This is a genomic window from Salmonella sp. SJTUF15591, from assembly GCF_043356435.1.
GTDB classification, from domain to species: Bacteria; Pseudomonadota; Gammaproteobacteria; order Enterobacterales; family Enterobacteriaceae; genus Salmonella; species Salmonella enterica.
Genome location: NZ_JBEUJO010000007.1, coordinates 230686 through 283205, shown reverse-complemented (window position 1 = coordinate 283205; position 52520 = coordinate 230686). Strand labels below are relative to the sequence as shown.

Genomic DNA, 52520 nt, shown 5'->3' with positions numbered 1-52520 from the left:
AACCCCGCCTGACGATAGCGGCGATGACGATGTAACCCCGCCCGACGATAGCGGCGATGACGATGTGACCCCGCCTGACGATAGCGGCGATGACGATGTAACCCCGCCTGACGATAGCGGCGATGACGATGTAACCCCGCCCGACGATAGCGGCGATGACGATGTAACTCCGCCTGACGATAGCGGCGATGACGATGTAACCCCGCCCGACGATAGCGGCGATGACGATGTGACCCCGCCCGATGATAGCGGCGATGACGATGTAACCCCGCCCGATGATAGCGGCGATGACGACGACACGCCCCCAGACGACTCTGTTATTACCTTCAGCAACGGCGTCACCATCGATAAAGGCAAAGACACCCTGACCTTCGATAACTTCAAACTGGATAACGGCAGCGTTCTCGAGGGTGCCGTGTGGAATTATTCAGAACAGGACAACCAGTGGCAGCTCACCACCGCGGACGGCAAAACGCTGAACGTCACTGGCTGGGACGTGACCGACGCTAATGCCGCCGTGATTGAAGGCACCCAGGAAAACGGTCTCTACTGGAAGTACGACAGCCGTGGCTATCTGATTATTGCCGACGATAAAACCACCGTTATCAGCGGCGATGACCAGGCGCATAACTCCGATCGCGGCATGGATATCAGCGGCCAGGATCGCACCGGCGTGATTATTTCCGGCGATAGAACCGTCAACACGCTCACCGGGGACTCCAGTGTGACCGACGGCGCCACCGGCATGGTTATCTCCGGCGACGGCACCACCAACACTATTTCTGGCCGCTCAACGGTGGACAACGCTACCGGCGCGCTGATTTCCGGCAACGGCACCACCACCAATTTCGCCGGTGACATTGCCGTGAGCGGCGGCGGCACCGCCATCATCATCGACGGCGACAACGCCACGATTAAGAATACCGGTACCTCTAACATCAGCGGCGCAGGCTCCACCGGCACCGTCATTGACGGCAATAACGCCCGCGTCAACAACGACGGTGATATGACCATCACCGACGGCGGCACCGGCGCCCACATTACCGGCGACGACGTGGTTATCGATAACGCCGGGAGCACCACCGTCAGCGGCGCAGACACCACGGCGCTGTATATCGATGGCGACAACGCGCTCGTTATCAACGAAGGTAATCAAACTATCTCTGGCGGCGCCGTCGGTACGCGTATTGACGGCGACGACGCCCATATCACCAATACCGGCGATATCACGGTGGATGGCGCGGACTCTGCCGCCGTAGTTATCAATGGCGACAACGGCAACCTGACCCAGGCGGGTGATCTGCTGGTCACCGACGGCGCGATGGGCATCATCACCTACGGCACCGGAAATGAAGCAAAAAATACCGGCAACGCCACCGTGCGTGATGCGGACTCGGTGGGTTTTGTGGTCGCAGGCGAAAAAAATACCTTCAAAAACAAAGGGGATCTCGACGTCAGCCTTAACGGCACCGGTACACAGGTGAGCGGAGATATGTCACAGGTTACGCTGGATGGCGATATCAATGTAACCGCCGTCAAAGACAGCGATAGCGTCTATCGTGGCGCTACGGGTATCGACATTACGGGGGATAACAACACGCTGGATATTGTCGGTAACGTCACAGTCAACGGCGATTATGACAACGACAGCGTGATGGCTGGCAGCACTGATACCCTGCAGGGGATGTCCGTCAGCGGCGACAATAATCAGGTGGATCTCACCGGCACGCTCAACATTAACGTCAGCGATATGAGTAATGTAGACGGGCAATATCTGAATGCCGTTGGCCTTAGTGTAACGGGTGATGGTAATTCCGTGGACTTAACTGGCGGTATTAATATCAACTACACCCAGGATGCTGATGGCATCGAATCGCCCGTTGTCGGCATAAATATCAACGGCGACAGTAGCGTAACGCTAAGCGGTCAGTCCACGCTCGATATTACCAGCGTCACCGGCGGCGCGGTGACGCTGGCCTATGTGCAAAACGGCGGCAACTTAACGTTAGACCAAAGCTCAACGATTAATGTCAACAGCACACTTCTGCCTGCTGGTTATTACATGGAAAATGCGCCCTTAACCGCCACGGGTCAGGGCTCCACGATCAATAATCAGGGAACGATCGTGGATAATGGCGCGGTCTCTTTGTTGCTGGCGAACAGCGGCGCACAGGGAGGAAACAGCGGCGATATTACCGCCTATGCCACAACCGGTGAGGATAACCGTAATGCAATCACCGCCGCCAATGGCCAGGGCTCCACGTTCAACAATGAAACGGGAGGAACCATCACGGTAGTGTCGTCATTAACTCCGGTTGTGGATGGTGGCGCATTCGGATTCCCGCTTGCGTGGCGCAACAACACGCTTTACGCCATGCTGGCGGAGGGTTACGGCGAGGTGAGTAACGATGCCGGCGCCCACATATATTTGCAGGGCGCAGGAGTATATGGCGTATCCGCCAGTAAAGGCACGGCGTCCAATGCCGGGGATATTTACCTGGACGGTTTAGTCCCGACGCTGGATGATGAAAACCATATCACCGACAAAACTTACTGGGCGCCGCCGCAACTTTATGTCACCAGTTCCGCAATGGTAGCGGGCTCCACCGATGGCGGTTATGGCGACGCCACCGCTATCAACACCGGCACCATTACCGTTAACAACGCCGGGTTCGGCATGATGGCGCTCAACGGCGGTACCGCCATTAACCAGGGCGTAATCACCCTGACCGCCGATGACGGCGTTACCGGCCAGGCAAACGAGTTGGTCGGGATGGCGGCGCTCAGCGGCGGCACCGTCATCAATGACACCAGCGGCATCATCAATATTGATGCCGATTACGGCCAGCCCTTCCTGACCGACGGCAGTGGCCTGATTATTAACTATGGCCAGGTCTGCTTTGGCGACGATTGCCAAAACAGTGAAGAGTACAATCCAACAAACGGTGACGTTTCAATCCCTTACATGGATGGCGCAACTATTGCCGATGCCGGAACAAGCACCACGCTTGAAAATAACGCCGTGGTGACAGGGAACGTCAATAATGCCGGAGAGGTCAGCGGCAAGCCAATCACAGTCCTGGATAGCGGCACGCTGACCAACAACGACAGCGGTGTTATCAATAGCGATACCAAGGTATCCGGTAACCTTGTCAATGATGGCACCATAAGCGGTAAACTGACGCAAAATGGCGGCGATATCGTTAATAATGGCACCATTGACAGCCGTAGCCTGACGACCGGCGGCGTATTAACTAACGGCACGGATGGCACCATGACCTCCGGCGCCAAAGTCACCGGTGCGAATAGCGCCATCATCAACGATGGTACCTTCCAGCTTGGCTCCGCAACAGACGCGACCAACGCCTCAATGCTGGAAATTAACGATTACGCACAATTCTTTAATACCGGCACGCTGATCCTTGATAACAACAAAAACGCCATTCACCTGAATCCGAATAACGGAACGCTGTATAACACAGGGACGATGGATCTTACGGCAACCTCCAATAAGGGGGCGATTAACTATTGGGGCGCAGGCGCTACATTCATCAATGACGGTACGGTCAATGCCACCACGGCGACACTGGCTTATGCGGCCGGTGGCGCAAGCAGCGCGCCGGATCAACACGCGTTCTTCTGGAATCAGTCAAACGGCGTTATCAACTACGATGCGGATAATGGCCGCGCGGTAGATTTTTCTGCCAACAGCAATTACGTGGCGGTCAACGACGGCACCATGAATATCAGCGGTAATAACGCTTACGGTATGTATGGCGGCAAAAATGCGCAACTGGTCAACAACGGCACCATTGAACTGGGTACAGAAGGCACCACCGACACGGGTATGGTGGCGATGGCGCTGGATAAAAATGCCACCGCCGACGCGGTTATTGAGAACAACGGCACGATTAATATTCACGCCAATAACTCTTACGCGTTCAGCGTGGCGGGCGCAGGTCATGTGGTCAATAACGGTACGGTCGTCATTGACGATAACGTGACGGGTTCCGGCCTCATTAAACAGGGTGACAGCGTTAACGTCGAAGGGACAAACGGTAATAACGGCAACAGCGACGAGGCGCATTATGCCGACTATACGTTGCCGGGAACGCCGGTTGAACCTGACGGTAACATGACTTCCGGCTCCACCACCGATGGCACGTCCAACAACCTGAACGGTTATGTGGTTGGCACTAACGCCGACGGCAGCGCCGGTAAGCTTAAGGTCAGCAATGCCAGCATGAACGGTGTGGAAATTAACACCGGGTTCACCGCAGGCACCGCCGACACCACCGTCAGCTTTGACAACGTGGTTGAGGGCAGCAACCTGTCCGATGCAGGCGCGATTCAGTCCACTTCCGTAGTCTGGAACGCCCAGGGTAGTCAGGATGCCGACGGCAACGTTGACGTCACCATGACCAAAAACGCCTATGCCGATGTGGCGACCGACAGCTCGGTAAGCGACGTGGCGCAGGCGCTGGACGCCGGTTACACCAACAACGAGCTGTACACCAGCCTTAACGTGGGTACTACCGCCGAGCTGAACAGCGCACTCAAGCAGGTGAGCGGTGCTCAAGCCACCACGGTATTCCGTGAAGCGCGTGTACTCAGCAACCGCTTTACCATGCTGGCCGACGCCGCGCCGCAGATCAAAGATGGCCTGGCGTTCAACGTCGTAGCGAAAGGCGACCCACGTGCGGAGCTGGGCAACGACACCCAGTACGACATGCTGGCATTACGCCAGACGTTGGATCTCACCGCCAGCCAGAATCTGACGCTGGAGTACGGTATTGCGCGTCTGGATGGCGACGGTTCGAAAACCGCAGGCGATAACGGCCTGACCGGCGGCTACAGCCAGTTCTTTGGCCTGAAGCACAGCATGGCGTTTGATGAAGGTCTGGCGTGGAACAACAGCCTGCGCTATGACGTGCATAACCTCGACAGTAGCCGTTCTGTCGCCTATGGCGATGTCAACAAAATTGCCGATTCCGACATGCGTCAGCAGTACCTTGAGTTTCGCAGTGAAGGGGCGAAAACTTTCACCATGATGAGTGATACGCTGAAAGTCACGCCGTATGCCGGAGTGAAATTCCGTCACACCATGGAAGATGGCTACAAAGAGCGCAGCGCCGGAGATTTTAACCTGTCCATGAACTCTGGCAACGAAACGGCGGTAGACTCTATTGTCGGCCTGAAGCTGGATTACGCCGGGAAAGACGGCTGGAGCGCCACCGCTACCCTGGAAGGCGGCCCGAACCTGAGCTACAGCAAGAGCCAGCGTACAGCGTCATTACAGGGTGCGGCGGGTCAATCGTTCGGCGTGGATGACGGTCAAAAAGGCGGCGGCGTTAATGGTCTGGCAACCATCGGCGTGAAATATAGCAGCAATGATACCGCGCTACATCTGGATGCCTACCAGTGGAAGGAAGACGGTATTAGCGATAAAGGCTTTATGCTTAACGTTAAGAAAACATTTCGTTAAATAAACGACATTATATAACACTAATAAAGGCCGCTTATTATTAAGCGGCCTTTTTAAATCATATCCCCTGGTAAAGATAAAGTCCTTATTTGGACTACCTGGATGATTCATTAATTGCTATCGTACTATACGCTAAATAGATCTTATATTTATTCCATCAGTAGTGCTCGTTTTATCAACAAGGATTTTGAAATGTTTAAATTTGTAAAAATTGCCGTTGTGGCAGGGGTTCTGGCGACGCTCACTGCTTGTACTGGTCATATCGAAAACAAAAAAAATAACTGCAGCTACGATTATTTGCTGCACCCTGCAATTTCTATTTCTAAAATTATTGGCGGTTGCGGCCCGGCTGCCGATCAATAATAGAAACGACTGCGCAGATACAAAAAAACCGGGATTTTCCCGGTTTTTTTACAGGTCTGATAAACGGTACGGCGCAGATGCCTTGTCCAACTTACGCGCGTTTGTAGGCCCGATAAGCTCGCGCCATCGGGCACGCAATACCCCTTACGGTTTCGCCACAAAGCCAATGGCTTCGTAAACGGCTTTCAGCGTTTCGGCCGCACGTGCGCTGGCTTTTTCCGCCCCGTCTTTCATCACCTTCTGCAAGAACGCTTCGTCGTTGCGGAAACGGTGATAGCGCTCCTGCAACTCAGACAACATTCCGGAAACCGCCTCCGCCACTTCGCCTTTCAAATGGCCATACATTTTACCTTCAAACTGTTTTTCCAGTTCAGGAATGCTCTGACCGGTCACGGCGGAAAGAATATCCAGCAGGTTAGAGACACCCGCTTTCTCTTTCACATCATAACGCACTACCGGCGGCTCGTCGGAGTCAGTGACCGCACGTTTGATTTTCTTCACTACCGATTTCGGATCTTCCAGCAGGCCGATCACGTTATTACGGTTATCGTCCGATTTGGACATTTTCTTCGTCGGCTCCAGCAGCGACATCACACGCGCGCCGGATTTTGGAATAAACGGTTCCGGTACTTTGAAAATATCGCCATACAGCCCGTTAAAACGCTGGGCGATATCGCGGCTCAGTTCCAGATGCTGCTTCTGATCTTCGCCTACCGGCACCAGATTGGTTTGGTACAACAGGATGTCTGCCGCCATCAGCACCGGGTAATCAAACAGGCCGGCGTTAATGTTTTCCGCATAGCGCGCAGATTTATCTTTAAACTGCGTCATACGGCTCAGCTCGCCGAAATAGGTATAGCAGTTCAGCGCCCAGCCAAGCTGCGCATGTTCCGGCACATGGGACTGAACGAAAATAGTGCTCTTTTCAGGATCAATACCACATGCCAGGTACAGCGCCAGCGTATCCAGCGTCGCTTTACGTAGCTGCTGCGCGTCCTGACGCACGGTAATAGCATGTTGGTCTACGATGCAGTAGATGCAATGATAGTCATCCTGCATGTTTACCCACTGACGCAATGCCCCCATATAGTTGCCAATGGTCAATTCACCTGAGGGCTGTGCGCCACTAAAAACGATGGGCTTAGTCATTTTTTATTTCCTGGTTATCGCTATGCGGAAGCCCAAGTGCGGGCAAAAGATCGTTAAAACTGTCATAAATGACGTCCGGCTCGCTAAGGGCGATCGCTTCGCCATAATTGTAGCCGTATGTCAGGCCAACCGAAGGGCAGCCCGCCGCTTTTGCAGCCTGAATATCATTACGCGAATCGCCGACAAAAAGCATCTGCTCCGGCATCATGCCCAGCCGGCTTGCCACCAGCAACAGCGGCTCCGGATGCGGCTTCTTATTTTGCACATCATCGCCGCCGATAACCACACTAAAGTATTTGGCGATATCAAGCGATTCCAGCAACGGCGCGACGAACGGCGTCGGCTTATTCGTCACCAGACCTAATGACAATCCGCTGGCGTGCAGCGCGCCCAGCGTGTCGGCGACATGCGGAAATAAAAAGGTGCCTTCTTCCGCCACTTCGCCATAATACCTGTCGAACAGTTTACGCAGAATGCGTACCTGTTCCTCGGCAGGAATATCTTCATCAACGGGCGGTTTCCCCATCGTCTTACGCAGCGTGGCGCGCTCCTCGCGAGCCCAGGTCAGCGCGCGTTCCATCAATACGTCTGCGCCGTTACCAATCCAGGTAATCACGCGCTCCTCGCCCGCAACCGGCAGTTCCAGCGCATACAGCGCCATATCTACCGCCGCGGCAAGACCCGGCGCGCTATCCACCAGCGTACCGTCAAGATCAAAGGCGACGCCCCGAATATTCTGCAACTTATCCATGACTTACCTTTGCCAGCTCACTGCGCATTTCATCAATCACTTTTTTGTAGTCGGGTTTATCGAAAATTGCCGACCCCGCAACAAACATGTCCGCGCCTGCTGCGGCGATCTCGCCGATATTGTTCACCTTCACGCCGCCGTCCACTTCCAGGCGAATGTCGTAACCGGACGCATCAATGCGGCGACGCACTTCGCGCAGTTTATCCAGCGTCTGCGGAATAAAAGACTGGCCGCCGAAGCCTGGGTTCACGGACATCAGCAGGATCACATCCAGTTTGTCCATGACGTAATCGAGATAACTGAGCGACGTTGCCGGGTTGAATACCAGCCCCGCTTTACAGCCGTGCTCTTTAATCAGCTGTAGCGTGCGGTCAACATGTTCGGAGGCTTCCGGGTGAAAGGTAATGATGCTCGCGCCAGCGGCGGCAAAGTCGGGCACGATACGGTCGACTGGCTTGACCATCAGGTGGACATCAATAGGCGCGGTAATACCGTATTGACGCAGGGATTTCAGCACCATCGGGCCGATAGTCAGGTTCGGCACATAGTGATTATCCATGACGTCAAAGTGTACAACATCAGCACCGGCAGCCAGCGCTTTGGCGGTGTCTTCACCCAGGCGAGCAAAATCAGCCGACAGAATTGAGGGGGCAATCAAATACTGTTTCATCCGCTTCTCCTTGAGAATTATTTTCTTGCAGGCGTTGCGACTCCTGGTTGGTACAGAGCCAGCAGTTCGTCCACCTTTTTACGTGTGCCGCCGTTGCTGCTTATACTGCGTCTAACTTTGACGACATGCAATTTTGCGAGTTGATACCACTCGCGTGTGAGCGCCGTATCATGGTTGGAAATGAGCACCGGTATCCGGTTACTGACCAGATTCTCTGCGATTTCCGCCAGATGCGCTTGTTGCGTCAGGCTAAAACTATTGGTGTGATACGCTGTGAAGTTAGCCGTGGCGGACAACGGCGCATAAGGCGGATCGCAATAGACCACCGACGACTTGTCCGCACGCGCCATACTGTCTGCGTATGACTCACAGTAAAAGAACGCATTCTGCGCTTTTTCTGCAAAGTGGTACAACTCCGCTTCCGGGAAGTAAGGTCTTTTATAACGACCAAACGGTACATTAAATTCCCCGCGTAAGTTATAGCGACAGAGTCCGTTATAACCGTAGCGGTTCAGATATAAAAACAGTACCGCCCGACGAAAGGGGTCCTGGCAGGTGTTGAACTCCTCACGGAGTTGGTAATAGACCTCAGCCTGGTTAGTTTCAGGCATAAACAGCTCGCGCGAAGCCTGTACATACTCGTCAGTACGTAACTTCACGATGTTATAGAGGCTAATAAGGTCGCTGTTGATATCGGCGAGGATATAACGAGAAAAGTCGGTGTTAAGAAACACCGATCCGGCACCCACAAAAGGTTCGACAAGGCACTCGCCTTTTGGCAAATGTCGTTTGATATCATCAAGCAGAGGGTATTTTCCCCCTGCCCACTTCAAAAAAGCGCGTTTTTTTTTCATGCTGACTAACTAATTACACCTTCTCCGGCTGTGGAGAAAGCTCCGACAGCATCCTGCGCTTTAGGCTGTGCCGCGTTGCTTTACGGCGCATTTGACGGTAGCAAATGCGCCCCTCGCGCCTGTCCTGAACAAAAATAGCTGTCAGCGACACTCACAGGCAATTGCAGGACACAGCCTGGATTATTTCAGATCGGCCTGAACCTGATGCAACGGTTTTGCCCACGGGTTTTTCGCCTGCACATCGGCAGGTAAGGTGGACACCGCACGTTTAGCATCTTCTTTCGAAGCATACATCCCCGTTACCAGCACATACCACGGTTGTCCATTACGCGTCGTCTCGTATACCACATAATTTTTCAGGTTCTCTTTCTTCGCCCAACCGTTCAGGTTGTCGTAATTTGAAGAACTACTGAGCTGCAATGTGTAGTGGCTGGATGGCGCGCTCTTTAACGCGCCAACGTTGCCGGCGCTTTTCCCGCCGCCTGCGACAGGCGTCGTCGAGGCTTGCGCTGGCTTCGCGGTTTGTACCGGCGCAGCGCTTGCCGTCGCTGTCGGCGCAGCCGTCGTGGTGGTCGCTTTCGGCGTCGCGGCTGGCGCTACCGGTTCCGTGCGTTTCACTGGCGCGACCGGTTTCTTCGGCTCCGCAGTCGTGGTTTTCGCCGTGGTCTGCGGTTTCTTAGGTTCAATGACGGCCTGTTTACGTTCCGGACGCGTGGTATGACGCTCGGCAGGTTCGCTAACCGCCGCCTGACGCGTCGTGCTGCCATTGCGAACTGGCGCGACGGTTGCAGGCTCTGTCGGCAACGTAGAATTCACCGCAACATTGTTCATCTGCTCTGGATTCTGCGTCAGCGCATTATTCAGATCGCCCTGCACTTCCACGCGCTGCTGACCGTCAGCGACCACAGGCGATTGTCCCTGCGTCGGCGTTGAAGAAATCGGCGGCAACGAAATATCCTGCGACGTATTGCCCGCGGTTTGTTCTGCGGAGGTGGCGCCCGGCGCAGGCTGGGTCGCATTCGCCTGATCGGCGGCGTTACCGGAAAGATCGATACTCTTTTCGCCAGAGGCCGACGGCTCGCTGGAAGACGTTGAGGGGGCTTTCAGCGCGGAGCCGATACCGATAATCAACAGCAGCAGCACCAGCACGCCAACGCCCATCATCATGTATTGACGAGAGGCTGGCTTATGGGCCGCTTTTTTACGCTTACGTGGACGGCGTTCAATACGCTCTTCGTCCACCGTATCGTCTTCATCGGATTCGTACTCTTCTTCAACTTCAGGTTCTTCACTACGTGCTTTACGCGTACGCGTCGGACGGCGATCGTCGGCATCCAGATCAACGTCATCAAAGTTGATCTGCGGCTCATTATCGCGTTCTGAAGATTGACGAGAACGACCAGTACGACGATCGCTGGGATCGGGTTTCAGCTCGTCTTCTGGTTTGAATTCATCCATTTAACACCCCACTCAAAGGTTAATGCTTACGACATTGCACATAACCTGAAGCTAAAAGACTGACATCTACGCAATATCAGTCTGACCTTTCTTGTTGTTACGCCTGCTGACAGTCAGCAATCGCGCTAAGAACGACTTCGTGCGACACTCCGCCGCGCACTTCACTTTTCCCTATGGCCAGCGGAAGCACTAAACGCAGCTCCCCCGCTAACACTTTTTTATCTCGCAGCATGTGCGGCAAATAGTCCTGCGCGGACATCTCGCAAGGGCCATTGACTGGCAGCCCGGCCCGTTCGAGTAGAGCGATGATGCGCTGCGTATCAGCAGAACTGAACTGCCCCAAACGCTCGGATGCGCGCGCAGCCATCACTATACCTGCGGCAACGGCTTCACCATGTAACCAATTGCCATATCCCATTTCCGCTTCAATGGCGTGGCCAAAGGTATGTCCAAGATTCAGTAAAGCACGTAAGCCCGCTTCACGCTCGTCGGCGGCAACAACTTCGGCTTTCAGCTCGCAACAACGACGAATACAGTACGCCATCGCCGGGCCGTCCAGACGCAACAGCGCATCCAGATTACCCTCAAGCCAGGTAAAGAAGTCCGCGTCGAGCATAATGCCGTATTTGATCACCTCTGCCAGTCCCGATGCCAGTTCGCGTGCGGGAAGCGTTTTCAGGCAATCAAGATCGACAACCACAGAAGCGGGTTGGTAAAACGCGCCAATCATGTTTTTGCCAAGGGGATGGTTGACGGCGGTCTTCCCGCCCACGGAAGAATCAACCTGCGACAGTAAGGTAGTTGGCACCTGGATGAAACGAACGCCTCGCTGGTAGCTGGCCGCCGCAAAACCGGTAAGATCGCCAATCACGCCGCCGCCAAGCGCGACCAGCGTGGTATCACGACCATGCGGTTTTTTCAGTAACGCCGTAAACACCGTATCCAGCACCGTCAGGCTCTTATACTGCTCGCCGTCAGGAAGAATCACGCTGTCTACGTTAACGCCCGCCCGTTCGAGTACGCCGCGAACCTTGTCCAGATAAAGCGGCGCCAGGGTTTCGTTGGTCACTAACATGACCTGATCGCCTGATTTCAGCGGCAAGAATGAAGCTGGTTCGTTAAACAAACCAGCCGCGATGGTGATCGGGTAACTACGTTCCCCGAGAGTGACTGTAATCCTCTCCATGACGCGACATCCACCTTAGTTACTTGTGCCCGCTTACCCAGCGTATTCTGCTTGAATTAGTTGCTTTCCAGCATATGAATAATCTGGTTTGCCACAACCTTAGCGCTTTGATCGTCGGTGCGAATGGTGACGTCGGCAATCTCTTCGTACAGCGGATTGCGTTCGTTAGCCAGCGCTTCCAGAACTTCGCGAGGCGGCGCTTCAACCTGCAACAGCGGGCGTTTTTTATCACGCTGCGTGCGCGCCAGTTGTTTTTCGATGGTCGTTTCAAGGTAGACCACGACGCCACGCGCGGAGAGACGGTTACGCGTTTCACGCGATTTTACAGAGCCACCGCCGGTTGCCAGCACAATACCCTGTTTTTCCGTCAATTCGTTGATAACTTTTTCTTCACGATTACGGAAGCCGTCTTCACCTTCAACATCGAAGACCCAGCCCACATCAGCTCCGGTTCGTTTCTCAATCTCTTGATCAGAATCGTAAAATTCCATATTGAGTTGTTGAGCTAACTGGCGCCCAATAGTGCTTTTTCCGGCACCCATAGGCCCAACCAGAAAGATATTGCGTTTCTCTGCCATTTTTTCGGTACTACTAAGACTATTCGTTAATGGTAAACCCGCTTCACAGACACCCAGCGCAGCAGGACATGAACTGAAACCTCATAAGATATTGCGAGAGTCAGACTGAAAATTATCTCAATACTCAAGCGGGTTTGGCAACTGAATAAATCACCAAGCCTGATTGTTGCAAAACCCGAGTTAGCGTTGCCGGATGGCGGCCAGAACAACATATCCGGCCTACAAATTGCTCTACTTTCAAACAATTGTGCGCAATCCGCAGAACCAATACGTCTGCATCAGCGGACATTCAGCCGTTTATCATCGGTCTTATGCACACCTTAGGCAAGGCAAAGCGCATTAATCAATGCGTAAGCAACGAAAAGCACGACTCTCAAATCGGTACTCCTTGTATGCTAAATACATCCGCACGTCAAATCCCGCAGATGCGTTCAGTGCAAAAACAGCGCTTTTTTATGCATAAATTATTCTGTCGCCACCAGTCTGGGGGTGATAAACACCACTAATTCGCGTCGCTCGTCCTCTTTGCCGTCATGGCGGAAGAGCTGACCAAGCCAGGGAATATCCCCCAACAGCGGCACGCTATCGCTACCCGATTTATTTTTTCGCGAAAAAATACCGCCCAGCGCCAGCGTCTCGCCGCTTTTTACCTCTACCTGCGTTTCAATTTCCTGTTTATCTATCGCCAGCACTTCGCCGTCAGCCTGTTGTAGTACCTGACCGGGGACATTCTGGCTGATATGTAACTTCAGGCGGATGCGCCCTTTTTGCAAAACGGTGGGCGTCACCTCCATTCCCAGCACCGCTTCTTTAAATTCCACGGAGGTCGCGCCGCTTTCGCCGCTGGAAACCTGATAAGGAATTTCGCTGCCTTGCTTGATACTGGCTGGCTGCAGATGGGAAGCCAGCAGCCGGGGGCTGGCGATAATATCCAACTGCTGCTTTTGCTCCAGCGCTGACAGCTCCAGATCCAGCAAGCGTCCGTTAATGCGCCCGATGTTAAACCCGACGCGTGAGGTGGCGGCGGCGACGGATAAATCACTGGAAAGCGTCGTCACGTCACCCACCGCGCCCGCTTGCGTCGCGTCAGCCAGCGTCCACTTTACGCCCAGTTCCCGTAGACTCTTTTCGTTAATGGTGACGATATGCGCCGCCAGTTCCACCTGCGCCACCGGCAGATCCATTTGCGATACCCATTTTTCCAGCTCCGCCAGGGCCGCGCGGTTATCGCGCAACAGCATGCGGTTGGTGCGCTTATCTACCATGATGGTTCCCTTCGCGCTCAGGAGTTTCTCGCCCGCTTTCGCCAGTTCGGCGGCATCGGCGTATTGCAGGCTAATGCTGCGGTTTTCCAGCGGTAAATTAGCCTGAAGCCTTAACCGCTCGGCATCCTGCCGCGCACTGTGTTCTTTCTGCCAGGCCTGTGAATGAACATGGAGAATATTCCCCTCCTGACGCAGCACCAGCCCAGCGCTATTGACCACCGTCTGTAGCGCCTGTTTCCACGGCACATCCGTCAGATGTAGCGATAATGTCCCGCTGACGTCCGGCGACACCACCAGATTCTGCCGCTCCTGTTCGGCTAAAGTCTGCAAAACCTGCACCACAGGGACGTCGTCAACCACCAGCGTCACTTTCGCCGCTTTTCCCGCCTGCGCGGCGGGCATCAAGGCTATCAGTATTATGGCTATCCATCGCTTCATTGTCCGCTCCCTGACGTAGCCACCGCCACTGCGGCGGCGCACAATTTTTACCGGTCGTTAACGTTAAGGCTTCCGCCGTCAGGTGGACAATCGTCCAACCGTTTTCCAGCGTCTGCCCTTCTTCCACTCGTCGCCATTTTTGCTGACTGTCTTTAAGAATGCCTGTCCATCGCTCGCCTTTACGCACCGCGCCCTGATACCGCCACTGCGAGAGTTCCGCTATCCGGCAGCGATCTTCCGGCGGGCGGAAGGGATCGCGCATTCCCGTCAACGTCAGCAAACAAAAACAGAGCAATACACTGCGGCTAGCCTTCATTCGCCAGGCGCTCCAGTTGCAGCGTCATCAATAATTCCGCCCCCTCTCTACGCAATGAAAACCGACTTACGCTCATCTCGCTTTCGGCCAACCGGACAAACAGCGACGGCACCGCATCCCAGGACGTTTTCAGCGCCATTTCTCCCCCCTGCGCCGATGGCTGCCAGTGCAGCAAACGCAGGGGAGGCGCCTGGAAATCTAACGGCGAAAAAGGACGCGGATTTTCCACGGTACGCCCGAAAAGCGGTTCAGCCGCGACGCTCAGACGGCGCAGATGACGCCACTGTTGCCGGGCGGCCTCGCGCTGCTGGCTTAACCGCGTTTGTTGCGTATCCAGCGTTTTCCAGCCGGGATAGCCCACAGATAACGCGACCGTCAGCGTCAGGCACAGCACGCCTGCACACCAACCGAAAACCCGACCACGGCGCGACATCCCGTACCAGATATCAAAGAGCGCGTTCACGGGCGGCGCTCCTCGTTAACTGATAATGGAACTGCCAGCGCCCTTGCGCATCCTGCCGCGTGGCGCCCGTGCGGTTTAGCGGAAAACTGACATAGTGACGAAGCGATGTCTCAAGCGTGAGCAAGGCGTCAAACGTTCTCGCCAGCCCTTCCAGCTCTAGCGTCTCTTGCTGATAATTGAGGCTTGTCAGCCATGCCTGCTCTGGCAACAGGTTGGCAAGGTCAATCAAGATAGATTGCCAGGCTTGCGTCAGTTCACGCTGCGCCTGACGTTGTAATCGCGCCTGTTGCTGCCGCTGACGCTGCTGCAACTGCGGTATGTTCGCCGCAAGCGCCGTCGTGCGTCCGTTTTCCGCCGTCAGTAGCAGTTCATTAATCCTCCCCTCCTGCCAAAAAACCAACCGGGCGATCGTCGCGAGGCTTGCTATCAGCAGCAGGGACGCGCCCCATACCACGCACCACAGCCGCAGACGCGCTACGTAATGTTGGCGCCGCCAGGGGAGCAAATTGACAGAATGCGCCATCAGCGTATCTCCCCCATGGCTAAACCCAGCGCAATCGCAAAGCGATAACCGTCCGGCGGAACCGGCGGTTGGCGGACGGTTACGGCGCGCCAGGGGTCGAATTCGCCCTCGGCGCATAACGAAATATGTTCCGGCACGACGGATAATGTTGCGGCAAGGTCATGCAGCGTCGTCGCATCGCGCGCCGATTTACGCCCCCACGCATAGCGCGTCGCCCACAGCCACTGGCTCTCATCGCGCCAGACCAGACATTGCCGCCCCGAAGGTATAAACGGCAGCAAGCGCTGTAACGCGCAGGCATCGGGCGTTACAGCAGCGATGCGCACATTGAGCGTTTGCGCCAGCGTTAACAGCTCTGAAATTTCTTTGCTTTGCACGGCGGTAACGTTGAACGCGGGACTTAGCGCATCGTCCTGAAAGTCGAAACGCAATAAGTCCGGATCCATATCCAGCTCACGCGCCATCGTTTGTGAAAGCCATGCGACTTGCTCACGTTCCCGCAGACGCATCGGCGGATGTGGAAAAGCGCGTTGCAATGTCCGATTTGCGGGAAAAGAGAGATAAATACGGTGACGTAGCGGCAGCTCACGGCTCCAGGGGCGCAGTACGTGAGCCAGCGATTGCGGGTCAGGAATCGTACCCTCTGCCGTGGAGGCGTTCATCAGCGGCAGTCGCCACCAACGTTGCAGGGACCAGCCCGATGCGCCGCGAATAACGGCGATGGCCAGCGCTTCATGCTGCTGAATATGCAATCCTATTTGCCAGGTTTTAAAAGCCATAACGGTCGATCTCCTTATCACCCGTCGCGTTAACGGGTATATCAATGCGTCTGGCTTGCCTTTATACTACCGCGCGTTTGTTTATAAACTGCCCAAATGACACTAAATGGGAAATCTCCAGTGAAGTTCGTAAAGTATTTATTGATCCTTGCAGTATGTTGCATCCTGCTGGGAGCAGGCTCGATTTATGGCCTTTATCGCTATATTGAGCCGCAGCTACCTGACGTCGCGACATTGAAAGATGTGCGTTTGCAAATTCCGATGCAGGTTTACAGCGCGGATGGCGAACTTATCGCGCAATATGGCGAAAAACGTCGTATTCCCGTTACGCTCGATCAAATTCCGCCGGAAATGATCAACGCCTTTATCGCCACCGAAGATAGCCGCTTTTATGAGCATCACGGCATTGACCCGGTAGGTATTTTCCGTGCGGCCAGCGTCGCGCTCTTCTCCGGTCACGCATCGCAGGGAGCAAGTACCATTACCCAGCAACTGGCGCGAAACTTCTTCCTTAGCCCCGAACGCACGCTGATGCGCAAGATCAAGGAAGCGTTTCTGGCGATTCGTATTGAGCAGTTGCTGAATAAAAATGAGATCCTCGAACTCTATCTGAACAAGATCTATCTCGGCTACCGCGCCTATGGCGTTGGCGCGGCGGCACAGGTCTACTTTGGTAAGACGGTCGATCAGCTTAGCCTAAGCGAAATGGCGGTTATCGCCGGGCTACCTAAAGCGCCTTCTACCTTTAACCCGCTCTACTCGATGGATCGGGCGATAGCGCGCCGTAACGTAGTGCTTTCGCGAATGTTAAGCGAGGGATATATCACTCAGGCGCAGTACGATCAGGCCCGTAGCGAACCTATCGACGCAAATTATCACGCGCCGGAAATCGCCTTCTCCGCGCCTTATCTGTCGGAAATGGTGCGCCAGGAAATGTATAACCGTTATGGCGAAAGCGCCTATGAAGATGGTTATCGTATTTACACGACCATCACCCGCAAAGTGCAGCAGGCCGCGCAACGGGCGGTGCGTAATAACGTGCTGGACTATGACATGCGCCACGGTTATCGCGGCCCGGCGAATGTGCTATGGAAAGTGGGCGAAACGGCGTGGGACAGTAAAAAAATTACCGATACGTTGAAAGCGTTGCCGACCTACGGACCGCTGCTTCCTGCCGTGGTCACCAGCGCTAATCCGCAAGAGGCGACCGCTGCGCTTGCCGACGGTACGTCCGTTTCGCTACATATGGAAGGAATGCGTTGGGCGCGGCCTTACCGCTCGGATACACAGCAGGGGCCGACGCCGCGTAAAGTTACCGATGTCGTCCAGACAGGTCAGCAAATCTGGGTTCGTCAGGTGGATAACGACTGGTGGCTGGCGCAGGTACCGGAAGTGAACTCCGCGCTGGTTTCGCTTAACCCGCAAACAGGCGCGGTACTGGCGCTGGTCGGCGGTTTCGATTTTAATCAGAGTAAATTTAACCGCGCGACGCAAGCTTTGCGTCAGGTGGGGTCGAACATCAAACCGTTCCTCTACACCGCCGCAATGGATAAAGGCCTGACGCTCGCCAGTATGCTCAACGATGTGCCGATTTCCCGCTGGGACGCCGGGGCAGGTTCAGACTGGCGTCCGAAAAACTCTCCGCCGCAGTACGCCGGACCGATTCGTTTACGCCAGGGGCTGGGGCAGTCGAAAAACGTGGTGATGGTACGCGCCATGCGCGCCATGGGCGTCGACTATGCGGCGGAGTATCTGCAACGCTTCGGCTTCCCGGCGCAGAATATCGTGCATACCGAATCGCTGGCGCTGGGCTCCGCCTCCTTCACGCCGATGCAGGTTGCGCGCGGTTATGCGGTGATGGCGAACGGCGGTTTCCTGATCGATCCGTATTTCATCAGCAAGATTGAGAACGATCAGGGCGGCGTGATCTTCGAAGCGAAACCGAAAATCGCCTGCCCGGAGTGCGATATCCCGGTCATTTACGGCAATACGCAGAAATCCGACGTGCTGGAAAACACCAATGTGGAAGAGGTCGCGGTTTCGCAAGAGCAGCAAAACAGCGCCGTACCGATGCCTGAGCTGGAACAGGCAAACCAGGCGCTGGTCGCGCAAAACGGCACGCAGGAGTACGCGCCGCATGTGATCAATACACCGCTGGCGTTTCTGATCAAAAGCGCGCTGAACACCAATATCTTCGGCGAACCCGGCTGGATGGGTACCGGCTGGCGTGCGGCGCGCGACCTTAAACGTCGCGATATCGGCGGCAAAACCGGTACGACCAACAGCTCGAAAGACGCATGGTTCTCCGGCTATGGTCCTGGCGTCGTCACTTCCGTATGGATCGGCTTTGACGATCACCGCCGTGATTTAGGCCGCACTACCGCTTCCGGCGCGATCAAAGATCAAATCTCCGGCTATGAGGGCGGCGCGAAGAGCGCGCAACCTGCATGGGACGCCTATATGAAAGCCGTGCTGGAAGGCGTGCCGGAACAGCCGCTAACGCCGCCGCCGGGCATCGTCACGGTGAATATCGACCGCAGTACCGGACAACTGGCGAGCGGCGGTAACAGCCGTGAAGAGTATTTCATCGAAGGCACGCAGCCGACACAACAGGCAGTACACGAGGTAGGAACTACCATTATTGATAATGGTGAAACACACGAACTGTTCTGATCAAAAAAGGCGCTCCGGCGCCTTTTTTATTGTGTTTAGCGGATGACGGCGAACGGGGAGACGAACTTTCCGTTGGCTTGATCAACGCCGCGCCATCAGGCAATTCGGCCCTGCGCTTTCAACCACTCGCGTACCAGAAACAGCGCGCTGACGTTGCGGGCCTCGTTAAAATCGGGGTCTTCCAGCAGATCCATTAAATGCGCCAGCGGCCAGCGTACCTGCGGCAATGGCTCAGGCTCGTCGCCTTCCAGCGACTCCGGATAGAGATCTTCCGCCACCACGATATTCATTTTGCTGGAAAAATAAGAGGGCGCCATGCTGAGTTTTTTTAAGAAGGTCAGGTTATGCGCGCCAAACCCGACCTCTTCTTTGAGCTCCCGGTTCGCCGCTTCAAAAACGGTCTCGCCCGGGTCGATCAATCCTTTCGAGAAGCCCAGCTCATAGGATTCGGTTCCCACCGCATACTCACGAATAAGAATCAGATGCTCATCAACGATCGGCACAATCATTACCGCCTCACGGGTTGATGGTCGCATACGTTCATACACGCGACGCACGCCGTTGCTGAACTCCAGATCCACGCTTTCTACGTTAAACAGTCGGGATTGTGCGACGGTTTCCACTTTCAGAATGGTGGGTTTTTGTAATGATTTGCTCATTGTGAGAATCTTTGCAGTGTAATCTGTGGTCATTGTGCGACATACCGCACGGTTTCGGCAATGCGAATTGCCGTTTATTTACATTTATGTAACGTAATAAAAATTAATTCTTATTTCAAATTAAAAGTCAATAGGTTGAAATAACTCCAGGAATTTGCTGATATTCCGTTTTTAGTGGTATTGCTATGATTTGCCTTCACTGGGATGCGCTTTACAATGCTCAAGTTCAACTCCACGCTTGCCGATAGCCAACCACAGAAAAATGTTTATTGGACAGGGTGCGACTGACCACGCCTGACAGACTTAGTAAGATGGGGAAAGCATGAGCACCATTCTGATTTTTATAGCTGCTTTGCTGGCCTGCTCTCTACTGGCAATATGGCGGTTCCGGGTAAAGTCCAGACGAGGGAGCTTACCGTGGATCAGCGCCTTTCAGGACGCGCAAACGCGTAAACTGTTGCCCGAAGAGCGCAGCGCGGTAGAAAACTATCTCGATAACCTTAGCCAGATCCAGCAAGTTCCGGGGCCGACAGGCGCCAGTGCTGCGCCCATCTCGCTGACGCTGAACGCGGAAAGCAACAGTGTCGTGATACTGACCCACTCCATCACCCGCTACGGCATTACCACTGACGATCCTAATAAATGGCGCTACTACCTCGACTCCGTCGAAGTCCATCTGCCGCCTTTCTGGGAACAGTACATCAATGATGAAAACAACGTTGAGCTGATCCTCACGGATACGCTGCCGCTGGTGATCTCTTTAAACGGCCATACGCTGCAAGAGTATATGCAGGAGTCGCGCGGCTACGCGCTACAGAATACGGCCTCTACGCAGGCGTCGATTCGCGGCGAAGAGAGCGAGCAGATTGAGCTGTTGAATATCCGTCAGGAGACCCACGAAGAATATGCGCTCAGCCGCCCGGCTGGCTTGCGCGAAGCGTTGTTAATCGTCGCCTCCTTTTTGTTATTCTTTTTCTGTCTGATAACGCCAGACGTTTTTGTACCGTGGATGATAGGCGGCGCGATCCTGCTGCTGGCAGCCGGACTTTGGGGACTTTTTGCGCCGCCGTCGAAAAGCGCGCTGCGGGAAATTCACTGTCTGCGGGGAACGCCCCGCCGCTGGGGACTGTTTGGGGAGAATAATCAGGAGCAGATTAACAATATTTCCCTGGGCATCATCGACCTTATTTACCCTGCCCACTGGCAACCCTACATTACGCAGGATCTTGGGCAACAAACGGATATTGATATTTACCTTGATCGCCATGTCGCCCGCCAGGGCCGGTTTTTATCCCTGCATGATGAAGTGAAAAACTTTCCGTTGCAGCACTGGTTACGCAGCACTGTTATTGCTATCGGTTCGCTGCTGGTGTTGTTTATGCTGCTGTTCTGGATCCCGCTGGATATGCCAATTAAGTTCACGCTATCGTGGATGAAAGGCGCGCAAACCATTGAAGCGACAACGGTAAAACAGCTTGAAAAAGCTGGCGTACGGGTGGGCGATACGCTGCACCTGAGCGGTAAAGGAATGTGTAATATTCATTCCGGCGCGACCTGGAGCGGCCAGTCTAACTCACCGTTTATGCCGTTCGATTGCTCGCAAATCATCTGGAATGACGCGCCTGCGCTACCGCTGCCGGAATCAGACCTGGTGAATAAAGCGATGGCGCTAAGCCAGGCGGTAAATCGTCAGCTCCATCCAAAACCCGAAGACGACTCGCGCGTCAGCGCATCTTTACGCTCCGCGATCCAAAAATCGGGCATGGTATTATTAGATGACTTTGGCGATATTGTTCTGAAAACCGCTGATTTGTGCGCGGCGGAAGACGAGTGCGTGCGTCTGAAAAATGCGCTGGTTAATCTCGGTAACAGTAAGGACTGGAACGCGCTGGTGAAACGCGCGAACGCTGGCAAACTGGACGGCGTCAACGTGCTGCTACGCCCCGTAAGCGCAGAGTCGCTGGAAAATCTGGTCACGACCTCAACGGCGCCGTTTATTTCTCGCGAGACCGCGCGTGCCGCCCAGTCGCTGAATAGCCCCGCTCCCGGCGGATTCCTGATCGCCAGCGATGAAGGCAGCGAACTGGTTGATCAGGCCTGGCCGTCAACGCCGCTGTATGACTATCCCGCGCAGGAACAGTGGAGCGCCTTCCAGCGTCTGGCGCAAACGCTCATGCAGACGCCATTTAGCGCCGAGGGCATTGTCACCAGCGTGTATACCGATGCCAACGGCACGCAGCATATCAGCCTGCATCGTATCCCCGATAAATCCGGCTGGTGGCGTTACCTCGGCACCACGCTGCTGATGCTGGCAATGATAGTGAGCGCGGTCTACAACGGCATTCAGGCGTTCAGACGTTATCAACGCCACCGTACCCGTATGGCGGACATCCAGGAATACTATGAAAGCTGCCTCAATCCCAGGTTAACCGTCTCTCCGGAAAATCTCATCTGATAGCGCCGCCGTGCGACAGGGTATGCTACCCTGTCGCGCAAATTGCGTTACCCTGGAGTTCCCCATGCATATTGATATTGACTGGCAAAACGTGGATACCGTTTTGCTGGATATGGACGGCACGCTGCTTGATCTCGCGTTCGATAACTATTTCTGGCAAAAGCTGGTACCGGAAACCTACGGCGCGCAGCAGGGTATTTCGCCGCAGGACGCGCAGGAATATATTCGTCAGCAGTATCATGCCGTACAGCATACGCTAAACTGGTACTGTCTGGATTACTGGAGCGAGCGTCTGGGTCTGGATATTTGCGCCATGACGACGGCGCAAGGGCCGCGCGCCGTTTTGCGCGACGATACCGTACCGTTTCTGAATGCGTTAAAAGCCAGCGGAAAACGTCGGATTCTGCTCACTAATGCGCATCCACATAACCTGGCGGTGAAGCTGGAGCATACCGGTCTGGCCTCACACCTTGATTTATTACTTTCCACCCACACATTTGGTTATCCCAAAGAGGATCAGCGGTTATGGCGCGCTGTCACTGAGGAAACAGGAATAAGCGCAGAGAAAACGCTGTTTATCGATGACAGCGAACCGATTCTCGACGCCGCCGCCCGGTTTGGTATTCGCTACTGTCTTGGCGTGACGAATCCTGATTCCGGCCTGGCGGAAAAGCACTATACGCGCCATCCGTCCCTGAACGACTACCGCCGTCTGATCCCCTCGCTGATGTGAAGGAGACGCCATGAAAGAAAAGTCCTCCGTTGAGGTCAGACTGGATAAATGGCTGTGGGCCGCGCGTTTTTATAAAACCCGCGCGCTGGCCCGCGAGATGATTGAAGGCGGTAAGGTGCATTACAACGGCCAGCGCAGTAAGCCGAGCAAAATCGTCGAGCTGAACGCAACCCTTACCCTGCGTCAGGGAAATGACGAACGGACGGTGATCGTTAAAGCCATCACCGAACAGCGCCGTCCGGCCAGCGAAGCCGTCGCTCTGTATGAAGAGACGGCGGAAAGCGTGGAAAAACGCGAAAAAATGGCGCAGGCGCGCAAGCTTAACGCCCTGACCATGCCGCATCCGGACAGGCGACCGGACAAGAAAGAGCGCCGCGACCTGTTACGATTTAAACACGGCGACAGCGAATAACTGTCACCCGCAAGAGAGATGATTATGCCGCAACATGACCAATTACATCGTTATCTGTTTGAAAACTTTGCCGTTCGCGGCGAGCTGGTAACCGTTTCGGAAACCTTGCAACAGATCCTCGACAATCATAACTATCCGCAGCCGGTGAAAACCGTACTGGCCGAACTGCTGGTCGCCACTAGCCTGCTGACCGCAACGCTGAAGTTTGCCGGCGACATTACGGTACAGCTCCAGGGCGACGGGCCGTTAAGCCTGGCGGTGATCAATGGCAATAATCAGCAGCAGATGCGCGGCGTGGCTCGCGTTCAGGGCGACATCCCTGACAATGCGGATCTCAAAACGCTGGTTGGCAACGGCTATCTGGTGATCACCATTACGCCGGAAGAGGGTGAACGCTATCAGGGCGTGGTGGGTCTGGAAGGCGATACTCTGGCGGCGTGCCTGGAAGATTACTTCCTGCGCTCCGAGCAGTTGCCGACGCGCCTGTTTATTCGTACCGGCGATGTCGACGGTAAACCGGCGGCAGGTGGAATGTTGCTCCAGGTGATGCCGGCACAGAACGCGCAGGCGGAGGATTTCGACCATCTGGCTATGTTGACGGAAACCATTAAAAGCGAAGAGCTGCTGACGTTACCGGCAAATGACGTGCTGTGGCGTTTGTATCACGAAGAAGAAGTCACGCTCTACGATCCGCAAGATGTTGAATTCAAATGCACCTGTTCACGCGAACGTTGCGCGGGCGCGCTGAAAACATTGCCGGATGAAGAAGTGGACAGCATTCTGGCGGAAGAAGGCGAAATCGATATGCACTGCGATTACTGCGGCAATCATTACCTGTTCAATGCGATGGATATCGCGGAGATCCGTAACAACGCCTCTCCTGCCGATCCACAGGTTCATTAATCGCCTTTCAGTCGACAACATCATTGCCTGATGGCGCTGCGCTTATCTGGCCTACAGCATCCCGCTCCGTAGGCCGGATAAGGCATTTGTGCCGCCATCCGGCAAAAAGCTTACTCGTTGTAGTAATCCACATCCAACCGCTGACCATCAACAATGATATCGCGCCAGGCTTTGGGGGCTGAGTCTAACCGATGCCCGGCAATCGCGTGCAACAGTTGCGTCTTAGAAAACCCGTCCGGCAATCGGGCGAACGCTTTCTGCGTCCATTTCCCCTCTTTTAAGCCGTAGACCTGGCTCTCGGCAACAATAAAGTTATACAGCACCTGCTCAGGCTGACCGTCGCCGTTAAGATCCTGACTCACCAGCACGCAGGCATCCGGTTCAAGGCAGGAATCGTCCGAATAACTCTGCTCTTTGACAAACGCCCAAAATGCGGCATCCGGCTTCTGGCTACCGGGCGCAATCATCACCACCCGCGCTAAATCGTCCGCCGTCGGAGAGACCTTATTTCTCTGCAAAAACGTCATCAGTTCACGATTGCGCTTTCTGTTCTGCGTAAACGCCTCGTCATCCCGCAACGATTTCAGCGCTTCCTGGCCAGGTTTGCCGCTGTGATCCAGCATATACAGGCTGATCTGATCCGCAGTAATTTTACCACTATGGTAACGCGCCATATGGCTGTTGACGCTAATACGCCAGACATCAAGTACAGGCGAGGCCAGCAACAGCAATATCACCAGCGTCAACAAAGAGACGCTCAGTATCACCTTGCCTTGCCACTCACCAGGGTCGCGTCCGCGGCGTAACAGACCGATCAGATAACCGAAAGACCATACCAGCAAGACAGACGCCGTCAGCGCGCCATACAGACGATCCGGCGTCCAGCCGTATTGCTGAATACGTACCCATAACGCCCAGCCCGCCAGCAGCATATATATCGGGGCAACGCACAGCGAGGCGCTAATCATGCCGCGTAGTACGCGCGGATAGGGTAATACGCGCTTTTGCGGTTCATTGACAATCGCCACGAGCAGCAGCATCAGCGTCAGCGTGGATAGCAGCCCCGCAGCGGAAACACGCGCAGAAATCGCCTCCAGTCCGGTAAAGGGTAACGTCACAATAAACAGCAATGCCAGCAGCGACACCACTGGCAGTAAACCCGTCGCGATCAGCGTCAGCAGCTTTTGCACCGCCGCCACAAGGCGCGACTGCGTGCGGGCGAGAATGACCGCCAGCGCCGTAATCAGGCCGATGGTCACATAAATAAAGGCTTCAGTTTCAAAGAAAAGGGTGCTGAAAAAGCGGATGCCCACCAGCCTGAATAGCGCGCTCCAGAGCAGAAGCACCAGCCAGAACAGTCCGTTGGCGACCAGGACGATAAACAATGTCAGTACGTTATGCCATAACCGCAGATAAAACTGGGGATAACGCGCCGAACCGGTTTGCGAATGTAGCTGATATTGCATCCAGGGTAATACCAGCATCGCCATCAACACAAGCCGGAGACCATACAGCCAGAGGAGCTCGGCCAGGCGCCATTTCTCCACCGTCTCAACCTGCCATTTCAGCCAGCCGCTCATTGCCAGCACGACCACAAAGGTCAGCCCCAGCCAGCCCCACAGCGCGCGCTGTTTAAAAGAGACCACGGTAAGCAATAGCATTGACGACAACGCTATCGTCGCAGGCATACCATAGAACAGCCAGTCGCTATTTTGTGGTACCAGCCAGGCCATCAGCAGGTAGCACAAGACGCCCTGCAGCAAACCGGTGAGCAACATACCCCAGCGAGTAGTACGTGAAAGCGCTACACTTTCCATGTCGTTATCCAGAATGATGAGAAAGCCGCATTATTGCATCATCTGTTCACCGCCAGGCGTCGTCATGCATAATTCAGAAAAAAACGCAGAGAGGTGAATCGATATTGTTTATGTTGGTGTTACGTAACTTTCTTACATGAATGCGATTACAGTCACATTATGTCGGTCAAAAACACTTCCTTTTAACGTTTTCAGAACATTTTCCACAACAAAAGTAGGTTTCCTGCCATAATAACCGCCGCTGCGTGACAGGAGTCACAGTGTTTTTCGTCAATCGTGATTTTGTCCAGATACGTAAATCTATGAGCCTTGTCGCGGTTAACCAACCTCAAAAAACCTTACTATTTTCGGTAATATATATTGGCTAAGGAGCAGTGATATGCGCGTTAACAATTTAACCCCGCAAGATCTCAAGGCTTATGGTATCAACGACGTCCAGGATATCGTTTACAATCCCAGCTACGACACCCTTTATCAGGAAGAACTTAATCCTGGTCTGGAAGGCTATGAGCGTGGCGTGTTAACTAACCTGGGCGCTGTTGCCGTTGATACCGGTATTTTTACCGGTCGTTCGCCTAAGGATAAGTACATTGTTCGCGACGACACCACGCGTGATACGCTGTGGTGGTCCGATAAGGGTAAAGGTAAAAACGATAATAAGCCGCTTTCCCAGGAAACCTGGCAACACCTGAAAGGTCTGGTGACGCATCAGCTTTCCGGTAAACGCTTATTCATTGTTGATGCGTTCTGCGGCGCAAATGCCGATACGCGTCTTTCCGTGCGCTTTATTACGGAAGTCGCCTGGCAGGCCCACTTCGTTAAAAATATGTTCATTCGCCCAACGGACGAAGAGCTGGTAGGCTTCAAACCTGACTTTATTGTCATGAACGGCGCGAAGTGCACCAACCCGCAGTGGAAAGAGCAAGGGCTGAACTCGGAAAACTTCGTGGCGTTCAACCTGACTGAACGTATTCAGCTTATTGGCGGCACCTGGTACGGCGGCGAAATGAAAAAAGGGATGTTCTCGGTAATGAACTACCTGCTGCCGCTCAAAGGTATCGCCTCAATGCACTGTTCCGCCAACGTGGGTGAAAAAGGCGATGTCGCGGTCTTCTTCGGCCTTTCCGGTACCGGAAAAACCACTCTGTCCACCGACCCGAAACGTCGTCTGATTGGCGATGATGAGCACGGTTGGGATGACGACGGCGTGTTCAACTTTGAAGGCGGCTGCTACGCCAAAACCATCAAACTGTCGAAAGAAGCGGAGCCAGAAATTTATCATGCGATTCGCCGTGATGCGTTGCTGGAAAACGTCACCGTGCGCGAAGACGGCACCGTTGATTTCGACGATGGTTCCAAAACCGAAAACACCCGCGTCTCTTACCCGATCTATCATATCGATAACATCGTTAAGCCCGTATCCAAAGCAGGTCACGCCACCAAGGTTATCTTCCTGACGGCGGATGCTTTCGGCGTGTTGCCGCCGGTTTCCCGTTTAACCGCTAACCAGACGCAGTACCACTTCCTGTCGGGTTTCACCGCTAAACTGGCCGGCACCGAACGCGGCGTCACCGAACCGACCCCCACCTTCTCCGCCTGCTTCGGTGCCGCGTTCCTGACGCTGCACCCGACGCAGTATGCTGAAGTGCTGGTGAAACGTATGCAAGCAGCGGGCGCGCAGGCTTATCTGGTTAACACCGGCTGGAATGGCACCGGCAAACGTATCTCCATCAAAGATACGCGCGCGATTATCGACGCCATTCTGAACGGTTCTCTTGATAACGCGGAAACCTTCCGTCTGCCGCTGTTCGATCTGGCGATCCCGACTGAACTGCCAGGCGTGGATACCCACATTCTCGACCCGCGTAACACCTACGCGTCGCCGGAACAATGGCAGGAAAAAGCCACCGCGCTGGCGAAACTGTTCATTGAGAACTTCGAGAAGTATACGGATACCCCGGCAGGCGAAGCGCTGGTTAGCGCCGGGCCGAAGCTGTAAGGAACAGGCCGGATGGCGGCTTTGAACGGCGTCATCCGGCGTTAAGAAGAAAGGGAGGATAATACCTCCCTTTCTTATGCCTCTTTTGTCGTCCCCTGGACGCGAGCCACAGGAACCGGCAACCAGGCGCGAATTGACAAGCCGCCACGCTCGCTGGTGCCAATCTCCAGCATCCCGTTATGGTTATCGATAATGCGCTGCACAATCGCCAGCCCCAGCCCTGTACCGCTGGTGCTACGGGCGCTGTCGCCGCGTACAAAAGGCTGGAACAGATGTTTACGCTGTTCCGGCTTAATGCCCGGCCCGTCATCTTCTACCTGGAACCAGGCGCGATGCGACTCGGTGCCGCTGCTGACCTTAATCCAGCCGTTGCCATAACGGGCAGCATTGACCACCATATTCGCCACCGCGCGCTTAATCGAGAGCGGGTGCATTTTCACCTGGATGCTGCCTGCCTGAAGCGCAGTGTTAATCTCACGCTCATAGCCGCTTTCCGCCGCAATCACCTCGCCCAGTACGGAATTGAGATCCGCCATCTCCATTGGCATTTCCTGACCGGTACGCAGATAGTCAATAAACTGTTCGATAATGGCGTTACACTCTTCGATGTCTTTATTGATCGACTCCGCGAGATAACCGTCTTCCTCGCCCATCATCTCCGTCGCCAGACGAATACGGGTCAGCGGCGTGCGCAAGTCGTGGCTGACGCCCGCCATCAATAGCGTACGGTCATCGGCCAATTGTTTCACGCCGGCTGCCATATGGTTAAACGCCCGGGTCACAGAGCGCACCTCAGAGGCGCCATATTCACGCAGCGGCGGCGGAATAATTCCCTTCCCTACCTGCAAAGCGGCATGTTCAAGATCCACTAACGGTCGATTCTGTATACGAATAAACAGCCACGCGCCGCCTATCGCCAGGAGCATGATCGCCAGCGTGTAACGGAAAAGCGGAGAAAAATCGCCCTGATGAATCTCGGTCAGCGGCACGCGCACCCAGATATTGGGCGACAGCCAGGTTTTGAGCCACACGACGGGCGAGCTTTTGTTGACCTCAACCCGCACTTCCGTCGGGCCGCCTAACTGCTGCGCCATCTGGTGGCTTAAGAATTCGTAGTGTTGCGCCCAACGCAACCCGGCCTCTTCGGCGGCTTCGTTGGTGTAGAGAGAGATCCCCAGCTCGCGATAGATTTCCCGGCGAAACGCAGGCGGCACGACTAACTGCGTGCCGTCCTCCAGTTGCAGCTTATCGGTCATCAGCATACGGACTTCGTAAGCCAGAACCTTATTAAACTGCTGGAGGCTCGGCAAAATCGCGAAGTTCAGCACCACCAGGTAGGTCGTCACCAGGCTGACGAACAGCAAGGTGACGATGAGCAACAGCGTGCGGGCAAATGAACTTCGCGGCGAGAAGCGCATTCGCCTCATGCTTTAGAACCGTCCGGTACGAAGACGTAGCCCAGGCCCCAGACGGTCTGAATATAACGCGGATGCGCCGGATCTTCTTCCACCATACGGCGCAGGCGGGAGATCTGGACGTCGATGGAGCGTTCCATCGCGGAATACTCGCGGCCACGGGCCAGATTCATCAGCTTATCGCGAGAGAGCGGCTCGCGCGGATGGCTGACTAACGCTTTCAGTACCGCAAACTCCCCGCTGGTCAGCGGCATCGGTTCATCTTCACGGAACATCTCGCGCGTACCGAGGTTCAGTTTAAACTTACCGAACGCGATAACGGCCTCTTCCTGCGACGGCGCGCCGGGCAGTTCGTTTGCCTGACGACGTAGCACGGCGCGGATACGCGCCAACAGCTCGCGCGGGTTAAACGGTTTAGGAATGTAGTCATCGGCGCCGATTTCCAGCCCGACGATACGGTCAACCTCTTCACCCTTCGCCGTGACCATAATGATCGGCATTGGATTACTTTGACTACGCAGGCGACGACAAATCGACAGACCATCTTCACCTGGCAGCATTAAATCCAGTACCATGAGATGGAAAGATTCACGGGTCAGCAGACGATCCATCTGCTCGGCGTTAGCGACGCTTCGAACCTGGAAGCCCTGCTCGGTCAGATAACGTTCCAGTAGCGCCCGCAGACGCATATCGTCATCAACCACCAGAATCTTATAATTCTCTTGCATTGTCTGTACTCCCAAAGGTTCGCAACAAATGTAAGTGTGTATTCTTAAAAAAGCTCACGTGAGTCACCAGCAAATTCTGGTATGAATTTCAGGCTAAATTGTTACAAAGCATATTTAACAGCAGCTTAAATATACAATTAATCGGCAACCCCATTATTTATTCTGTCGGGACGATCACGTTATACCCCGTGTGCGCAATATCGACAGCAAAGGTAAATCAACGAGATGAAAACGCCCCTGATCACCCGCGAAGGGTACGAAACACTCAAACAAGAGCTCAATTATCTCTGGCGTGAAGAGCGCCCGGAGGTCACCAAAAAAGTGACCTGGGCTGCGAGTCTGGGCGACCGCAGCGAGAATGCCGACTATCAGTATAATAAAAAGCGCCTGCGTGAGATCGACAGACGCGTCAGATATCTGACCAAATGCATGGAAAATCTCAAAATCGTGGATTATTCCCCGCAGCAGGAGGGCAAAGTCTTCTTCGGCGCCTGGGTGGAAATTGAAAATGATGACGGCGATACGCTGAAGTTCCGCATTGTCGGCTACGATGAAATTTTCGGACGTAAGGATTACATCTCTATCGACTCGCCGATGGCGCGGGCGCTACTGAAAAAAGAAGTGGGCGATCTGGCGGTGGTCAACACCCCTGTCGGCGAAGCAAACTGGTACGTCAATGCGATCGAATACGTCAAATAAGACAAGAAGAATCCTAAGCCCCTGCTGATGGCTGGCATTTTTGCCAGCCAATCCGTATAACTATCCCCTGATTTTTATCCTGAAGACGAAGCTAACCCATGATGAATGATTCTTTCTGCCGCATTATTGCGGGTGAAATCCAGGCAAATGCCGGGCAGGTTGAAGCTGCCGTTCGCCTGCTTGACGAAGGGAACACCGTGCCGTTTATCGCACGTTATCGTAAAGAAATCACCGGCGGTCTGGATGACACGCAGTTGCGTAACCTGGAAACGCGTCTGGGCTATCTGCGTGAGCTGGAAGACAGGCGTCAGGCCATCCTCAAGTCCATTTCCGAACAAGGCAAACTGACCGATGAGCTGGCTGGCGCCATCAACGCTACGTTAAGTAAGACCGAGCTCGAAGACCTCTACCTGCCCTATAAACCTAAACGCCGCACCCGTGGACAAATCGCCATTGAAGCCGGCCTTGAGCCGCTGGCCGATCTGCTCTGGAACGAGCCGTCCCACGATCCTGACGTGGAAGCGGCAAAGTACATTGATGGCGACAAAGGCGTGGTGGACACGAAAGCCGCGCTCGACGGCGCACGCTACATTCTGATGGAGCGCTTTGCCGAAGACGCCGCATTGCTGGCGAAAGTGCGTGATTACCTGTGGAAGAACGCTCATCTGGTCGCCATAGTCGTTAACGGCAAAGAGGAAGAAGGGGCAAAATTCCGCGACTATTTCGACCATCATGAGCCCATTGCTAACGTCCCGTCTCACCGTGCGCTGGCCATGTTCCGTGGTCGTAACGAAGGCATTCTGCAACTTTCGCTCAATGCCGACCCACAGTTTGATGAGCCTCCGAAAGAGAGCTACTGCGAGCAAATCATCATGGACCATCTCGGCCTGCGGCTAAATAACGCCCCGGCGGATAGCTGGCGCAAAGGCGTAGTGAGCTGGACGTGGCGTATCAAAGTCTTAATGCACCTCGAAACCGAACTGATGGGCACCGTGCGCGAACGTGCGGAAGATGAAGCGATTAACGTGTTTGCCCGTAACCTGCACGACCTGCTGATGGCAGCCCCCGCAGGCCTGCGCGCCACGATGGGCCTTGATCCTGGCCTGCGTACCGGCGTAAAAGTCGCTGTCGTTGACGGCACCGGCAAGCTGGTGGCGACGGATACCATTTATCCGCATACCGGTCAGGCGGCCAAAGCGGCTACCGTGATCGCCGCGCTGTGCGAAAAATACCACGTCGAACTGGTCGCGATTGGCAACGGTACGGCCTCGCGTGAAACCGAACGCTTCTATCTCGACGTACAAAAACAGTTCCCGAACGTGACGGCGCAGAAAGTGATCGTCAGCGAAGCGGGGGCGTCCGTGTATTCCGCTTCTGAGCTGGCGGCGCAGGAGTTTCCGGATCTCGACGTCTCCCTGCGCGGCGCGGTCTCTATCGCGCGTCGTCTACAGGATCCGCTGGCGGAACTGGTGAAAATCGATCCGAAATCGATCGGCGTCGGCCAATATCAACACGATGTCAGCCAGACCCAGTTGGCCCGTAAACTGGATGCGGTGGTCGAAGACTGCGTAAACGCCGTCGGCGTCGATTTGAATACCGCCTCCGTACCGCTGCTGACCCGCGTCGCGGGCTTAACGCGCATGATGGCGCAAAACATCGTCGCCTGGCGCAATGAGAACGGTCAGTTCCAGAATCGCCAGCAACTGTTGAAGGTGAGCCGTCTGGGGCCGAAAGCGTTTGAACAGTGCGCGGGCTTCCTGCGTATTAACCACGGCGATAACCCGCTGGATGCGTCCACCGTCCACCCGGAAGCCTATCCGGTTGTCGAACGCATTCTGGCGGCGACGCAGCAAGCGCTAAAAGATCTGATGGGCAACAGCAACGAATTGCGTCACCTCAAGGCCGCTGATTTTACCGACGATAAATTCGGCGTGCCGACCGTGAGCGATATCATCAAAGAGCTGGAAAAACCGGGCCGCGACCCGCGTCCTGAATTTAAAACCGCGCAATTCGCCGATGGCGTCGAAACCATGAACGACCTGCTGCCGGGGATGATTCTGGAAGGGGCGGTCACTAACGTCACTAACTTCGGCGCGTTTGTCGATATCGGCGTTCATCAGGATGGCCTGGTCCACATCTCTTCCCTGTCGACTAAGTTCGTCGACGATCCACACACCGTGGTGAAAGCGGGCGACATCGTGAAGGTGAAAGTGCTGGAAGTGGATCTGCAACGTAAGCGTATTGCGCTGACGATGCGTCTGGACGAACAGCCCGGCGAAACCGCCGCTCGCCGCGGCGGCGGCGCCGATCGCGCTCAGGGCAACCGCCCGGCATCAAAAGCGGCGAAACCGCGCGGTCGTGACGCCCAGCCAGCCGGTAACAGCGCCATGATGGACGCGCTGGCAGCCGCAATGGGAAAAAAACGCTAATCGGGTAATACGCAGGCCGGGTTACTTCTTATCCGGCCTGCGATTTTGCAATACGTCCAACCCTTTCTTTTTTAATTAACAATTAAATCTTACCCATTAGAATCTGTTAATTAATTTCCTTCTGCTATCCGCACTATTAATTATCACTTTATTAACAGATGAAACCTTAATTAAACATTAAAAACGGTGAATATTTGCACATTAGAGGTATTTGCAAAAAGACAAATAAATGTTGAGCCATATCAACATCGGCGCAAATTATCGCTTATTTGTACATTCCGTCACATTTTAATCGTTGAAGATAGAAACCATTCTCATTATCATTGTGTTGTTGATTATTTACTCTTTCCTTCGTTGGCTAAACATCGGGTCTCCTGCCGCCCCCCTGAGCGCCGCATGAGGTATACATCCAGTTAGTAAGAAACAAGTAGGTCGTATGCAATTCACTCCTGACACTGCGTGGAAAATCACCGGCTTTGCGCGTGAAATCAGCCCGGCGTATCGTCAAAAACTGCTTTCGCTCGGCATGTTGCCCGGCTCTTCATTTAATGTTGTCCGCGTCGCGCCCTTAGGCGATCCGATCCATATCGAAACACGACGCGTGAGTCTGGTTTTGCGTAAAAAGGATTTGGCGTTAATAGAAGTGGAAGCGGTTTCCTGTTAATACAGTGAGTCTATAAAAATGAAAAAATTAACCATTGGTTTAATTGGTAATCCTAATTCCGGCAAGACCACCTTATTTAACCAACTCACCGGCGCGCGTCAGCGCGTGGGGAACTGGGCGGGCGTCACCGTCGAGCGTAAAGAGGGCCAGTTCGCGACAACTGACCACCAGGTCACGCTGGTAGATTTACCCGGCACCTATTCTCTGACGACCATCTCGTCACAAACCTCTCTCGACGAACAGATCGCCTGCCACTACATCCTGAGCGGCGACGCCGATCTGTTGATAAACGTTGTAGACGCCTCCAATCTGGAGCGCAACCTCTATTTGACGCTGCAGCTGCTGGAGCTGGGTATCCCCTGTATTGTCGCGCTCAATATGCTGGATATCGCTGAAAAACAGCAGGTTCGTATTGATGTCGACGCTCTGTCCACGCGTCTGGGTTGTCCTGTCGTACCGCTGGTATCGACTCGCGGTCGCGGTATCGAGGCGCTGAAACTGGCCATTGATCGTCACAACGCTAACGACAACGTCGAACTGGTGCATTATGCCCAGCCGCTGCTGCGCGAAGCGGGTTTCCTGGCCGACGCGATGGCCCAGGAGATGCCTTTACAACAGCGCCGCTGGCTGGGTCTGCAAATGCTGGAGGGCGATATCTACAGCCGGGCTTACGCAGGCGAGGCGGCACAAAACCTGGACACCTCCCTTGCCCGTCTGAAGGACGAAATGGACGACCCGGCGCTGCATATCGCCGACGCCCGTTACCAGTGTATCGCCGCTATTTGCGACGTGGTCAGCAATACCCTGACAGCCGAACCCAGCCGCTTCACCAGGGCGGTCGATAAAATTATCCTGAACCGCTTCCTCGGCTTACCGATTTTTTTGTTCGTGATGTACCTGATGTTCCTGCTCGCCATTAACATCGGCGGCGCGTTGCAACCCCTGTTTGATGCCGGTTCCGTTGCCATCTTTATTCATGGCATTCAATGGATTGGCTACACGTTGCACTTCCCGGATTGGTTGACCATCTTCCTGGCGCAAGGTCTTGGCGGCGGGATCAATACCGTCCTGCCGCTGGTGCCGCAAATCGGGATGATGTACCTGTTCCTCTCCTTCCTTGAAGACTCCGGTTATATGGCGCGCGCGGCCTTCGTCATGGATCGCCTGATGCAGGCGCTGGGACTACCGGGTAAATCCTTCGTGCCGCTGATTGTCGGCTTCGGCTGTAACGTACCTTCCGTGATGGGCGCCCGCACGCTTGACGCTCCGCGCGAACGCCTGATGACCATCATGATGGCGCCGTTTATGTCCTGTGGCGCGCGCCTGGCGATTTTCGCCGTCTTTGCCGCCGCCTTCTTCGGGCAAAACGGCGCGCTGGCGGTCTTCTCGCTGTACGTGCTGGGTATTGTCATGGCGGTATTAACCGGCCTGATGCTGAAGCATACCATTATGCGCGGCGAAGCCTCTCCGTTTGTGATGGAGCTGCCGGTTTACCACGTCCCGCATATCAAGAGCCTGATCATCCAGACCTGGCAACGCCTGAAAGGTTTTGTACTACGCGCCGGTAAAGTCATTATCATCGTGAGTATTTTCCTGAGCGCGTTTAACAGTTTCTCGTTGAGCGGCAAAATCGTCGATAACATTAATGACTCTGCCCTCGCCTCTGTAAGCCGGGTCATCACGCCAGTCTTTAAACCGATCGGCGTCCATGAGGATAACTGGCAAGCGACCGTGGGTCTGTTTACGGGCGCCATGGCGAAAGAGGTTGTCGTCGGTACGCTGAACACGCTCTACACCGCCGAAAATATTCAGGACGAAGCGTTTAATCCTGCCGACTTCCACCTCGGCGATGAACTGCTGGGCGCGGTTGACGATACCTGGCAAAGCCTGAAAGACACCTTTAGCCTGAGCGTACTGGCTAACCCGATCGAAGCGAGTAAAGGCGACGGCGAAATGGCGACCGGCGCGATGGGCGTGATGGATCAAAAATTTGGCAGCGCCGCGGCGGCGTACAGTTACCTGATTTTCGTCCTGCTTTACGTACCGTGTATCTCGGTAATGGGCGCTATCGCCCGCGAGTCCAGCCGCGGCTGGATGGGCTTCTCCATCCTGTGGGGACTGAATATCGCCTATTCGCTCGCCACGCTGTTCTACCAGGTTACCAGCTTCAGTCAACACCCGACGTACAGCCTGATCTGTATTCTGGCGGTAATCGTCTTTAACGTTGTGGTGTTAAGCCTGTTGCGCCGCGCCCGCAGCCGTGTAGACATTGAACTGCTGGCAACCCGCAAAAACGTCAGTTCCTGTTGTTCGGGCACTGCGGGCAATTGTCACTAAGGGATGTAAAAAATGGCTTCATTGATACAGGTTCGCGATCTACTGGCGCTACGGGGGCGTATGGAGGCAACGCAAATCAGCCATACGCTGCACGCTCCGCAGCCCATGATCGACGCCATGCTGAATCAACTGGAGATCATGGGTAAAGCGGTACGTATCCCGGAAGAACCGGACGGCTGCCTTTCAGGCAGCTGTAAAAGTTGTCCGGAAGGTAAAGCCTGCCTGCGCGAATGGTGGGCCTTGCGTTAACCTTCGCCGGGTAGCGACGTAACGCGTCCTATCCGGCCTTTATTCCGCGTTATGTTGCCCGGTACGCGTCACGCTGCCGGGCAATTTTGCGTCATGCCTTCCACAAAGATGAAAGCGTTACCGCCGTGCGCATTTATCTCCCCATGCGCCTCGCAAGCGCACTAATCCTCTACTGCAATCAGCACGGTCTGCGCGTAGTGTCACGCCATTGAACTTCACCGATGACGGATCGATATGGCGACCTCAACAACATCCACGCCGCATGACGCGGTATTCAAACAGTTTTTATGCCACCCCGATACTGCACGGGATTTTTTGGAAATTCATCTCCCGACGACATTACGTCAAATCTGTAATCTGAATACGTTACGGCTGGAGTCCGGTAGCTTTATTGAAGAGGATTTACGCCCCCATTATTCCGATATTCTTTGGTCGCTGGAAACAAGTGAAGGTGACGGTTACATTTACGTGGTTATTGAACATCAGAGTACGCCGGACGCGCATATGGCATTTCGGCTGATGCGTTACGCAATGGCTGCAATGCAACGGCACCTGGAGGCCGGGCATAAGACGTTGCCGTTAGTGGTGCCAATGCTGTTTTATCACGGAAACCGCAGCCCGTATCCGTTCTCATTATGCTGGCTGGATGAATTTGCCGACCCGGTGATGGCGCGTAAGCTATACACCACCGCCTTTCCTCTGGTCGATATTACGGTCGTGCCGGACGACGAGATTATGCGACACCGACGGGTCGCGCTGCTGGAACTCATACAAAAACACATCCGCCAGCGTGATCTGATGGGGCTTGTCGAACAGCTGGTCGCCCTGCTGGTTAAGGGATACGCTAATGACACCCAGCTTCAAAGTTTGTTTAATTACATGATGCACACTGGCGACGCCGCGCGCTTCAATACGTTTATCCGCCAGGTGGCTATGCGTATCCCACAGCATAAGGAGAAGATCATGACTATCGCAGACAGATTACGTCAGGAAGGACATCGTAACGGGTTACAGAAAGGGCTACAGCAAGGCAAACAGGAAGGCCAACGGCTCGCCGCATTGCGCATTGCCCGCTCCATGCTAAACGATGGTTTCGATCGCGATACCGTGCTTAGGGTTACCGGGCTGGCGCCTGCCGATCTGGCGTCTGAAAGCCATTAACCTTGCAGAATGGTCCGGGCCCGGCAACGCCCTGGTTACAGCGATGATTTTAGCGTCATCAGCGCCTGACAAAACGCCGCCGGATGCGAGATAAACGGCGCATGGGCCGCCTTCGCCATTATCTGTGATGTACTGTGCGGCCATAACGTATCGAGCAAAGGCACCATTTTACGCGGCACCAGACCGTCCAGATAACCATACAAACGCAAAAATGGCATGTTCACATTTTTAAGCGCTTCTCGTAGATCGACCGTTTTTAAGATTTCCAGTCCGCCATTGAGCACCTCTACATCCGGCATAGGCTGCGCCAGCACCACGCTTTTTAAGGTGCGGGCATCCTGACGCGCCGTCTCCGTCCCTAACGTTTGCAGCGCCAGAAAACGCTCCACCGTGCGCTGAAAATCGTCGCTAAGCTGCTGCTGGAATCCGCCGAGGATTTCTGGTTTTATTCCCGGCCACCCTTCACGCGCGCTAAAGCATGGCGAAGAGGCGACAGTCACCAGCGCCTGGACGCGTTCAGGGTGGGTGAGCGCCATCTGACTCGCCACCAGGCCACCCAGGCTCCAGCCAAGCCAGATAGCCTGGTCCGGCGCGTTTTTCGCTACCTGCGCCGTCATATCTTCAAGCGTCATGGCGCCAAACCCCGAGCTGCGACCATAGCCCGGCAAGTCGACCAGATGCAGCGTAAAATGCGAGCCGAGTTCCTCGCGAATGCAATGCCATACCTCCGCGTTCAATCCCCATCCGTGCAGCAGCACAAGATGACAATTTCCCTCGCCGTAGGTCTGCCACCAGATGTCATTCATCAGTTACTGTTCTCTTTTGTCTAACAAGGATGCACCTATGCTAACAGTACCGGGATTATGCTGGCTATGCCGAATGCCGCTGGCGTTAAGCCACTGGGGGATTTGTTCCGTATGCGCGCGCGCCGTTCGTCAGCGCGTCAGTCTGTGTCCGCAATGCGGATTACCTGCCGCGCATCCTTCGCTCCCCTGCGGTCGCTGCCTGCAAAAACCGCCGCCCTGGCAGCGTCTGGTGAGCGTCAGTGACTATACGCCGCCCTTGAGTTTACTGGTGCATCAGCTTAAATTTACCCGCCGCAGCGAAATTGCCGCCGCACTGGCGCGTCTACTGTTGCAGGAAGTCCTCATGGCGCGCCGCAGCACTGGCTTGCAGCTTCCCGACAGAATCGTCAGCGTTCCGCTCTGGTCGCGCCGACACTGGCGGCGGGGATTTAACCAAAGCGATCTGTTATGCCAACCGTTAGCGCGCTGGCTGGGCTGCGCGTGGGACAGCCAGACCATCACGCGGGTACGGGCGACCGCAACACAACATCATCTCAGCGCCAGGTTACGTAAACGCAATTTGAAAAACGCGTTTCGCCTTGAATTGCCGGTACAGGGTCTCCATATGGTTATTGTGGATGATGTCGTCACTACCGGAAGTACCGTCGCGGAAATCGCGCAACTGCTTTTGCGCAACGGCGCAGCGACTGTCCAGGTATGGTGCCTGTGTCGAACCTTGTAGAGCCTCGATGATGGGCGTATTATAACCAACTAAAATAGTCAACTATTAGGCCATTACTATGATCCGTATTTCCGATGCTGCACAAGCGCACTTTGCCAAACTGCTGGCAAATCAGGAAGAAGGGACGCAAATCCGCGTATTTGTCATTAATCCCGGCACTCCTAACGCAGAGTGCGGTGTTTCTTATTGTCCGCCCGACGCCGTAGAAGCCACCGATACTGCACTGAAATTTGACCTGTTGACCGCTTATGTCGATGAACTGAGCGCGCCCTATCTGGAAGACGCGGAAATTGATTTCGTGACCGACCAGCTAGGTTCTCAACTTACATTGAAAGCGCCAAACGCGAAGATGCGCAAAGTGGCCGATGACGCGCCGCTGATGGAGCGCGTGGAATATGCTCTGCAATCGCAGATTAACCCGCAGTTGGCGGGCCACGGCGGTCGCGTCTCGCTGATGGAAATTACCGATGAAGGCTATGCAATTCTGCAGTTTGGCGGCGGTTGTAACGGTTGCTCGATGGTTGACGTCACGCTGAAAGAAGGGATCGAGAAACAGTTGCTGAATGAATTCCCGGAACTGAAAGGGGTTCGCGATCTGACCGAACACCAGCGCGGCGAGCACTCCTACTACTAAGATTTTCCCCGCATCCATGCCCGATGGCGCTTGCGCCTGTCGGGCCTTGTCTGCCCCACCGTAGGCCGAATAAGGCGTTTACGCCGCCATCCTGCGCTATCAGCCACAACTCAGAACGATGGTCCTTCTCCTTTCACCGATAACATGACCTGTGTCTCATAATTTAAATTTTGCCTGCCAGGGTCATTTTCAACACCCATATGTTACCCGTATCATTCTTATGGGCACCTAACATCCATATAACATCTGACTACGCTCATTCGTTTCAACGGTAATCAGTATTGGTGCTATTGCGACTCTGTTCCCGTCGGGAACAACAGGAATTTGTCGTCGAAACAATGACGTTACCCATAACAAAGTAAAGGCCAGGTAAATCATGCCATTAGTCATCGTTGCTATCGGTGTTATCTTGTTACTTCTTCTGATGATCCGCTTCAAAATGAACGGATTTATCGCCCTTGTCCTGGTAGCGCTCGCTGTCGGGTTGATGCAGGGAATGCCGCTGGATAAAGTCATCGGCTCCATCAAAGCCGGTGTCGGCGGTACGCTTGGCAGTCTGGCCCTGATTATGGGGTTCGGCGCCATGCTGGGCAAAATGCTTGCCGACTGCGGCGGCGCTCAACGTATCGCCACTACCCTGATCGCGAAATTTGGTAAAAAGCATATTCAGTGGGCCGTAGTGTTAACCGGCTTTACCGTCGGCTTCGCTCTGTTCTATGAAGTGGGCTTCGTTCTGATGCTGCCGCTGGTATTCACCATTGCCGCAGCAGCGAATATCCCGTTACTGTACGTCGGCGTGCCGATGGCCGCGGCGCTTTCCGTCACACACGGCTTCCTGCCGCCGCACCCGGGCCCAACCGCAATCGCCACGATTTTCCATGCCGATATGGGTAAGACGCTGCTGTTTGGTACGATTCTGGCAATCCCGACCGTGATCCTTGCCGGACCGGTTTACGCCCGTTTCCTGAAAGGTATCGATAAGCCGATCCCGGAAGGCCTGTACAGCGCGAAAACTTTTACGGAAGAAGAGATGCCGGGCTTTGGCGTCAGCGTCTGGACGTCGCTGGTTCCGGTTATTCTGATGGCGATGCGTGCGATTGCCGAGATGATTCTGCCAAAAGGCCACGCTTTCCTGCCCGTTGCCGAGTTCCTGGGCGACCCGGTAATGGCTACGTTAATTGCCGTACTGATTGCGATGTTCACCTTTGGCCTGAACCGCGGGCGTTCAATGGATCAGATTAACGATACGCTGGTCTCTTCCATCAAAATTATCGCCATGATGCTGCTGATCATCGGCGGCGGCGGCGCGTTCAAGCAGGTGCTGGTCGATAGCGGCGTGGATAAATACATCGCTTCAATGATGCATGAAACCAATGTCTCTCCGCTGTTAATGGCGTGGTCTATCGCGGCGGTGCTGCGTATCGCGCTGGGCTCTGCGACTGTCGCGGCGATTACCGCAGGCGGCATTGCGGCGCCGCTGATCTCCACTACCGGCGTTAGCCCTGAACTGATGGTTATCGCAGTCGGTTCCGGGAGCGTGATTTTCTCTCACGTCAACGACCCGGGCTTCTGGCTATTCAAAGAGTATTTCAATTTGACTATCGGCGAGACCATTAAATCCTGGTCGATGCTGGAAACGATCATCTCCGTCTGCGGCCTGATCGGCTGTCTGCTGCTGGGTATGGTGGTTTAAGCGAGGCGGCTTGTAGGCCGGATAAGGCAGCAATGTGCGCCAGGATTGCCTGATGGCGCTGCGCTTATCAGACCTACGTGCTCTCACCATCATAAAGCCGGGGAAATCCCCGGCTTTATTACTTCTTCTTCGCGGCCGCTTTTCGGCGCTTATCCAAATCCTTAATCAGCTTGTTTACGCCCTCATCGGCAAACATGGCCTCAAGAGAGGCAGACAATTTCCGCCGCCAGTTTTTATACTGATCGCTGGTGCCCGGTACGTTAACCGGATCGGCCATATCCAGCCAGTCCTCCGGCTGTAGCCCCAACAGACCGCTGTTACTGTCGGCGATATAGCGCTGAAGTCCGCGATTTAGCGTTGGCGTCATCGACATTAACGATGCCTTATGCCCGGCGCGTTTTGGCAGACAGCCATATTTATGCAGCGCGTCCAACAGCCCCTGTTTCGCCCGCTCGCGATCCTCATACAGCCCGCGCAGAATCACTTCATCCGGATAAAGCCCCAGAGCTTTACCCAACGTCAGGTCACCGCATTCCCAATAGCCGCGCAGCGTGGGGAGATCGTGCGTCGAGGCGACAGCCATCGATTGTTGCGGATACGCGCCTGGCGCGCGGAAGTTTTTCTCAAGGTCATTTTCAAACCACAACACTTTATAAGAATAGACTCCGCTATCGCGCAGCTTGCCGACAATCTCAACTGGCACAGTCCCCAGATCTTCGCCTATCACCATACAACGGTGACGTTGGCTCTCCAGCGCCAGAATAGCCAACAGATCGTCAACCGGATACTGAACATATGCCCCGCGATCCGCTGTTTCGCCATACGGTATCCACCACAGACGCAGCAACGACATGACATGGTCAATGCGCAACGCGCCACAGTTTTGCATATTGGCGCGCAGCAGGTCGATAAAGGGCTCATACGCCCGGGCGACAATAATATGCGGGTCCATTGGCGGTAGCCCCCAGTTCTGACCGAGCGGGCCGAGGATATCCGGCGGCGCGCCGACAGATGCTTTCAGGCAGTACAGCTCCCGGTCGCACCAGGTTTCCGCGCCGCCTGCCGCTACGCCAACCGCCAGATCGCGGTACAGACCAATCGGTAGTTTAAAACTCTGGCAGGTATCCCAGCAGGCGGCGAATTGGCGCCAGGCCAGCCACTGAAGCCAGAGGTAAAACTCCACCTCTTCGCGGTGCGCTTCACAGAATTGTTTGACAGCGGGAGACTCTACCGACTGGTACGCCTCCGGCCAGGCTGGCCAGCCCCAGCGCTGCTCATCCTCTTTTACCTGATACGCATGCAGCGCGTCGAATGCCGCCTGCCAGTAAAGGCTCTCGCCTTCGCGGGCGATAAAGTGACGAAACTCCGCCATTTGCGCATCGTCGCGAGCGGCAAACCGCGTCCACGCCATCCGCAGCGCCGTGATTTTCAGCGCGGTAACGGTAGCGTAATCCACCCATTGCGCATCGCGCGCCTGTCGCAGCTTTTGCTGTGTGGCGGGCATTTGCCACCATGACTGCGCCTCTTCGCTCAGGCGGAAATCTTCGACGGCGTTGACATCGATATATATCACGTTCAGCCAGCGACGAGACGAGGGGCTGTAGGGACTGGCGCTCTCCGGATTCGCCGGATAAAGCGCGTGGATCGGGTTCAGGCCGATAAACGCGCCGCCGCGTGTCGCCACGTCGACCAGCATCGACTTCAAATCGCCGAAATCGCCAATACCCCAGTTTTTTTCTGAACGCAGAGTATAAAGCTGGACGCAGGCCCCCCACAGTTTTTTCCCCTCCAGCAGCGCCTGCGGCTCATAGCATCGCGGCGGGGCAACGATAATACGGCAGTGCGTACGCTGTTCATCCTGGGTCAACGTCAGGGTGTGGTAGCCCTCCGGCAATGTAGCCGGAAGGTTAAGTTTTTTACCGCCCGTCACGCGCCCTTTGTAATGCACGCCCTCTTCTGTAGTCAGCAGCCAGGCAAACTCACCGCGCCCCTCTACCGGCAACGCCATTTTTTTACCCGCGGTATAAACCTTCACATTCGGCACGATCGCCTGTGGTCCTGTTGTCGTGCCGTGCATCGCCGCCAGCAAACGTCTCTTGGTTTCAGCGCCAATAGACTGCGGTTTGCCATGAGCATTGATGTAACTGGGGCTGATCCCCGCCGCCAGCGCGGCACTATCGAGACGTTTATTTTCCATCGCGCTCCCTTAGCGTTTTGCCTGCCAGATACGGGCCTGATAATCGCGAATAGAGCGATCGGAACTGAACATACCGCAGCGCGCGGTATTGAGGATCGCGGCACGCGTCCACGCTTCCTGGTCGCGATACAGCGCATCCACCTGCTTTTGCGCCTCGACATAAGCGGCGAAGTCCGCCATGACCAGGTACGGATCGCCCCCCTGTTTGCCGAGGCTATGCAGCATCTGGTCAAAGGCATGTTTATCGCCATCGCTGTATTGACCGCTTTCCAGCTCTTTTAGCACCGCATCCAGCACTTTGTCTTTTTTACGCCATTTCACCGGATCGTAGCCTTTGGCTTTGAGCGCCTTGACCTCTTCCACAGTATGGCCAAAGATAAAGATATTCTCTTCACCCACCTTCTCAGCGATTTCAACGTTAGCGCCGTCCAGCGTTCCCACAGTCAACGCCCCGTTCAGCGCCAGTTTCATGTTGCCGGTGCCAGACGCCTCTTTCCCGGCAGTAGAAATTTGCTCGGAAATATCCGCCGCCGGAATGAGCATTTCCGCCGCCGAGACGCAGTAATCCGGCAGGAAAACCACCTTCAGCTTATCACCCACCGCCGGGTCGTTATTAATGGCTTCCGCAACCTTATTGATAGCAAAAATGATGTTCTTCGCCAGGTAATAGCCCGGCGCCGCCTTTGCACCAAACAGGAATACGCGCGGTACGCGGTCAGCCTGCGGGTTTTCGCGAATCTCTTTGTACAGCGCCAAAATATGCAACAGGTTCAGGTGCTGACGTTTGTACTCGTGCAGACGTTTGATTTGAATATCAAAAATCGCATGGCTTGAAATCTCAATCCCGGTACGGGCCTGGATGAATTTCACCAGCCGTTGTTTGTTCGCCCGTTTGATGTCGCGATATTGCTGACGGAATGTGGCGTCGTCGGCGTATTTTTCCAGATTGATCAACTGGTCGAGATCGTTAGCCCACTCTTTTTTCAGCGTTTTATCCAGCAACGCCGCAAGCTGCGGATTGCACTGTTTGATCCAGCGACGCGGCGTAATGCCGTTGGTGACATTGTGGAATTTGTTCGGCCAAAGCTGGTGATATTCCGGGAACAGATCTTTCACCACCAGATCGGAGTGCAGCGCCGCCACGCCGTTGACCGCAAAGCCGCTGACCACGCACATATTGGCCATGCGTACCTGACGGTCGTGCACCACCGCCAGTTTTGCCCATACCTGCTTATCGCCAGGCCAGGTCTTATCGACCAGCGTCTTAAAGCGATCGTTAATCTGCTTGATAATCTGCATATGACGCGGCAACAGCGCTTTGATTAACCTCTCGTCCCAGCACTCCAGCGCTTCTGGCATCAGGGTGTGGTTGGTGTAGGCGAAGGTTTTGCTGGTGATAGCCCAGGCGTCATCCCAGCTCAGCTGGTGCTCGTCAATCAGCACGCGCAGCAGTTCCGGAATGGCGATGGTCGGGTGAGTATCGTTCAACTGAATGACCTCGTAATCCGCCAGCTCATGCAGTTTGCGTCCGGCCAGATGATGGCGACGCAGAATATCCGCTACCGAGCAGGCGCACTGGAAGTATTGCTGCATCAGGCGCAGTTTTTTGCCCGCCGTGTGGTTATCGTTGGGATAAAGCACCTTCGTCAGTTTTTCCGCATCGATACCCTGCTGTTCCGCCCGCAGGAAAGCGCCGTCGTTGAATTTGGTCAGATCAAACGGATGCGCGTGGGTCGCCTGCCACAAACGCAGCGGTTGCGCGACGCCGTTACGATAGCCTAACACCGGCAGATCCCAGGCCTGGCCTGTAATCACAAAACCTGGCTCCCAGCGCCCTTCTTTGGTGACTTTACCGCCGATCCCAACCTGGACGTCCAGCGCCTCGTTGTGGCGGAACCACGGATAGCTGCCGCGATGCCAGTCATCCGGCGCTTCCATCTGCTTGCCTTCAACAAATGACTGACGGAACAGCCCATACTGGTAGTTCAGACCATAGCCCGTAGCGGACTGCCCGACGGTGGCCATCGAATCGAGGAAGCAGGCGGCCAGACGTCCCAGACCACCGTTGCCGAGCGCCGGATCGACTTCCTCTTCCAGCAGATCGGTCAGATTAATATCGTGCGCTTTCAGCACATCGCTAACGTCCTGGTACCACCCCAGATTTAACAGGTTATTTCCCGTCAGGCGGCCAATCAAGAATTCCATCGAAATGTAGTTCACATGACGCTGGCCTTTCGTCGGCTGCGCTACCGGTTGCGCGCTCAGTAATTCCGCCAGCGCGCCGCTAACGGCCTGCCACCACTGACGAGGCGTCATGTCGGACGCTGACAGTAAACCGAAACGCTGCCACTGACGCGTCAGGGCGGCCTGGAATTGATCTTTATTGAAGGTTGGCTGTGACATAGGAAATCCGTCCTCGGGTAATAAAACAACGTTATCGCTAGTTTGCCAGGCTCGATGTTGACCTTCCTCCTCCCGGCAATGATTAGGGAGGGAGGAGGAGCGGGGATGAGCATAAAAGTGTGATCGCCGCCACTTACCCCTGTATAAACGCGCCGATTCCTGTCAACGACACCCAGTGTTACGCATAATCAAATGAATAAACAGAAATAACAGTAAATCGCGAAGGGGTATTTTCGAAAGATTATATGAACGCCGAAATAGTTTCTTACCTGAAATATTCAGCGGCGGGAGATTCACTCACTAAACATAATTAATTAAACGCCTGGTATCGCCATTGTGTTAAATCCGGATGATGTCCAGGACATTATTTATAATAACGGAAATATGACCTCAGCCCAGCTCTGACGCTCGTTTCAACCGCGCCGAATACTTTTTTAATACCGTTATTTAGAATTGTGACAGAGTGCAAATTCAGACACATAAAAAGTCTGCTTAGCTTGCATTAAAATGCTTTCTGGCCGACCTTATATCTATTAATTACGAAGCGCAAAAAAAATCGCAGTTCCCCCCATTTCCCACAGTGAAGTGATTGCTATGTTGATTCCGTCTAAATTAAGTCGTCCGGTTCGTCTCGACCATACCGTGGTTCGTGAGCGGCTGTTGGCTAAACTTTCCGGCGCGAACAATTTCAGGCTCGCCCTGGTAACCAGTCCTGCTGGCTATGGGAAAACCACGCTTGTCTCACAGTGGGCGGCGGGCAAAAATGAATTAGGCTGGTACTCTCTCGACGAAGGCGATAACCAGCAAGAGCGATTCGCCAGTTACTTAATTGCCGCTATCCAACAGGCCACCGGCGGACACTGCTCTACCAGCGAAGCGATGGCGCAAAAACGTCAGTATGCCAGCCTGACGTCCCTCTTCGCGCAGCTCTTTATTGAACTGGCGCAGTGGCATCGCCCGCTTTATCTGGTGATTGACGACTACCATTTGATTACCAATCCGGTGATTCACGACGCGATGCGCTTTTTCTTACGGCATCAGCCGGAAAATTTCACCCTGGTGGTGTTATCGCGTAATTTGCCGCAACTGGGCATCGCTAACCTGCGCGTGCGCGATCAGCTGTTGGAAATCGGCAGCCAGCAGTTGGCTTTTAACCATCAGGAAGCAAAGCAATTTTTTGACCGTCGTCTTTCGTCGCCCATTGAAGCCGCTGAGAGCAGCCGCATGTGCGATGATGTGGCCGGTTGGGCCACTGCGCTACAGTTGATCGCCCTCTCCGCGCGCCAGAACCATACCTCTGCGCATCACTCCGCCCGCCGTCTTGCCGGGATTAATGCCAGCCACCTTTCTGATTATCTGGTGGACGAAGTACTGGATAACGTGGATGTCAGCACCCGACATTTCTTACTTAAAAGCGCGATCTTACGCTCAATGAATGACGCGTTGATCGTGCGCGTGACCGGCGAAGAAAACGGCCAGATGCGGCTGGAGGAGGTTGAGCGCCAGGGGTTATTCCTGCAACGCATGGACGACACGGGCGAATGGTTTAGCTATCACCCGTTGTTTGGTAGCTTTCTGCGCCAGCGTTGCCAGTGGGAACTGGCGGCGGAACTGCCGGAGATCCACCGTGCGGCCGCGGAAAGCTGGATGGAACAGGGTTTTCCCAGCGAAGCTATACATCATGCGCTGGCGGCGGGTGACGCGCAAATGCTGCGCGATATCCTGCTTAACCATGCGTGGGGGCTGTTTAATCACAGTGAACTGGCGCTGCTGGAAGAGTCATTAAAAGCGCTGCCGTGGGAAAGCCTGCTGGAAAATCCGCGGCTGGTGTTGTTACAGGCCTGGCTGATGCAAAGCCAACACCGCTACAGCGAAGTGAATACGCTGCTGGCGCGCGCCGAGCAAGAGATCAAAGGGGTTATGGACGGCACGCTGCATGCTGAATTTAACGCGCTGCGCGCCCAGGTCGCCATCAACGACGGCAATCCAGAAGAGGCAGAGCGGCTGGCGAAACTGGCGCTGGATGAGCTTCCTCTCGCCTGGTTTTATAGCCGTATTGTCGCGACCTCCGTTCACGGCGAAGTGCTGCACTGTAAAGGCGATCTCAGCCAGTCTTTATCGCTGATGCAGCAAACCGAACAAATGGCGCGCCATCATGACGTCTGGCATTACGCGCTGTGGAGCTTAATTCAACAAAGCGAAATTCAGTTCGCCCAGGGATTCCTGCAGGCCGCATGGGAAACGCAGGAGAGAGCCTTCCAGTTGATCAAAGAGCAACATCTGGAACAACTGCCGATGCATGAGTTTCTGGTACGTATCCGCGCGCAATTGCTGTGGGCGTGGGCGCGCCTTGACGAAGCGGAAGCCTCGGCGCGCAGCGGTATCGCTGTGCTGTCCACCTTCCAGCCGCAACAACAGTTGCAGTGCCTGACGTTACTGGTGCAGTGCTCGCTGGCGCGCGGCGATCTGGATAATGCCCGTAGTCAGCTTAACCGACTGGAAAATTTATTAGGCAATGGTCGTTATCACTGCGACTGGATCTCTAACGCCGATAAGGTGCGTGTCATTTACTGGCAGTTAACCGGCGACAAGAAATCCGCCGCCAACTGGTTACGCCATACGCCAAAACCGGCGTTTGCCAATAACCATTTTCTGCAAGGGCAATGGCGGAATATCGCCCGCGCGCAGATCCTGCTGGGCGAATTCGAGCCTGCGGAAATCGTGCTGGAAGAGTTAAATGAGAATGCCCGTAGCCTGCGCTTAATGAGCGATTTAAACCGCAATCTGCTGTTACTCAATCAGCTTTACTGGCAATCCGGGCGGAAAAACGACGCCCAGCGCGTATTGCTTGATGCCTTACAGCTCGCCAACCGCACCGGATTTATCAGCCATTTTGTGATTGAAGGCGAAGCCATGGCGCAGCAATTGCGTCAGCTTATCCAGCTAAATACGCTGCCGGAGATGGAGCAGCATCGCGCGCAGCGCATCCTGCGAGAGATTAACCAACATCACCGGCATAAATTCGCCCATTTTGACGAAGGCTTCGTCGAGCGCCTGCTTAATCATCCGGATGTCCCGGAGCTTATTCGCACCAGCCCGCTCACCCAGCGTGAATGGCAGGTGTTAGGGCTTATCTATTCCGGTTACAGCAACGAACAGATTGCCGGCGAACTGGCGGTGGCCGCGACCACCATTAAGACGCATATCCGCAACCTCTACCAGAAACTCGGCGTCGCGCACCGTCAGGATGCGGTACAGCACGCGCAGCAGTTGCTGAAGATGATGGGGTACGGGGTTTAACGTGTGCCTGATAACGCTTCGCTTATCAGGCCTGCAGAGTCATTTTAAATCATATTGATATTGCTGGTTTTGTAGGCCGGGAGCATAAACGTAAATCCAGACGCTGAGTTGGCTTCAGGCCCGATGGCCGTCGCTCAGCCGCAGGTTAAATGGCGCCCATCCATCCGGCGGGTCCCATTCGCCACTGCCATAAATAATACCCTCCCGGATATCGTGAATAATGACGCCATCAATACCACACGGTTCCGATCGCCAGATAATGCCGGAACTCACGTTGATAAGAAACGTATACTGAAAGGTTGTGACCAGGAAATTCTCGCTCAGCGAGGCCTTATGATCCCAAACATCGGGTATTGAATAAATATGGCCAACATAATCATCAAGAAACAGGCTCTTAACCTGATATGAATCCGTATCAAATAAGTGAACGTGCTGACCGTATAATATCGCAATAGTCTTATCATTATTCATGATGCCGCTGAAGCACTGCTCAACGATCCAGCGCCCCTCTTCCAGCGCGACAAAAAGACACAGCACGATAACCGGCTCGCCGTCCTGACTCACCAGCACTCTTCGCCGCATCGTTGAAGGGCCGGAAAAGGGATTAACATCCCTCTCCGGGATGGCGTCAGCAACGCGTTGTTCAGCATCAAGGAAATCAGCGTGGTATGTCATGATCCGCTATCCTTTTTACTTACCATAACCTGCACCATCCCCCTCGCCTCCTCCAGGTTGAACGTTACCGGCAAAAACCGTTCCACCACCACAATATTGGTAAGCAAGTGAGCGGAAGCCCGCGCCACGGTAAACGCGCCTTCGCCCGCCAGCGCCAGCGGTAAAATCAGCTGGTCGGCCAGATGCTCTCCCACCGCCGCCGGGCTTGCGAGATAGCGCCGCGCTTCATGCGCAACCTGATTAGCTACCGCTTCCGCGCTGGTGCCTTTTACGCCGAACGCGGCGAACAGTTCGGTCAGTTGTTCGCTTTGAATCATCAGCGACAGCGCGTTGCCCGGCCCGCAGCCGCCTTCCAGCGCAACGACGTTTTTCTCCGCCTGCGGGAAGTGGGCTTCCAGCGTTGCGACTTCACGTTCGCCAACGTGGTAAGGAACCGCCGCCAGCAAAGCTTCGGCGGTGATACGCAGCGTCTCGCCGCGCGATATCAGCGTCAGACCGCGTAAAGACGCTGCCGGTTCGACGACCGTTGACGCCGCGCCGCCGCCAGCCGGATAAAAGCCGTGTTTTATCAGCGTGGTACGCTGGCTGATGCCCATCCTCGCCAACAGCGGCTCCCAGACGCGGCAGATAAAATCGGCGCTGGGCGCGGCCTGATTATGCGTCCCGCCGTGAACCTCCACGCGGGATGAACCATCGGCAAACCACAGCGCGGGCAGGACGGTTTGCAGCACCAGCATACAACTGCCCGCGCTACCAATCGCGAAACGGTACTCGCCGCCGCGAATCGGCCCCGGCGTAAAACGCAACTGCTGCGAGCCCAGCTCGTCGCCGTTCACCTGCGCGCCGCAGATTTCCGTTGCCGCCCGCACCGCCGTTAAATGCTGGCGTAGCAGCCCCGGTTTGGCGCGCCCGGCGCGGATGCCGCTCATTTCAAACGGCTGGCCGGTTATCATTGATAAACTCAGCGCCGAGCGCAAAATCTGCCCGCCGCCCTCTCCCTGTGCGCCATCCAGCGCGATAATCCTTGCCATTTTCTATCCTTTAACGCACACCACCTGCCGCAGGGTGTACATGATTTCCACCAGGTCAGACTGCGCCGCCATCACCGCATCAATATCTTTATACGCCATTGGGATCTCGTCGATCACGTCCGCATCTTTACGGCATTCGACATGCGCGGTGGCGCGAATCTGATCGTCAACGCTAAACAGTTTCTTCGCTTTCGTTCGGCTCATCACACGCCCGGCGCCGTGGCTGCACGAACAGAACGACTCTTCGTTACCCAGCCCGCGCACGATAAAGCTTTTCGCCCCCATCGAACCAGGAATGATACCGAACTCACCGCGCCGCGCCGAAACCGCCCCTTTACGCGTCACATAGATCTCTTCGCCAAAGTGCTGCTCTTTTTGCACATAGTTATGGTGGCAGTTGATCTCGTCCATATCGAGGGCGATCGGTTTTTCCACGCAGCGCTGGAGCGCCGCCAGCGCGTTTTCCATCATCGCCTCGCGGTTCAGGCTGGCGAATTGCTGCGCCCAGTGTACCGCTTTCAGGTAATCATCAAAATATTCGCTTCCTTCATTAAAATACGCCAGATCGCGGGACGGCAGCGTTTCTAACTGCTCCTGCATTTCTTGCTGCGCCAGGCCGATAAAATAGGTGCCGATGGCGTTACCGATCCCGCGCGAACCGGAGTGCAGCATGATCCATACCCGATCGGTTTCATCCAGACAGATCTCAATAAAGTGGTTACCGGTTCCCAACGTTCCCAGGTGCTTATAGCTATTGGTATTCAAAAAGCGCGGATATTTTTGCGTTAACCACTGATATCCCGCTTCCAGTTGCGCCCATTTTTCATCAACGTTGGCGGGCGGGTTTCCCCATGCGCCCACATCGCGACGCCCGCGTCCGGTGGTACGCCCGTGAGGCACAGCGGCCTCTATGGCGCTACGCAGTTCCGCCAGATTTTCCGGCAGATCGGCCGCCGTTAAGCTGGTACGCAGCGCGTTCATTCCACAGCCGATATCCACGCCCACCGCCGCCGGAATAATCGCCCCTTTCGTCGGGATCACGCTACCGATGGTCGATCCTTTCCCCAAATGCACATCCGGCATAACGGCAATATGTTTGAAAATAAACGGCATTTTCGCTGTATTGATCAGCTGCTGACGGGCATCGTCTTCTACCGGTACGCCTTTGGTCCACATTTTTACCGGTGCGTTCTGGGTGGTCATCAATTCGTAATTCATTATTTTTTCTCATTTTAATCATTAGGGTGGCGACAAGTGGTGAAGAATCTTAACTCCGGTTAAACCGGAGGCGCAGGGATTGAACCTGCTAGCGGCACTACCCGCATAACCTGTAGATCCTCCGGCATTCGCCAAAACAGGGTGGCATGGCAAATAAATAGCCAGGATGATAGCCATTAAGAAAGATGTAATCCTGACCAGCATTCGTACCATGCTGAATTTTCATACAGC

At 54.8% G+C, this 52520-nt stretch carries 40 protein-coding genes; 18 read left to right on the top strand and 22 right to left on the bottom strand.

The genetic code is table 11. The annotated features are described in order from the left end of the window. Together ABVM99_RS17610 and ABVM99_RS17605 are read left to right on the top strand one after the other, a co-directional pair. The coding region (locus ABVM99_RS17610; protein WP_393927131.1) for an autotransporter adhesin BigA at nucleotides 1–5485 on the top strand (5485 nt) is incomplete at its 5' end. A gap of 192 nt (nucleotides 5486–5677) precedes the next feature. Then, nucleotides 5678–5848 carry a YhfL family protein gene (locus ABVM99_RS17605; protein WP_000472323.1) on the top strand — a complete coding sequence of 57 codons (171 nt, stop codon included), beginning with the start codon at nucleotides 5678–5680 and terminating at the stop codon, nucleotides 5846–5848. A 144-nt stretch (nucleotides 5849–5992) separates the two neighbouring features. On the opposite strand, the gene trpS is transcribed toward ABVM99_RS17605, so the two are convergent. The 12 genes from trpS to ABVM99_RS17545 form a co-directional block, all read right to left on the bottom strand. Next, nucleotides 5993–6997 carry a tryptophan--tRNA ligase gene (gene trpS, locus ABVM99_RS17600; protein WP_000165562.1) on the bottom strand — a complete coding sequence of 335 codons (1005 nt, stop codon included), beginning with the start codon at nucleotides 6995–6997 and terminating at the stop codon, nucleotides 5993–5995. Next, on the bottom strand, nucleotides 6990–7748 hold the full coding sequence (gene gph / locus ABVM99_RS17595; protein ID WP_000359652.1) for a phosphoglycolate phosphatase: 759 nt from the start codon (nucleotides 7746–7748) through the stop codon (nucleotides 6990–6992). The genes trpS and gph overlap by 8 nt, the downstream gene beginning before the upstream one ends. Beyond that, on the bottom strand, nucleotides 7741–8418 hold the full coding sequence (gene rpe / locus ABVM99_RS17590; RefSeq protein WP_000816286.1) for a ribulose-phosphate 3-epimerase: 678 nt from the start codon (nucleotides 8416–8418) through the stop codon (nucleotides 7741–7743). Before rpe ends, gph begins: the two co-directional genes overlap by 8 nt. A gap of 17 nt (nucleotides 8419–8435) precedes the next feature. Continuing rightward, nucleotides 8436–9272 (bottom strand): adenine-specific DNA-methyltransferase, encoded by an 837-nt coding sequence (gene dam, locus ABVM99_RS17585; protein WP_023195932.1) that lies wholly within the window; start codon nucleotides 9270–9272, stop codon nucleotides 8436–8438. Between the two features lie 180 nt (nucleotides 9273–9452). Continuing rightward, a complete protein-coding gene (damX, locus tag ABVM99_RS17580) occupies nucleotides 9453–10730 on the bottom strand; it encodes a cell division protein DamX (RefSeq protein ID WP_023195931.1) in 1278 nt (425 codons plus the stop codon). 97 nt (nucleotides 10731–10827) lie between these two features. Continuing rightward, the gene (gene aroB, locus ABVM99_RS17575; protein ID WP_393927129.1) at nucleotides 10828–11916 is read right to left on the bottom strand and encodes a 3-dehydroquinate synthase; all 1089 of its coding nucleotides are present in this window, start codon (nucleotides 11914–11916) and stop codon (nucleotides 10828–10830) included. Between the two features lie 56 nt (nucleotides 11917–11972). Then, entirely contained in the window at nucleotides 11973–12494 is a 522-nt protein-coding gene (aroK, locus tag ABVM99_RS17570) for a shikimate kinase AroK (RefSeq protein ID WP_000818621.1), read from the bottom strand. 464 nt (nucleotides 12495–12958) lie between these two features. Next, nucleotides 12959–14197, bottom strand: a complete 1239-nt coding sequence (gene hofQ / locus ABVM99_RS17565; RefSeq protein ID WP_023195930.1) for a DNA uptake porin HofQ — start codon at nucleotides 14195–14197, stop codon at nucleotides 12959–12961. Further along, nucleotides 14112–14513, bottom strand: a complete 402-nt coding sequence (locus tag ABVM99_RS17560) for a HofP DNA utilization family protein (RefSeq protein ID WP_023195929.1) — start codon at nucleotides 14511–14513, stop codon at nucleotides 14112–14114. The genes hofQ and ABVM99_RS17560 overlap by 86 nt, the downstream gene beginning before the upstream one ends. Continuing rightward, the gene (locus ABVM99_RS17555; RefSeq protein WP_023195928.1) at nucleotides 14503–14976 is read right to left on the bottom strand and encodes a hypothetical protein; all 474 of its coding nucleotides are present in this window, start codon (nucleotides 14974–14976) and stop codon (nucleotides 14503–14505) included. The genes ABVM99_RS17560 and ABVM99_RS17555 overlap by 11 nt, the downstream gene beginning before the upstream one ends. Next, nucleotides 14960–15499 carry a PilN domain-containing protein gene (locus ABVM99_RS17550; protein WP_000951385.1) on the bottom strand — a complete coding sequence of 180 codons (540 nt, stop codon included), beginning with the start codon at nucleotides 15497–15499 and terminating at the stop codon, nucleotides 14960–14962. Before ABVM99_RS17550 ends, ABVM99_RS17555 begins: the two co-directional genes overlap by 17 nt. After that, complete coding sequence (locus ABVM99_RS17545) at nucleotides 15499–16278, bottom strand: hypothetical protein (protein ID WP_017441588.1); 780 nt, start codon at nucleotides 16276–16278, stop codon at nucleotides 15499–15501. The genes ABVM99_RS17550 and ABVM99_RS17545 overlap by 1 nt, the downstream gene beginning before the upstream one ends. 120 nt (nucleotides 16279–16398) lie before the next feature. Here ABVM99_RS17545 and mrcA point away from each other — a divergent pair, with 120 nt between their 5' ends. Further along, nucleotides 16399–18951 (top strand): peptidoglycan glycosyltransferase/peptidoglycan DD-transpeptidase MrcA, encoded by a 2553-nt coding sequence (mrcA, locus tag ABVM99_RS17540; RefSeq protein ID WP_023195927.1) that lies wholly within the window; start codon nucleotides 16399–16401, stop codon nucleotides 18949–18951. A 95-nt stretch (nucleotides 18952–19046) separates the two neighbouring features. Here mrcA and nudE read toward each other — a convergent pair whose 3' ends face one another. Beyond that, a complete protein-coding gene (gene nudE, locus ABVM99_RS17535; RefSeq protein WP_000045725.1) occupies nucleotides 19047–19610 on the bottom strand; it encodes an ADP compounds hydrolase NudE in 564 nt (187 codons plus the stop codon). Between the two features lie 322 nt (nucleotides 19611–19932). On the opposite strand from nudE, the gene igaA reads away from it, so the two are divergent. From igaA to hslO, 4 genes are all read left to right on the top strand, one after another. After that, entirely contained in the window at nucleotides 19933–22065 is a 2133-nt protein-coding gene (gene igaA, locus ABVM99_RS17530) for an intracellular growth attenuator protein IgaA (protein WP_000104092.1), read from the top strand. A 64-nt stretch (nucleotides 22066–22129) separates the two neighbouring features. Then, nucleotides 22130–22798, top strand: coding sequence for a GMP/IMP nucleotidase (gene yrfG / locus ABVM99_RS17525; RefSeq protein ID WP_001520508.1), 669 nt, complete (start codon nucleotides 22130–22132; stop codon nucleotides 22796–22798). Between the two features lie 10 nt (nucleotides 22799–22808). Continuing rightward, on the top strand, nucleotides 22809–23210 hold the full coding sequence (gene hslR, locus ABVM99_RS17520; RefSeq protein WP_000660721.1) for a ribosome-associated heat shock protein Hsp15: 402 nt from the start codon (nucleotides 22809–22811) through the stop codon (nucleotides 23208–23210). Between the two features lie 24 nt (nucleotides 23211–23234). Next, on the top strand, nucleotides 23235–24113 hold the full coding sequence (gene hslO / locus ABVM99_RS17515) for an Hsp33 family molecular chaperone HslO (RefSeq protein ID WP_001748865.1): 879 nt from the start codon (nucleotides 23235–23237) through the stop codon (nucleotides 24111–24113). Between the two features lie 110 nt (nucleotides 24114–24223). Here hslO and ABVM99_RS17510 read toward each other — a convergent pair whose 3' ends face one another. Then, nucleotides 24224–25930 (bottom strand): DUF4153 domain-containing protein, encoded by a 1707-nt coding sequence (locus ABVM99_RS17510; RefSeq protein WP_023195926.1) that lies wholly within the window; start codon nucleotides 25928–25930, stop codon nucleotides 24224–24226. A 379-nt stretch (nucleotides 25931–26309) separates the two neighbouring features. On the opposite strand from ABVM99_RS17510, the gene pckA reads away from it, so the two are divergent. Next, nucleotides 26310–27929, top strand: a complete 1620-nt coding sequence (pckA, locus tag ABVM99_RS17505; protein WP_001265689.1) for a phosphoenolpyruvate carboxykinase (ATP) — start codon at nucleotides 26310–26312, stop codon at nucleotides 27927–27929. Between the two features lie 74 nt (nucleotides 27930–28003). On the opposite strand, the gene envZ is transcribed toward pckA, so the two are convergent. Both envZ and ompR read right to left on the bottom strand, forming a co-directional pair. After that, nucleotides 28004–29356: a two-component system sensor histidine kinase EnvZ gene (envZ, locus tag ABVM99_RS17500; RefSeq protein WP_001253818.1), complete on the bottom strand. Its 1353-nt coding sequence runs from the start codon at nucleotides 29354–29356 to the stop codon at nucleotides 28004–28006. Continuing rightward, a complete protein-coding gene (gene ompR / locus ABVM99_RS17495) occupies nucleotides 29353–30072 on the bottom strand; it encodes a two-component system response regulator OmpR (protein WP_001157751.1) in 720 nt (239 codons plus the stop codon). The genes envZ and ompR overlap by 4 nt, the downstream gene beginning before the upstream one ends. Nucleotides 30073–30297: 225 nt before the next feature. Between ompR and greB the strand changes: the two genes are divergently transcribed. The 6 genes from greB to ABVM99_RS17465 all read left to right on the top strand — a co-directional run bounded on the left by greB (nucleotide 30298) and on the right by ABVM99_RS17465 (nucleotide 37611). After that, on the top strand, nucleotides 30298–30771 hold the full coding sequence (gene greB / locus ABVM99_RS17490) for a transcription elongation factor GreB (protein ID WP_000856695.1): 474 nt from the start codon (nucleotides 30298–30300) through the stop codon (nucleotides 30769–30771). A 98-nt stretch (nucleotides 30772–30869) separates the two neighbouring features. Beyond that, the gene (locus ABVM99_RS17485) at nucleotides 30870–33200 is read left to right on the top strand and encodes a Tex family protein (RefSeq protein WP_023195925.1); all 2331 of its coding nucleotides are present in this window, start codon (nucleotides 30870–30872) and stop codon (nucleotides 33198–33200) included. 436 nt (nucleotides 33201–33636) lie between these two features. Continuing rightward, the gene (gene feoA, locus ABVM99_RS17480; protein WP_001160955.1) at nucleotides 33637–33864 is read left to right on the top strand and encodes a ferrous iron transporter A; all 228 of its coding nucleotides are present in this window, start codon (nucleotides 33637–33639) and stop codon (nucleotides 33862–33864) included. A gap of 18 nt (nucleotides 33865–33882) precedes the next feature. Further along, the gene (gene feoB, locus ABVM99_RS17475; protein WP_000736983.1) at nucleotides 33883–36201 is read left to right on the top strand and encodes a Fe(2+) transporter permease subunit FeoB; all 2319 of its coding nucleotides are present in this window, start codon (nucleotides 33883–33885) and stop codon (nucleotides 36199–36201) included. A gap of 12 nt (nucleotides 36202–36213) precedes the next feature. Beyond that, a complete protein-coding gene (feoC, locus tag ABVM99_RS17470; RefSeq protein WP_000157589.1) occupies nucleotides 36214–36450 on the top strand; it encodes a [Fe-S]-dependent transcriptional repressor FeoC in 237 nt (78 codons plus the stop codon). A 234-nt stretch (nucleotides 36451–36684) separates the two neighbouring features. Continuing rightward, entirely contained in the window at nucleotides 36685–37611 is a 927-nt protein-coding gene (locus ABVM99_RS17465) for an Rpn family recombination-promoting nuclease/putative transposase (RefSeq protein ID WP_023195924.1), read from the top strand. Between the two features lie 35 nt (nucleotides 37612–37646). Here the strand turns inward: ABVM99_RS17465 and bioH are convergent, their stop codons facing one another. Further along, the gene (gene bioH, locus ABVM99_RS17460; protein ID WP_017441595.1) at nucleotides 37647–38417 is read right to left on the bottom strand and encodes a pimeloyl-ACP methyl ester esterase BioH; all 771 of its coding nucleotides are present in this window, start codon (nucleotides 38415–38417) and stop codon (nucleotides 37647–37649) included. 37 nt (nucleotides 38418–38454) lie between these two features. On the opposite strand from bioH, the gene gntX reads away from it, so the two are divergent. The 3 genes from gntX (at nucleotide 38455) to gntT (ending at nucleotide 41465) form a co-directional block, all read left to right on the top strand. Beyond that, entirely contained in the window at nucleotides 38455–39138 is a 684-nt protein-coding gene (gene gntX, locus ABVM99_RS17455) for a DNA utilization protein GntX (protein ID WP_000958733.1), read from the top strand. A 58-nt stretch (nucleotides 39139–39196) separates the two neighbouring features. Beyond that, nucleotides 39197–39772: a Fe-S biogenesis protein NfuA gene (gene nfuA, locus ABVM99_RS17450; RefSeq protein ID WP_000619387.1), complete on the top strand. Its 576-nt coding sequence runs from the start codon at nucleotides 39197–39199 to the stop codon at nucleotides 39770–39772. Between the two features lie 376 nt (nucleotides 39773–40148). Further along, nucleotides 40149–41465, top strand: coding sequence for a gluconate transporter (gene gntT, locus ABVM99_RS17445; RefSeq protein WP_023195923.1), 1317 nt, complete (start codon nucleotides 40149–40151; stop codon nucleotides 41463–41465). Between the two features lie 118 nt (nucleotides 41466–41583). Here the strand turns inward: gntT and malQ are convergent, their stop codons facing one another. Further along, a complete protein-coding gene (malQ, locus tag ABVM99_RS17440) occupies nucleotides 41584–43662 on the bottom strand; it encodes a 4-alpha-glucanotransferase (protein WP_023195922.1) in 2079 nt (692 codons plus the stop codon). Between the two features lie 9 nt (nucleotides 43663–43671). Continuing rightward, the gene (gene malP / locus ABVM99_RS17435) at nucleotides 43672–46065 is read right to left on the bottom strand and encodes a maltodextrin phosphorylase (protein WP_023195921.1); all 2394 of its coding nucleotides are present in this window, start codon (nucleotides 46063–46065) and stop codon (nucleotides 43672–43674) included. 594 nt (nucleotides 46066–46659) lie between these two features. Between malP and malT the strand changes: the two genes are divergently transcribed. Next, nucleotides 46660–49365, top strand: a complete 2706-nt coding sequence (malT, locus tag ABVM99_RS17430; protein WP_058800528.1) for an HTH-type transcriptional regulator MalT — start codon at nucleotides 46660–46662, stop codon at nucleotides 49363–49365. A 114-nt stretch (nucleotides 49366–49479) separates the two neighbouring features. On the opposite strand, the gene ABVM99_RS17425 is transcribed toward malT, so the two are convergent. From ABVM99_RS17425 to rtcB, 3 genes are read right to left on the bottom strand one after another with little or no spacing between them, the layout of a single operon-like run. After that, nucleotides 49480–50040: a hypothetical protein gene (locus ABVM99_RS17425; protein WP_023194643.1), complete on the bottom strand. Its 561-nt coding sequence runs from the start codon at nucleotides 50038–50040 to the stop codon at nucleotides 49480–49482. Next, the gene (gene rtcA / locus ABVM99_RS17420; RefSeq protein ID WP_023194642.1) at nucleotides 50037–51071 is read right to left on the bottom strand and encodes an RNA 3'-terminal phosphate cyclase; all 1035 of its coding nucleotides are present in this window, start codon (nucleotides 51069–51071) and stop codon (nucleotides 50037–50039) included. The genes ABVM99_RS17425 and rtcA overlap by 4 nt, the downstream gene beginning before the upstream one ends. A 3-nt stretch (nucleotides 51072–51074) precedes the next feature. Continuing rightward, nucleotides 51075–52289, bottom strand: coding sequence for an RNA-splicing ligase RtcB (gene rtcB, locus ABVM99_RS17415; protein ID WP_001105531.1), 1215 nt, complete (start codon nucleotides 52287–52289; stop codon nucleotides 51075–51077). Nucleotides 52290–52520: the final 231 nt, after the last annotated feature.

Coding starts and splice junctions, on each gene's coding strand:
- ABVM99_RS17605 (WP_000472323.1), top strand. CDS start 5,678: ATGTTTAAATTTGTAAAAATTGCCGTTGTGGCAGGGGTTCTGGCGACG.
- trpS (WP_000165562.1), bottom strand. CDS start 6,997: ATGACTAAGCCCATCGTTTTTAGTGGCGCACAGCCCTCAGGTGAATTG.
- gph (WP_000359652.1), bottom strand. CDS start 7,748: ATGGATAAGTTGCAGAATATTCGGGGCGTCGCCTTTGATCTTGACGGT.
- rpe (WP_000816286.1), bottom strand. CDS start 8,418: ATGAAACAGTATTTGATTGCCCCCTCAATTCTGTCGGCTGATTTTGCT.
- dam (WP_023195932.1), bottom strand. CDS start 9,272: ATGAAAAAAAAACGCGCTTTTTTGAAGTGGGCAGGGGGAAAATACCCT.
- damX (WP_023195931.1), bottom strand. CDS start 10,730: ATGGATGAATTCAAACCAGAAGACGAGCTGAAACCCGATCCCAGCGAT.
- aroB (WP_393927129.1), bottom strand. CDS start 11,916: ATGGAGAGGATTACAGTCACTCTCGGGGAACGTAGTTACCCGATCACC.
- aroK (WP_000818621.1), bottom strand. CDS start 12,494: ATGGCAGAGAAACGCAATATCTTTCTGGTTGGGCCTATGGGTGCCGGA.
- hofQ (WP_023195930.1), bottom strand. CDS start 14,197: ATGAAGCGATGGATAGCCATAATACTGATAGCCTTGATGCCCGCCGCG.
- ABVM99_RS17560 (WP_023195929.1), bottom strand. CDS start 14,513: ATGAAGGCTAGCCGCAGTGTATTGCTCTGTTTTTGTTTGCTGACGTTG.
- ABVM99_RS17550 (WP_000951385.1), bottom strand. CDS start 15,499: ATGGCGCATTCTGTCAATTTGCTCCCCTGGCGGCGCCAACATTACGTA.
- ABVM99_RS17545 (WP_017441588.1), bottom strand. CDS start 16,278: ATGGCTTTTAAAACCTGGCAAATAGGATTGCATATTCAGCAGCATGAA.
- nudE (WP_000045725.1), bottom strand. CDS start 19,610: ATGAGCAAATCATTACAAAAACCCACCATTCTGAAAGTGGAAACCGTC.
- igaA (WP_000104092.1), top strand. CDS start 19,933: ATGAGCACCATTCTGATTTTTATAGCTGCTTTGCTGGCCTGCTCTCTA.
- yrfG (WP_001520508.1), top strand. CDS start 22,130: ATGCATATTGATATTGACTGGCAAAACGTGGATACCGTTTTGCTGGAT.
- hslR (WP_000660721.1), top strand. CDS start 22,809: ATGAAAGAAAAGTCCTCCGTTGAGGTCAGACTGGATAAATGGCTGTGG.
- hslO (WP_001748865.1), top strand. CDS start 23,235: ATGCCGCAACATGACCAATTACATCGTTATCTGTTTGAAAACTTTGCC.
- ABVM99_RS17510 (WP_023195926.1), bottom strand. CDS start 25,930: ATGGAAAGTGTAGCGCTTTCACGTACTACTCGCTGGGGTATGTTGCTC.
- pckA (WP_001265689.1), top strand. CDS start 26,310: ATGCGCGTTAACAATTTAACCCCGCAAGATCTCAAGGCTTATGGTATC.
- envZ (WP_001253818.1), bottom strand. CDS start 29,356: ATGAGGCGAATGCGCTTCTCGCCGCGAAGTTCATTTGCCCGCACGCTG.
- ompR (WP_001157751.1), bottom strand. CDS start 30,072: ATGCAAGAGAATTATAAGATTCTGGTGGTTGATGACGATATGCGTCTG.
- greB (WP_000856695.1), top strand. CDS start 30,298: ATGAAAACGCCCCTGATCACCCGCGAAGGGTACGAAACACTCAAACAA.
- ABVM99_RS17485 (WP_023195925.1), top strand. CDS start 30,870: ATGATGAATGATTCTTTCTGCCGCATTATTGCGGGTGAAATCCAGGCA.
- feoA (WP_001160955.1), top strand. CDS start 33,637: ATGCAATTCACTCCTGACACTGCGTGGAAAATCACCGGCTTTGCGCGT.
- feoB (WP_000736983.1), top strand. CDS start 33,883: ATGAAAAAATTAACCATTGGTTTAATTGGTAATCCTAATTCCGGCAAG.
- feoC (WP_000157589.1), top strand. CDS start 36,214: ATGGCTTCATTGATACAGGTTCGCGATCTACTGGCGCTACGGGGGCGT.
- ABVM99_RS17465 (WP_023195924.1), top strand. CDS start 36,685: ATGGCGACCTCAACAACATCCACGCCGCATGACGCGGTATTCAAACAG.
- bioH (WP_017441595.1), bottom strand. CDS start 38,417: ATGAATGACATCTGGTGGCAGACCTACGGCGAGGGAAATTGTCATCTT.
- gntX (WP_000958733.1), top strand. CDS start 38,455: ATGCTAACAGTACCGGGATTATGCTGGCTATGCCGAATGCCGCTGGCG.
- nfuA (WP_000619387.1), top strand. CDS start 39,197: ATGATCCGTATTTCCGATGCTGCACAAGCGCACTTTGCCAAACTGCTG.
- gntT (WP_023195923.1), top strand. CDS start 40,149: ATGCCATTAGTCATCGTTGCTATCGGTGTTATCTTGTTACTTCTTCTG.
- malQ (WP_023195922.1), bottom strand. CDS start 43,662: ATGGAAAATAAACGTCTCGATAGTGCCGCGCTGGCGGCGGGGATCAGC.
- malP (WP_023195921.1), bottom strand. CDS start 46,065: ATGTCACAGCCAACCTTCAATAAAGATCAATTCCAGGCCGCCCTGACG.
- malT (WP_058800528.1), top strand. CDS start 46,660: ATGTTGATTCCGTCTAAATTAAGTCGTCCGGTTCGTCTCGACCATACC.
- ABVM99_RS17425 (WP_023194643.1), bottom strand. CDS start 50,040: ATGACATACCACGCTGATTTCCTTGATGCTGAACAACGCGTTGCTGAC.
- rtcA (WP_023194642.1), bottom strand. CDS start 51,071: ATGGCAAGGATTATCGCGCTGGATGGCGCACAGGGAGAGGGCGGCGGG.
- rtcB (WP_001105531.1), bottom strand. CDS start 52,289: ATGAATTACGAATTGATGACCACCCAGAACGCACCGGTAAAAATGTGG.